We start from the raw sequence: 53629 nt of genomic DNA, 5'->3' as shown, positions 1-53629 counted from the left end.
GGGCCGGGAGCAGAAGGAGTCGCAAAGCGCTCCAGCATCCCGACCCGCCAACACCAAGTCTACGAATCCGTCGGCGGCTTGACATCCCTTAGGAACTCAGCACCACCGACAGCATCGGCACGAGGACCGCCCGCGACTCCCGCACGAAGGCTGGTGAACGAGCCAGGGACGAGCGGACCGCTGAGCAGCGGCGGGCCGACGTCGTGGCCGACGTGTTCGGCCACATGCTGCACAACGGCCTCGACTGGCTCGGCCGTCGCCTGCCCGACCGGCACCGCCGACGACCCCACATCGAAGTGCTGATTCCGATCACCACCCTCCTCGGGGTGGACGACGACCCCTGCGAGCTGAGCGGATACGGACCTGTTCCAGCGGAAATGGCACGCCGGATCGCGCGTGACGGCACCTGGCGACGACTCCTCACCGACCCGACCAACGGCACCGTCCTCGAAGCATCCACCCACCGCCACGACCCCGGCGCCGTAGTCAGCGAAACCCTGCTCGCACGCCACCCCGTCTGCGCCTGGCCCGGCTGCAACCGCACCTCACGCGAATGCGACCGCGACCACGCCACACCTTTCAGACAATCCGGCCGGACCAACCTCACCGGACTGGTGCCCTACTGCGAATACCACCACGTCATCAAGGACACCCCAGCCTGGGGCTGGAAGACCACCGCCCACCCCGACGGCTCCGTCACCCTCACCGCACCCACCGGCCACCGGTACACCACCGTCCCACCCGCCCGCGGCCCCATCACCCAACAGCCACCCCACCCACCAAGCGACCCACCACCTTTCTAGCAGCGGGCGCTGCTAGAAAGTCTGAACGCCGCCTCAGAGGTTGGGGCGGGCTGATCGCCCTGGCGTGCCCGCAGCACCCGAGGGGCCCAGCCGGGTGGTTACTGCCGTTGCTGGACGAGTCACCTTGCGAGGACCCGGGATCGCTAGGCAGGTTCGCCGCTCAGCCGTTCGATCGCATTGCGGAGCCGGCGGCGCCACCCCGCGCGGCCTGCTTCCTCGTCGGCGGCTGCGAGGCTGACCAGGTGCTGGGCCGTTTCAAAGCCCTCGGCGGTCTGCGGCTCTACCTCTGTCAGGGCGGCTTGCGGTTCGAGGACCTCGCGGCTGGTCCAGCCGAAGCCGTCCGGTACGAGCAGTTCGGGGACGAGCGTCTCGTGGCTGAGTGACGTCAGCTCGTTGTCACCGTTGCCGATGCTGAAGATCGTCGTACCGCGTCGTCGTACGTCGCTGATGCGTTCCAGCAACGTGTCGGCCGGTGTGTCCTCGGCGACGACCAGCAGCGACTCACCACGACCTGCGTCCTTGAGGCGGTCCAGGCCGATCGCCAGGTGCGGCGGCGCGCCCGGCGGGGGCGCCCAGCGGACCAGAGACGGCCGCAGGTCCTCGACGCCGGCCCGGTGCAGCTCGTCGTCCAGGTGCGCGGTCAGGTGCCAGGGCTCGTCGTCGACCGGTCCGAACAGCATCAGCCCGCTGCGTCTGGTGGTGAAGCGTCGCAGCGCATAGCCGAACTCGGTGGTCCGGCTACCCAGCTCGGTGCCGCTCAGCATCTCCCGAAGGAGTGAGGCCCTGGTGAGATCCACACCTCCAACCTGACACATCCACCGGTCCAGCGCGAGCGTCATACTCGGCGTACGACGACGTGAAAGGACGGCTCTCAGTGACGTCACCGGCCTACAGGGAGACCTACCCAGCCGTTCCCGAGAGCAGGGTGACGGAGTTGGAGGAGCGGCTGGGCGCCCGGCTTCCTGAGCCCTATCGCGCGTACCTCGCCGCCCAGGACGGCGGTGCGCTCGAGGGCTACAACAACCACGGTATCGAGATCATCCTCGGGCTCGGAGAAGTCCCCAGATGGTCGAGCCTGTGGTATCTCCTCGGGCAGGAGAGCGACGTGATTCCCGGCGGCTGGATCCCCGTGGGCACGGACGCCGGCGGTGGTCTTTTCCTGCTTGTCGTGACCGCCCAGGATCGAGGTTCCGTCTGGTACCAGAGCAGCGAACTGGAAGAGGACGACGACGGGGTCTCCCATCCCGTGGTGCGCGAGCGACTGGCGGACTCTTGGGATGAGTTTCTGGGGTCGATCGTGCCTCTCGAGGCCTAGAGGCGGTCGGCCTTCGACTGTAGGTAGTTGCGCTCCGGCATGCTCGTCGTACGGCGGGCCGCCAGGAGGTAGCTCTCCCGCGCTGCGGACGTGTCGCCGGACATCTCGAGTAGATGCGCGCGGACTGCCTCAAGCCGGTGGTTCATGCGGTCGTCGGACTCGAGCGGCTCGAGTACGGCGAGGCCCTCCTTCGGGCCGACCGCCATACCCACGGCCACGGCGTGGTTGAGCTTCACCATCGGGTTGTCGACCAGTTGCTCGAGTACGTCGTACAGGGCGACGATCTGCCGCCAGTCCGTGTCGTCAGCACGCTCCGCCGTGTCGTGGACCGCTGCGATCGCAGCCTGCACCTGGTACGGCCCCAGCTGTGTCCGCGACAGCGCATCGCTCACCATCGCCTCCCCCTCGACGATGGCGGCGCGGTTCCACTTCGAGCGGTCCTGCTCGGCCAGCGGGATCAGTGTGCCGTCTGCACCGGTCCGTGCGGCCCGCCGTGCGTCGGTCAGCAGCATCAGCGCGAGCAGCCCGGCCACCTCACCGTCGTCCGGCAGCAGCTTCCGCACGCCACGCACCAGCCGGATCGCCTCGGTCGTCAGCTCCGCACTGTGCAACGACGTACCGGACGACGCCGTGTAGCCCTCGTTGAAGATCAGGTAGAGCACATGCAGTACGGCGCCCATCCGCTCGTCCCGCTCCGCCTCCGGCGGCATCTCGAACGAACTGCCTGCCTGCTTGATGCTCCGCTTCGCCCGGCTGATCCGCTGCGCCATGGTTGCCTCCGGCACCAGGAACGCGGCCGCGATCTGCGCGGTCGTCAGACCACCGACCGCACGCAGCGTCAGTGCGATCTGGGACGCCGCCGACAACGCCGGATGGCAGCAAAGGAACAGCAACGTCAGCGTGTCGTCCCGACCGCCCGGGTCGTCGATCTCCGGGCCTGACGCAACGAACTCCTCCGGAGCGGCCAGCTGTGCCGCGTTCTCCTCACGCCGCCGCCTGGCCGACTCGCTGCGCAAGAGGTCGGTGAGCCGGCGCGAGCCGACCCGGATCAGCCAGCCACGCGGGTTGTCCGGTACACCCTCGGTCGGCCACTGCTGCGCTGCCGCGAGCAGAGCCTCCTGGACCGCTTCCTCGGCCAGGTCGAAGTGACCGTAGTGCCGGACCAGCGCACTGAGCACCTGCGGCGCCTGCTCCCGCAGCAACAGCTCGAAGCCCGTGCTGCGCCCAATGGTTCGCTCGCTACGCTCGCTCACATCTCCAACCCAGACATGTCCATGACCGGTCGCACCTCCACGGCGACGTACTCCGCGTCCGGCATCCGGGCCGCGTACCCGATCGCCTGGTCGATGGTGTCGCACTCCACCAGGTAGAACCCGGCCAGGTGCTCCTTCGCCTCGGCGTACGGCCCGTCCGTCGTGGTCGTGGTGTCGTCACGCACCTGCACGGTCCGTGTGGTGATGGGGTCGGCCAGACCGGCAGCACTCACCAGCAGGCCCTGCTCGGTCAGCTCCCGCGCCAGTTCCTCGTGCGCCGTGGTCAGGCCGTCGCGTTGCTCCGGAGACAGGCTCGCCCAGCTCTCGGCGTTGCTGTAGATCAGCAGCATGTACTTCACAGTCACCATCCTGTCCCGAGTGGAGGCCGCTGTGACCCCCAGTTAACAGGTACGTCGAAGCAGGTACGCCGGACTTCGACAGTTCCGGAATGTCGAAATGCACCCGGTCGGCGCCGACGTCTCCCCGAGTGACGCTCAGCCGGGGCGTCCCGCCGTACTGGAGATGACTGATGGTTTCGCATTCGAAGCGTTGGTTCGCGCTGGCGTTGCTCTGTCTGACCGGGTTCATGATCATCCTGGACGCGTCGATCGTGCTGGTCGCCGTGCCGTCGATCGAGCGTGATCTGACCTTCTCGACCGGTGGGGCGCAGTGGGTGCCCAGCGGGTACGGGCTGATGTTCGGCGGCCTCCTACTGCTCGGCGGCCGGATCTCCGATCTGCTGGGTCGCCGGCGCGTCTTCATCACCGGACTTCTGCTGTTCGCCGGGTCCTCCCTTGTCTGTGGGCTCGCGTGGAGTGGTGACGCTCTGGTCCTCGCACGCGGGCTGCAGGGCGCCGCAGCCGCAGTACTGGCTCCGAGCGCGTTGTCGATCGTCATGACCACCTTCCCGTCCGGTCCGGATCGCAACAAGGCACTGGGGATCTGGGGCGCGACCAGTGGGGTCGGCGGTACGGCGGGTTCGCTCGTCGGCGGACCTGTCACGGAAGGACTCGGCTGGCAGTGGATCTTCTTCATCAACGTGCCGGTGTGCGTGCTGGTCGTCGTACTGGCGCCCGTACTGCTGCTGGACAGCCGCGGACCGGGACGCCGCGGTTTCGACGTGGCTGGTGCCGCCAGCGTCACCGCCGCGCTGATGGTCCTCGTGTACGCCGTCATCGAGGCACCTGACTCGTCGGCGACGCGGACCGTGCTTCTGTTGCTCGCCTCCGCCGCCCTGTTCGCACTGTTCGTAGCAGTGGAGAAGCGGTCGGCTGCACCTCTCGTACCGCTCCGGATCTTCCATTCGCGCGCACTGGTCGGCGGCAACCTCATCACGATCAGCTGGGGCCTGGCGGCGTTCGGACTCAACTTCGTCTACACGCAGTACGCACAGCTCGCACTGGGTGTGTCAGCGATCCGCTACGGCTTCATGTCCGCAGTACTCGCAGCAGCCGCTGTCGTGGCGTCCATAGTCGGTCAGCACCTCGTCACTCGAGTCGGACCGCGTCGGGTCGCCCTGGTGTCGTTGCTGGTCGCAGGACTAGGTACGACGCTGATGACTCAGGTCACCGTGACCTCTGGGTACTTCGAGCTCGCCTTCTGGGGGCTGACGATCTTCGGTGCCGGTCTGGGCGCGGGTACGGTCGCCGGCTCGATCGCCTCGCTGAGCGACGTCGCGGGCGAGGACGCCGGGGTCGCGTCCGGTCTGCAGAACGCCAGCTTCCAGATCGGCGGTGCCGTCGGCGTCGCCGTGGTCTCCGCCGTCGCCACCGCCGGTACCTCGGGGGTCTCGCCGGCCGACCTCACCCACGGCTACCGGATCGCGTTCGCGACGGTGTGGATCTTCCTCGTGATCGGCGTCGTCGGCTGCCTCCTCGTCAAACGACCGTTGGAGGTTCGACCGACCGGAGCTGGGCACCGGACATCCGTGGCCGTCACCGTCAGGCGGCCCAGTTGAAGGAGGTTCCATGCTGGTCCTCGGACTGATTCTGCTGATCCTCGGGTTCGTGCTGAACATCTCGATCCTGTGGACCATCGGCATCGTGCTGCTCCTGGTCGGAGCGGTCCTGTGGCTTCTGGGAGCCACCGGCCGCGCGGTCGGCGGCCGAAGGCACTGGTACTGATCGACGCCAGCACAAGGACCCCGCGGATCCGTCCGCGGGGTTCTGTCGGCGCGGGTCGTTACCGTGTGCCCATGAAGTACGTCGTGATGATCTTTCGGAGCGTCGACCGGGTGTGGACCGCGGACGACGATGCGGCCCTGGACCGCTTGATGCGGCTCGAACAGGAGCTCGCCGAGTCCGGTGAACTGGTCAGCTCGGAGGGACTGCGACCGCCGGAGGACGGCCGGATCGTGCAGATCCGGGAAGGTCAGCAGGTCGTCACCGACGGTCCGTTCGGTGAGGCCAAGGAGCAACTGGCCGGGTTCTTCCTGGTCGACACGCCCGACGACCAACGCGCACAAGAGATCGCAGGCCGGGTCTCGGTCGCGGTCGCCGATCGGGTCGAGCTCCGCGGCACCCTGATCTCAGAGGGGATGCCAGACGAACTTCGGTGAGCGTTTCTGGGTGAAGGCCTCGATCCCTTCCGCGAGCTCACCCGAGGCGATCGTCTCGCGATACCGGCGTACGGCGGCCGCGTCCGCGTTCTCGCCCGCCAGCAGTGCGTTGACCGACTCCTTGGCCGAGCGGATCGTCAGCTGCGACCGCGACACCAGCGTGTCCGCGAACGCCTCGGCCGCCGCCATCGGGTCGTCCTCCACACGGTCGACCAGGCCCTTCAGCTCCGCGCGATCCGCGGTCAGCAGCTCACCGCTGAAGAGCAGGTACTTCGTGGTCGCGGGACCGACCAGGTCGAGCAGCACCTTGATCGCGGCGGGCGGGTAGACGACGCCGATCCGGGCCGGCGTGACGCCGAAGCTCGCGTCCCGCGCGGCGAATCGGAAGTCGCAGTTCACCGCGATCTCCAGGCCGCCGCCGATGCAGTGCCCACGGACCACCGCGATCGTCGGCTTCGGGAACTCCCGCAACGCCGCCTGGGCCTGCAGGTTGGACGCCCGCAGCTCGGCCATCGGATCGGCCGGGTCGGAGCCCGAGATCAACTCCCGGATGTCGGCGCCGGCGGAGAAGCTCGCGCCGTCGCCGGTCACCAGCAGGACCTTGACCTCGTCGTCGCTCGCCAGGTCGGCGAGCAGCCCGGGCAGGGCCGCCCACATCGCGCGGGTCAGCGCGTTCCGCTTCGCCGCGCGATCGATCACCAGCCGCGCGACCGCCCCGCCCTCGATCCGAAATCCCACGCGCGCAGTCAACCAGCAACCACCGCACGTCCGCCGCGCCCTGGATCACATCTTCTGGGCGCGACGGCGATCTGCCGACCAAGCGTTTGATCTCGGAACGATCACATCCGAATAGCGGGCGGATCACGACTGACGCCCGCCAGTGGATGTTCGTAATGCGTTAAGACTAGGGGCCGATTCGAACCGGCGCGGCGAAGTGTGCTTGACTCCTCCGGTCGATAACGTTTTGGTCTCGGCAGATTGGGTTCGACAAGTGGCTGCAGGACGGCATAGACAGGCGCGGCACCGGCAATCGCGCACCAAGATGATCCAGCCGGGTCTCGTGAAGGTAGCGATTCCGGGCGCGGCAGTGGCGATGGTTGCCACCGGTTCCGCCGCCGCACTTCCCAGCCAGCACGTTCAGCTCGACCCGTCGATCGCCAGCTCGTCCCTGCAGCTGTCGCGCGACTCCACGATCAGCCGGGACGCCCTGCGTCCGCCGATCAACCCCACGACGACACCGTCCGCGGCACCCAAGCCCAAGGCGAGCCCGACGGCCAAGCACCTCAAGAAGCAGGCGCCGATCCCGAAGCCCACGTCGGCGAAGACCCGTGCGGCGCAGGATCTGAAGGCGAACGCGACACCGCCGAAGATCACCGGCACGAAGTACACCACCACCGACGTGAACCTCTGGTCGCTGCCGCTGACCGGCCTGCTGCTGGACGTGCTGCCGAAGGGCACCAAGGTCTCGGTCTCCGGCAAGGTCGACGGCATCTGGGCCGAGGTCGTCAGCGACGGCAAGTCCCGCTGGGTGAAGGCGCAGTACCTGTCCGCCACGAAGCCGGTCGCCACGACCTCCGGAGCGATCTCGCAGGCAGCCTGCAAGTCCGGTTCGTCGGTCGAGGACGGCCTGACCCAGGACGCGATCCGCGTGCACCGGGCGGTCTGCGCGAAGTTCCCGGACATCTCGTCGTACGGCGGCCTGCGGGCGGGCGACTCCGGCTCGGAGCACTCCACCGGCCGCGCGCTCGACATCATGGTCAGCGGTTCCGAGGGCCAGGAGGTCGCGGACTGGCTGAAGGTCAACTACAAGAAGCTCGGTATCAGCGAGCTGATCTGGTCACAGCGCATCTGGACGGTCCAGCGCAGCAGCGAGGGCTGGCGCGCGATGGAGGACCGCGGCGGCGCGACCGCGAACCACTACGACCACGTGCACGTCAGCGTCTACGGAAACTCCGGCACGGTCTGAGGTCTTGGAGAGCGGCCCGGGGCGGGGACCCGGGCCGCTTTTCTATGGCCTGATGTTGGCGTTCAGGTGGAAGACGTTCGTCGGGTCGTAGGCCCGCTTCACCTCGCGCAGCCGCTGCAGCTCCGCGGCGCCGTACGCCGTCTCCGCCCGTCCGGGGTCACCGAGGAAGTTCACGAAGGTCCGCCCCGAGGTAGGTAGTGCGACCTCGCGGTCGATGATCAGTGAGTACGGCGCCTCGCGGTGGCCGATCGGGCCGGCGCCGGGACCCGGGTGAGCCATCGCGCCACCCCAGTGGCGGATCTCGACCGTCGCGTCCTCGAGTTCGGTGACGCCGTCGATCACCTCGTGGGTCAGCGTGTCCAGGAAGTCGAGATGGCGAGCGGGCGTGCCGCCCATCGCGGCGTCGGCGTACTCGATCGTCTGCAGCTCACCGGCGAGCCGCGGGCCGGCGACCTCGAACAGCGGCTTCAGCAGGTGTTCGGCCAGCTCCGCCGGGCCGGCGTACAGGACCTTGATCGCGACGGCGCGCTGCTCGGTGCGCGGGACGCGGGTCAGGACGACCGCGGTGCTGAGTTCGTTGGGGATCGTGGCGGTCCAGTCGCGGTACCGGCGGAGGATCGCGGCGGCGCGGTCGATGCCGTAGTACACGATGCCGGCGTGGACCTCGCGGACCGGGTACAGCCGGAACTCCAGCGAGGTGACGATGCCGAAGTTGCCGGTGCCGCCGCGGATCGCCCAGAACAGGTCGGGGTGCTGCTCGGCGCTCGCGGTGACGGCGCGGCCGTCGGCGGTGACGACCTCGGCGCGGATCACGCTGTCGGCCGCGAACCCGTACTTGCGGGCCAGCCACCCCACTCCGCCGCCGAGTGTGTACCCGGTGACGCCGACGTCGCGGTGCGACCCGGACAACGGCGCGAGCCCGAACTGCCGCGCGGCGTCCAGCACCGCACCCCAGCGGGCACCCGGCGCGACCTTGGCGATCCGGCGCTCCGGGTCGATCAGTACGCCGGTCATCTGGGTCGTCTTCACCAGGATCCCGCCGTCAGCAGGCACCCGGGTGCCGTGTCCCGTCGCCTGCACAGCGATCGGTACGCCGTACTCGCGAGCGGTCCGCACCGCGGCCTGGACGTCGGTCCGCCCGTACGCCTCGGCGACGACGAGGGGACGCGAGTCCACCGACGGGATCACGGAACGCCGCTGCTCGTCGTACTCCGGCTCTCCGGGCAGCCGGACGGCGCCGTTGAACCCCGCCCCGAGCAGTCCCGCCACGAGGTCACTGGCAACCGCTGCAATCGCCTGCGTAGACATCTGATCCCGCTCCTTCGCCGTATCCGCTTCCTGCTCATACGTCGAAGGAGATCGCCGGTACTCGACACGTCCGCCAAACTTTTCTCGATGACTCACACGGTCGACATCTCCGGACACACCCTGACCAAGCGCTACACGTCATGGGCGCGCGACGAGCCGTCCCGCGAATGGGCTGCCCTCACCCTCCTGTCCCGCACGGCGCCCGACCTGACCCCGATCCCTCTCACGTCCTCCACGGCCGACCCTCCGTGGATCACGATGACCCTCGTCCCCGGCCGCCCCCTCGAGGCTTCGCTCACCCAGACCACAGCTCTGGGCAACGCCCTCGAGACCCTCTGGTCAGTCCCCTTCGACGATCTCCAGCCAATCGATCTCACCGCCCTGGTCGACCGCACCCGAGTCGGTCTCACCACACTCGCCGACCGCGGCGACGTGATCGCCTTCGCCGCCCGCACCTGGCTCGACAACGAGCCCCTCGACCTGAACGTCGTACAAGACCCGGTTGTTGCGCACGGCGACCCCAACCTCGCCAACTACCTGTGGGACGGCATTCAGGTTCGCATCGTCGACTTCGAGGACGCCGGGTCGGGTGATCGCACGGTCGAGCTGGCGAACCTGGTCGAGCACCTGTCCTGGCGGCAGGCCGACCCGACCCCGTTGGTACGCCGGTTCTCCGTCGACCCCGAGCGCTTCCGGGCGGCGCGCTGCCTGTGGTCCGGGTTCTGGCTGACGCTGATCGGGCCTGGCGGGCCGAGCGCGCATCGCAATCCACCGGGGACCGCAGAAGCGCAGGCGCGGCGGGTGCTCAGGCTGGTAGCGGGATGACCTCGAGGCGGTCCAGGTCGGCGAGGATGTCGATCTCGGTGATCTTGCCGTCGGTCACGGTGATGGACATGACACCCATCAAGCGGTCGTTGACGACGGTGATCGCTCCGGGCAGCCCGTTGACCAGAGCCAGCTGGGTGTACGGCGCCATGCGGCTGAACAGCAGTGCCTGCTCGACAACGGCCCGCGCACCGCGAACCAGCTTCGACACAGCCGGTCCGGCGAACTCCGCGGTCGCCGTACCCGCGTCCGCGCGCAGCAGCACGTCCGGATCCAGCAGTGCCAGCAGCGCCTCGAAGTCGCCGCCTCGCGAGGCAGCCATGAACGCCTCGACGATGACCCGCTGCCTACTGACATCCCCGTCACTGGCCGGCGCGCCCTGGACCCGCCGCCGTGCCCGGCTCGCCAGCTGACGGGTCGCGGCCGGCGACTTGTCCACAATCGTGGCGATCTCGTCGAACCCGACCCCGAACATGTCGTGCAGCACGAACGCCAGCCGCTCGGCCGGCGACAGCGTTTCCAGTACGACGAGCAACGCCAGCCCGATCGCGTCCGCCTGGACTGCCTCGTCCTCCGGCCCTGGCGCACCAATGATCGGATCCGGCACGTACGTGTCGAGGGAGTCCTCCCGCCGCGACTTGCGGCTGCGCAGCATGTCCAGACACACCCGCGACACCACCGTGGTCAGCCAGCCCGCCAGATTGCCCACGTCACTCACGTCGGTACGGCTCAGCCGCAGCCAGGCCTCCTGTACGGCGTCCTCTGCCTCGGGCAGTGATCCGAGCATCCGGTACGCGACCGCACGCAGGTGCCCGCGGTTCTCCTCGAACCGCCGCGCCAGCTGCTCATGCTCGTCCACCGGTACCTCCTCAACGCCCTGACGGATCAGCCCACCATGATGTGACAAGCCAGCGGATCATAGGGGCATGACTGCCTTCGCGGACAACTTCGACGGGCCGGCCCTGGACCTGTCGGTCTGGTCGCCGTACTACCTACCTCAGTGGAGCTCCCGCGCAGCCTCCGCTGCGACGTACCACCTGGCCGACTCCTGCCTGACCCTGAGCATCCCTGTCGACCAGGGCCTCTGGTGTGCCGGAGATCACCAGCCGGACCTGCGGGTGTCTGGGATCCAGTCGGGCAACTACTCGGGTCCTGTCGGCAGCACGGTCGGCCAGCAGCCGTACCGCGACGGCCTGCTCGTCCAAGAGGAGCAGGAGCCGTTCTGGGGACTGACACCGGACAGTGGGTACGTCGAGCTCCGCGCCCGCGCCGACATCGCTCCAGGCTCCATGGTGTCGCTCTGGATGGTCGGGTTGGAGGACCAGCCCGACCGCTGCGGCGAGATCTGTGTCATGGAGGTGTTCGGCGACGCGCTGGCTCCAGGCTCCACTGCAGTCGGTATGGGGCTCAAGACCATCCGCGACCCCGCTGTACCGCAGGACTTCGAGGCGGTGCGGCTGCCGATCGACGTACGGGAGTTCCACACGTACGCGGTCGAGTGGTCCGCCGGTACGGCGACGTTCTCCGTCGACGGCGCCGCGATCCGGAGTTGCGCGGGCGCGCCGACGTACCCGCTGCAGCTGATGCTCGCGGTCTTCGACTTCCCGGAGCAGTCCGGCCGGTCCCACGTCCCGAGCTTCGTCGTCGACCACATCCGGGTGCGCTAAGGTCGGTGGCATGTTCCAGCGCGCGAGTATGTGGTGGGCCGTCGACCTGACGGCCTGAATCCGCGCGTACCCACCCGGCCGTCTCCTGCGAGGCGGCCGGTGTCATGTTCTCCTCGTGGGCGACCCAGCACCCTGAGGAATGCCGATGGCAACAACGCTCCGGACGTGGTCCGGTCTGATCTCCGCGCTTCTGGCCGGCTCCGACCTGTCGACGGCGGACACCGGCTGGGCGATGGACCAACTGGTGCTGGGCGAGGCGTCGCCGTCCCAGATCTCCGGGTTCCTGATCGCCCTGCGCGCGAAAGGCGAGACCGCCGACGAGCTCAACGGTCTGGCCGACGTACTGCGTTCGCACGCGACGCCGGTGCGGATCGGTGGACCGTTCGTGGACATCGTCGGGACAGGCGGCGACCGGACCGGCGCAGCGAACATCTCCACGATGGCAGCAGTGGTTGTCGCCGCTGCCGGTGTCACAGTGGTCAAGCACGGTGGACGCGCCGCGTCGTCATCAGCAGCCGGTTCTGGCGATCTGGTCGAGCACCTGGGCGTTCCACTCGACCTGACCGCTGCGGACGCCGCCCGGATCGCTGCGGACGTCGGACTGACCTACCTGTTCGCTCCACGCTTCAACCCGGCCTTACGGCAAGTTGCGGTGGTACGGCGTGAGCTGGCGGTCCCCACCGCGTTCAACGTGCTTGCACCGTTGCTGAACCCCGCTAACCCGCAGCACCAACTCGTTGGCGTAGCAAACCCACGCATGCTGCCCGTGCTTGCCGGCGCCCTGGCTCGGCGTGGCCGGTCCGCGCTGGTCGCCCGTGGCGACGACGGTCTCGACAAGCTCACCACTACTGGGTATTCGCGGCTCTGGGTGGTGCATGGCGGTTCTGCCTCGAAGGTGGTGTTCGACCCGCGCTCACTGGGCTTACGACCCTCGTCCCTGGCTGAGCTGCGTGGTGGGGATGCTGCATTCAACGGGCGGCTGTTGCGAGGACTGGTCGACGGAGAGCGCGGCCCGGTGCGGGACGTCGTACTGCTGAACGCTGCCGCCGCCCTCGCGACATTGTCACTGAAGGCCGGCTTGGACCAGCTGCCTGATTGCTTCGAGCGCTGTCAGCAGGCTGTGGACAGTGGCCGAGCAGCAGCTGTGCTGGACCGCTGGGTGAAGGCCTAGGCGAACCTCAGGATGGTGTCGGTCACCACCTGCGGTTCACGGAGACTCGGGAGGTGGTCAACGCCAGGCAGCCAGACGAACTCGCAGCCGGGGATACGCGCGGCAGTACCACCAGCCACGGCCGCGACGATCGCCCGATCCTTGTCCCCAACCATGACAACGGACGGCACCTCGATCTCATGCAGCCGGTCGTACACAGGAGGATCCGGTGTCAGGTAATCCACATCCCGGTTCGCTTCCAGTACGGCGTACTCCGCGTCCAGCTCGGGCTCCGCGGGCATCGGGAAGCCGGGGACGCCCGGACACAACAGCACCAGGCCGCGGACCCGGTCCGGATGGGCCAGCGTGAAGCTGAGCGCCGTACCGCCGCCCATCGAGCAGCCCACCAGCAGCACGTGCTCCAGGTTCAGCTGCTCCAGGACCGTTTCCAGGTCTTCGCTTAGCGAGAACTCTTGTGTCGGCCGCGGTGAACGTCCGTACCCGCGGACGTCGTACCGAAGGACCCGGTGCCCGTTGAGCCCGGGCATCACTAGGTCCCAGACGCGTGAGTCCCCGATGCCCGGATGCAGCAGCACGATCGGCACACCATCGCCGGCGAGATGCTCTGCCCAGACCGTGTCCTGTCCAACCGGGATCGTCAGCTCCATGTCTTCAGCATGCCCGTCCGCCCGTACCAATGCCCGCCCGCTCGCAGGTGCTTGACGAAGGCTCTTTGCAGAGTGGTGTCCTGCGGGACGTTGTTGAGGTCCTCGTCGGTCAGCTGATCCCCAGGTACCGGGAGATGCAGTCCCAGCCGCATCAGCTCACGGTCGCCCTCGGCGGGGTCCTCTGTTGGCAGCTGCGGGAGGATGTCGAAGCGGCTCTGGAAACGCATGATGTTCGAGTCCGGGCGCAGGTACTCAGCTAACTGCGGGTCCAGCAGCCAGGAGTGAGAGACAAGACCTGCGATCGGCTCCTCCGGGTACCAGCGCTTGAACGACTCAACTGCCGTAGCGACCGACTCCTCCGACTCCTGTGCGTCCAGCCGACCACTCGGTGGGATGTGGAGCGAGAGCACATAACCGGACACGCCGTCGCCCATGCCCAACTGGGTGCGAGTGAACGCGTGCCGGCCGATCTCGTAGTCGGTACCGCGGAAGCGCAGCGGCGGACTCCACAGTGGCATCAACCCGACACCTGCTTCGCCGAAGATGTGTCTGTGTGTCTGCATGACCCCACCGAGTGCCGCGACGGTTGCGACAGTCACCGCCTCCGGGACGCCCCGCTGCGCGTGCAACTCACGCACGCGTTGCAGGTTGGCCAGCAAGGCCCAAGCCGCCGCGAACAGCCCGACCGCCGACGCACCCTGCGGCACGGCCGGCCAGCCCCTGAAACCGGTGGGAGGCAGTGCCAGATCCAGGTCCCGCTCGACCTCGCCTGCCAGCGCTGACGTGATCGCCCACCATTCCGGGTCGCGGTCCGGGTCCGGACGCGCCGCCAGCATCGCGTCACGATCAGCTGGCTGCACACCGCAGTACGCCAGCAACTCGTCTGCGTCCTCGGGCAGCTGTAGGTCGGTAGTGCCCTCCAGGCCCTCGAACCGCGTCTGGTCCCGCTTGGTGAAGCCCACTCGTTCCGCCGCACTCAGAACGTCCACAACCAGTTCCTTCCGCCGCGCTCGGTCATTCCCCCGACCTCACCACGGGCCGCAGGTACCGCGCACGACTTTTGTGTCCGAGGTCACGGTTAGGCTCGCCGAGACATCTACCGAGGGAGTGGGAATGGCGAAGTTCGGGGAATCCGACGACTTGGTCGGGGCCGAGTTCGTAGCGGCGAATCTGCGCGGTGCCCGGTTCGTCGAATCGGATCTGCGGGGTGTGGTGATGCGCGGCGTCGACATCCAGGGCGCGGACATCGACGCGCCGTGGATCGTAGAGCCCGGCGGCAGCCTGACGGTGAACGGTGTCGAGATCGCGGGGTACGTCGACGACGAACTGAACCGCCGGTTCCCGGGACGGTCGGAGCGGCGGGCCAAGGATCCCGACGGTCTCCGCGCCGCCTGGGCCGCGGTGGAGCAGACCTGGGCCGCAGCACTCGAACGCGTCGCGAACATGCCCGCGGGCACGGCCGACGTCTCGGTCGGCGGCGAGTGGTCGTTCGCCCAGACACTGCGACACCTGGTCCACGCCATCGACCTGTGGCTCGGCCGCTCGGTCCTGGAGCGGGAAGACTTCCACCCACTCGGCCTGAGCTACGGCGTAGCGGGCTCGACCGAGCACCCGCCGTACGCCGAGGTTCTCGAAGCCCACGCCAGCCGCTTCGGCATGGTCCGCGACCTCCTCGCCACAGTGACCCCTGCCGAGCTGGAGACACCGCGCAAGAACCCGCACAGCTCCTCCCCCGAAACCACAGGCTCCTGCCTACGCGTAATCCTCGAAGAAGGCTGGGAACACTACCGCTTCGCCACCCGAGACCTCGACACCATCGAGCCCCACTGACTTCAGGAGGCCCGACCCAGGTGCAACAGCCTCCTGGGCCGCAGATGCCCAGTTGTGCGGGCGCAGTACGGGCAGTGGCGCGACAGCGGCGATTCCTACCTTGGCGGCTCCAAAGTCTCATCAGAGGAGCGTCTGTGACCCGGTCCGTACGAAGAGTGTTCGCGTCGATGTCGACTCGCGCGCGAGTAGCCGTGTCCGCGGCCTTGCTGCTCGCCGTGGTGCCCGTGACATTCACGGTGGGTTCCGCCGCGCCGGCCGAAGCACGTGAGCCGTCGCCACCCACGAACTGCAGCTCGGGCGTCAACCGCCGAGCCCAGGCGTGGGCGATGTGCAAGGGCGGGTACGGTACCTTCCGCGTCTGGGCCCGCTGCAACTGGAGCGCCTCGACGGTGTACGGCCCGTGGATGGCCCCGAGCACGGTCCGTAGCTCGAGCGTTTTCTGCGCGACCACCGGCAACCCCGCCGGCATCGTGATGGCCTACGGCATCCAGAAGCGCGACGGCTGACACCTCGGCACGCTCACGCTGCAGGTCAACGTCGAGTTGAGCGGAGGGTGTGGAGCGGAGGGTGTGGTGTTGTGGTTCAACACATCCCGGACGGGTGTCTCGCGACATACCGGACTGATGTCGCGGGAGATGCCGGACGGGGTGTTGGTGTTCGGGCATGTCGAAGGCCCGGTTGGTGATCACGGCTGTGGTGGTGGAGAAGCGTGCGGTGGCTGAGGTGGTCGCGCAGTACGGGGTGGCGCGGTCGTGGGTGTATGAGTTGCTGGCGCGGTGGCGGCCGAAGGGGAAGCGGCCTTCGAGCCGCGGTCGCGGCGTCCGAAGGCTTCACCGCGGGCCACGCCGGCCCAGACGGTGGAGCTGGTACTTCGGCTGCGCAAGCAGCTGACCGAACAGGGCCTGGACGCCGGCGCTGACACGATCGGCTGGCACCTTGAGCACCACCACCGGACGGTGTTGTCGCGAGCGACGATCCACCGGATCCTGACCCGCGCCGGCGCGGTCACACCGGCGCCGGGCAAGCGGCCCAGGTCGTCGTACCTGCGGTTCGCCGCCGACCAGCCCAACGAGTGCTGGCAGTCCGACTTCACCCACTACCAGCTGGACGTCGCCGGTCATGCAGCCGTTCGCGAGGTGGAGATCATCAGCTGGCTGGACGACCACTCCCGCTACGCCTTGCACGTGACCGCGCACCACCGGATCACCGGCCCGATCGTGACCACCAGCTTCCGCGACACCGTTGCCCGGTACGGGATCCCGGCCTCAACGCTGACCGACAACGGGATGGTCTACACCACCCGGCTGTCCGGCGGGAAGGGCGGCCGCAACGGCCTCGAGACCGAGCTGCGGAAGCTGAACATCGTCCAGAAGAACTCCCGCCCCAACCACCCCACCACCTGCGGAAAGATCGAACGGTTCCAGCAAACCCTGAAGAAATGGCTACGCGCCCAGCCCGTCCAGCCGGCCACCATCGCCGAGCTTCAAAGGCTGCTCGATGTATTCGTCGACGAATACAACCACCGTCGTCCGCACCGCTCACTCCCACACCGAGCAACCCCGGCCACCGCCTACACCGCCCGCCCCAAAGCCACCCCCAGCACCGACCGAACCGGCGAAGTCCACCACCGCGTCCGCACCGACCGCGTCGACCAAACCGGCGTCATCACCCTGCGAGTCAACGGCCGGCTCCACCACATCGGCATCGGCCGAACCCACGCCCGAACCCACGTCCTGATCCTCGCCCAGGACCTCCACATCCGCGTCATCGACGCCGCCACCGGCGAACTCCTGCGCGAACTCACCCTCGACCCCACCAAGGACTACCAACCCACCGGCCGACCACCCGGACCCATCCCCAAAAGAAACAGGTGAACCCACAACCCGTGGGTTCACCTGTCCGGGATGTCTCGAGACATCACAGAGCGGAGGGTGTGGGATTCGAACCCACGATGACGGTCACCCGCCATACCGGTTTTCAAGACCAGCGCACTCGGCCGCTATGCGAACCCTCCTGGCGGTTGCCGCCGCGGGTTGAGGATACCGGGTGGAAACGGAGTGCGGGGGTGGGGAGGGGCCGGTAGGGTCGCGCAGGGCTGGACAGTCGGCGTCCATCGCTTCGTCATGCCCTCAGGAGTCCCATGCGTTCCCTCGGTGCGTACGCGTTCCCGTCCGAGCTCGGACCTGATTTCCGCAAGATCTTTCCGGCCGCGATCATCTCCAACCTCGGCGACGGCGCCCTGATAGCCGCCGGCCCGTTGCTCGTCGCCTCCATCACCACGGAACCCGCGGCGGTCGGTGCCGCCGCCTTCGTGCAGCAGTTGCCGTGGCTGCTCTTCGCTCTGTTCAGTGGCGTCCTCGTCGACCGGCTCGACCGCCGGTTGATGATCGTTGCCGCAGACACCTTTCGCGCGATCGTCCTGGCCGCGCTCGGTCTCGCCGTACTGCTCGGCACCGCGCCGCTCTGGGCGGTCTACCTCGCGCTGTTCCTCCTCGGTACGGCGGAAACGCTGGCAGATAATGCATCCGGCGCGCTGCTGGTGAGCGCCGTACCGAAGGACCACCTCGGCAAGGCCAACGCTCGGCTGTTCGCCAGCGGAACCGTGCTTCAGCAGCTCGGCGGGCCTCCACTGGGCGCTCTGTTGTTCGCTGCGGGCGCCGGCATTCCACTGGTCTTCAACGCCATCACCTTCGCCGCAGCAGCGACCCTGATCGCCCGCGTCGCCGTACGGCCGCCGCTGCCCGACCACACCACCCGTGCGGCCGTACTGCACGAGGTACGCGAGGGAGTCCGCTGGCTCTGGCACCACTCCGGCGTACGGACGCTCGCTCTGTCGATCCTGGTCATGAACATCACCTTCTGCGCGGCCTTCGCCACCTGGGTGCTGTTCGCGCGCGAGCAGTTGGGGCTGAGTGAGACGCAGTTCGGTCTACTCGTGTCGGTCGGTGCCGTGGGCGGTGTGCTCGGAATGCCGACGTACCACTTCCTCGAGCCGCGGGTAGGGCCCGTGACCCTCCTCCGCGTCGGACTGGTCATCGAGACGACGGTCCACCTCATACTGGCGGTCACCAGGAGCCCGTGGGTCGCCGGCGCGACCATGGCGGTGTTCGGCGTTCACGCGGTGGTGTGGGGCATCGTCTCGACTACAGCGCGTCAGCTGGCCACACCGGACGCTCTGATGGGCAGGGTGAACAGCGTGTACCTGCTGGCCTCAGTAGGTGGCGCCGCGATCGGCTCCGCGCTTGGCGGCGTACTGGCGCAGCAGTACGGTCTGGCTGCACCGTTCGCGATCGCCTTCGTAGCGATGGTGGTGATGACTGCGGTCGCCTGGCGCCCGCTGCGGAACGTGTCGGTACGTCGAGTGCGCGCAACTGACTGAAATCGGTTGGAGTCGGCTGGCGAGCGCTTGCTACGGTTCGCCAGCCGCCGAAAAGACCCGATGGGAGCGCTCCGCCATGCCCGCAGCCGCGTCACTCGGCCTCCCGAACGTCCGCGGCCGGGTCCCACTGCTGGCCGGTCTCGCGATCGACTCGTTCGGTGGCGGCTGCGCCGGACCGCTGCTGTTGCTGTTCTTCAACAAGGTCGCCGGCATCCCGCTGGGGACCGCCGGCGTGATGCTGACCGTCGCGACGCTGTTCTCCATCGCGGCGCCCGCCGCGGTGGGTCTGGTGATCGACCGCGTCGGTCCGCGGAACCTGGTCGTGGCTGCGCAGTTCGCTCAGGGTCTGGCGTTCACGGGCTTCTTCTTCGGGCGGTCGATGTGGCTGCTGTTTCTGTGTGCACTGGTCATGACAACCGGCCAGCGGGTGTTCTGGTCGGCGATCTTCAGCCTCCTCGCGGACGTCGCCGACGAGGGCGAGCGGGACAAGTGGTTCGGCCTGGGTGGGATGATGCAGGCTGGCGGCCTCGCTCTAGGCGCATTGGTGGCCGGCTGGCTGCTGGCGATCGGCGGGGACGCACCGTTCCTGTTCGCGATGGCTCTCAACGCGGTGACGTTCTACGTCGCCGGGCTGCTGCTCATGCGGCTACACCCGTCGCACCACGAGCGGACCAACCAGGACAGCGGCCCGGCGCCCTTGCTGCGCAAGGACAAGACGTTCCTGGCCTTGATCGGCGCCAACACCTTGCTGGCACTCTGCACGATGATGCTCGGCGTCGGCGTACCGGTGTACGTCACTGAAGCGCTGACAGTGCCCAAGTGGTTGGTCGGCGTACTGATCGCGGCGACGGCCGTCGTGCTGGCGACCGGTCAGACGCTTGTCGTACGGCACACCGAGCAGCGGCGGCGTACGAACGTCATGGTGGTCGCTGGAATCACGTACGCCGTGTGGGCGCTGCTGATGGCGCTACAGGTGCATATCGCGGCTGGGTGGGTCGTGCCGGTGCTGGTGCTAGCCACGGCGTGCTACGCGTTTGCCGACGTACTGCACGCGGCGACGAACAATGCCCTCTCGGCAGAGATTTCACCCGCGGTCGGGCGGGGGAAGTACCTGTCGTACTGGCAGTACTCGTTCACCTTCTCGAGCGTGCTGGCGCCGGCGTTCTTCGCGCAGCTGTTCGAGGTGCAGCACGAGCTGCCGTGGGTGGCGCTCGCGGCGCTCGCGCTGGTGGCGAGTCTGACGATCTACATCCTCGCCCGGGTCGCTCCGCGGCTCAGCTCCGAGCGAATCTGAGCAGGCGGTTCCTGACCCGTCAGGATGCGTTGCATCTGATCGAACATCTGTTCTAATGTTGGCTCAGTTCGCGGTTCTCCACCGGGATTGTCCGACGGACCGAGCCTGCCACCTCCGACGTGGACGGCCCGGAGGACACCGCCGCCCGGGTTGTGAGGACCCGGGCTGTGGAGAGTCCGCACTACTAGCCATCTTGGTACAAGCTGGAGCGAGGTGATCACGCGACGAGAGGACAGCAGATGTTGCTGGAACACCGCGGCCGTCGACCGGTCGTGCCCGAATCCGCGTATGTCGCTCCATCAGCCGTACTCTGCGGCGCCGTCGTCCTCGGCGAAGGCAGCAGGGTCCTGCACGGTGCGGTGCTGACAGCGGAGAACGGCGAGATCCGGCTCGGTGAGAACAGTGTGGTGATGGAGAACGCCCTGGTGCGCGGCCGGGCCGATCATCCCGCGCTCATCGGCGACGCGGTCCTGGTAGGTCCCCATGCACATGTCAACGGCGCCACGGTCGAGGACGAAGTCTTCATCGCCACGGGCGCCGCGTTGTTCCCAGGTTCTGTCGCCGGCGCAGGCGCGGAGCTCCGGATCAACAGCGTGCTGCACGTGAACTCGCGGCTGGAAGCAGGCACGGTCCTCCCGATCGGATGGATCGGCGTCGGCGACCCGGCACAGCTCTTCTCCCCCGACCGGCACGAGGAGCTGTGGCAGATCCAGCGCGACCTGGACTTCCCGGGCACGGTGTACGGCGTCCCTCGCGATACGCCGATGCGCGACATCATGGCGCGCCAGTCAGCGTTCTACGGCGAGCACGCTGCGGACCGCCCGGCAGACCCGACCTGTCAGGTGAAGGTCAGGCGGTAGTCGGCCGGGGTCAGGCTGGGGTCAGGTTGTGGAGTTCGAAGCGGCGGATCTGGGCGGGGGAGGAACCCGCGCAGGTCAGGCGGGCATCGACGGTGTCGAGGTGGGCCGAGACTTCGACGGCGATCAAGCCGTTGGTGGATGCGAGGAGGATTCGCCAGCGGTGCTCGGCGAGGACTGCAACGGTGTGCGGGAGGAGGTTGTCGACCGCGGGTGAGTGACCGGCGGCGCGGGCGAAGTGCTGGGCGGCTTGGACGGGCGGGATGAACGCACCCGATCCACGGAGGAGATCGGGTACGACGGCGCGCTCGTCGTACTGCTTGGCGAGTTCGGCGGCGCGGGCCGGTGCGACCTGCCCGTAGAACAGGCTGTGCGGCAGGACGACGACGTTCGCGGCGAAGCGGTCGCCGCCGATGTGGCTGCATTCCCAGGTGCGTTCTGGGTAGGCGGCGGTCAGGGTGGCCGCGACCGGGCGTCCGCGGACGGCGCAGCATGCGTCGTGTCGTCCGTGGGTGCACACGAGGTAGATGGGCGCGGTGCTCACCTGTCCTGTGTCCTTGCCGGCGAGGACCTCGAGCAGGTGTTCGTCCGTCGGCAGGTCGCCCCAGCGAACCAGTTCGTGCCCGGGGCGGCAGTCCACCAGTCCCCACCGCCGGGGACCAGTCCGATCGACGCGACCGAACCGGCGGATCAGCACCGGCCGAATCCCCAACTCTCGACATCTCCGCGCAACCACATCACCCAGTCCAAGATCAGATGAGCTGCGCTGGAGGGCGGTTAGGGCTTGGCGGGGCCAGGGGGTGTGGGATTCGATGAGGAGCCAGCGTTCGGCGGGTGGGGCGGTTGCGGTCAGGGAGTCGTGACGGAGGTCGGCTTGTGCTGCGCAGCCGGTCTCCGGGCGGTATCTGACGTCACCGAGGTCCACGCCACCTCACGATACGGTTGCCGACTTCAACCACCGATGGTCACTGGGCGGTGGCGACTACGACTGCCTCGGTGAGGAGGCGGCGGACGAGGACGAGTTGGTCGGCGTCGTCGAGGCCGGGGAGGTTTCCTACCTTGCAGTCGGCGCCCGAGACGAGTTCTGTGACGGCCGCGGTCGTGGCGGGCGGGAAGGTGATCGTTCGGTCGGGGAGTTGGAGGACGAGCGGGTCGCCGGGGACAAGGCGGCAGCGGAGACCTGCGCGGAGGCGGACCGTCGTACCGACGGCCAGCGAGGTGATGGACGCGGCGTGCGCCAGCGGTGGGAGCGGAGCTGGGCGGTTGCTGGACCAGGTACGGCGACGGAGACGGTCGGCCAGTGCGCCCGGGGTCGCCGTACGGAGCTCGTGCGTGAAGAGTTCGACCACTTGCGGCATGATCTGGGCTAGTTGCTCTGGGTCGCCAGGGTCGAAGCCGAGAGGCAGAGCGGTCCGCAGAGACGCTTGGTCCGCAGCCAGTGCGGCCAGCTCCTGGACGAGCAGGTAGCGCGTCAGGGTGTGGAGTCCGACGGTCAGGTGTGCGCTCACGCCACCCAGTGCCTTGGCCGAGTGCAGGAAGCCGCGGGGCACGTACAGCGCATCACCGGGCCGTAGTACCTCGTCGATCACCGGTGCCTGGTCGCGTGCCGCTTCTCCAACGGCCCGCGCGTGGTCGGTCCACGGCTGGTTGCGGAGCGGGTCGAGATGGACCGGCTCGTGCACGGTCCAGTGCTTCTCGCCGGCTACCTGCAGTACGAACACGTCGTGTACGTCGTAGTGCGCGGAGAACCCCTGCGACTCGGCCGGGGTGATGTAGGCGTTGATCTGCACCGGGTGACCCGCGTCCGCGGACAGCTGGGTGGAGAAGTCGACCAAGGCCGGCCAGGTCCGGTGCAGGGCCTGCAGTACTACGGTGTGCCCGCTGGCGAACAGCGCGGCGACCTTGTCGTCGCGGACCTGGTCCGCGATCTCGGCGCCGGCACCGGCCGGCCCGGTGAACTGGCTGTCTCCGACCACCGACCCGTTCTTCGCGATCCGGAGGAACGGTGTCCGTAGGCCGCGGCGGGACAGTAGTTCGTCGACGGCGTCGAGGCTGAACAGGTCGTCGTACGGAGCGGGGAGGTCGGGGCCGTGGGACAGGAGTGCTCGCGAACCCCAGTAGGTGTTCGCGAACTCGTCCAGATCTCCCGCCACACAGCGCCGGAGTGCCGGGCGGTCGTCTCGCAACTGCTCAACGCCATCGGCCGACGACTGCTCGGCCCCATGGTTGTTTAGCGGGAACGGCCCGGCCTCCGGCACGGTGGTCACCAGCTTCCGGAGTTCCCGCCGGCGCCACCGTCCGCACCGCCATCTGCCCCACCATCAGAGCCACCCTCGGACCCACCCGAACCCGAGCCTTCACCACCGGCGCCGCCGTCAGCGCCACCGTCGGTCCCGCCGGCGTTCGCGCCGCCGTCCGCAGGGCCTTCGCCGTAGTTTCCGGCGCCACCGTCAGCTCCGCCGTCGGTTCCGCTGGGGTTCGCGCCGCCGTCCGCGGTTCCTTCGCCGGCCCCGCCGTCAGCGCCACCGTCCTGCGTGCCCGGGGAGGCGCCACCATCGGCCGGTCCTTCGCCGCCGCCCGCACCGCCATCGGCTCCACCGTCAGCGCCGCCGTCCGACGACTCCCCGCCGTACCCGGAACCCCCGCCGCCGGGAGCAGCGGTCGAACCGCCGGCCGTGGTGTCGTTGCCTTCGCCCGAGCCTCCGTACTCGCCGGCGCCACCTTCGGACGAGGTGTTCATGTCGTCATCGTTGAGACCCATTGTGCTGCTCCCTTCGCGAACGGCCAGAAGTTGCCCGGGGCATACCACCGGGGGCACTGGCCATCCTGTGCGCAAAGTGGACCTCAGCTAAACCCCTCGCGCGTTACAGCGCCAACTCGATTGCGCGGCAGCAGATCCGCCAGCACCTTCACGAACCCGTCGGTCACGTCCTCGGGCCGTACGGCGATCCGCAACCAGTCCGGCCCGAGACCCGGGAACGTATCCCCGCGCCGGACCGCAAACCCCTGTGTACGCAGGGATTCCCGCACCTCCGCCGCCCCCGGCACGTGCACGAGGACGAACGGCGCACGCGCCACGCCGTACGTCGAAAGTCCGTTCACTGTTCCGAGACTGTCAAGCAGATGGACACGGTGGCGTTCGATGTCGAGGGCAGCCTGGGCCGCTTCCGCGACGGCACGCTCGTTGCTGCAGGCAATTGCTGCCGCGAGTGCAGGAGTGGACACCGGCCAGTGCGGCTGGACCGCGGCCAGTTGCTCGATCAGCCCCGCGCCGGCAATGACGTACCCGACCCGCAGACCCGCGAGTCCCCACGTCTTCGTCAGGCTCCGCACCACCACGAGCCCGGGGATGGACGCGCCGGCGAGCGACTCGGGCTCACCGGGTACGGCGTCCATGAACGCCTCGTCGACGACCAGGATCCGATCGGGTCGCGCCAGCTCGCGCAGGTCGTCGGCGCGATGCAGTACCGACGTCGGGTTGGTGGGGTTACCGATGACAACGAGATCAGCGTCGGCCGGTACGGCGGACGGGTCCAGCGTGAACCCGTTCTCGGGCCGCAGGATCACCCGGTCGACCAGGTGCCCGGCCGAACGCAGCGCGGCCTCGGGCTCGGTGAACTGTGGATGCACCACGACCGGGTGGCGCGGCCGGAACGCCCGTGCGATCAGGACGAACGCCTCCGCCGCCCCCGCGGTCAACAGCACCCGGTCCGGCGCGACACCGTGCCGGTGCGCGACCGCCGCAAGGGCCGCGTCCTGCCGTGGGTACCCCGCCAGCTCGGTCAGGCTCGCCGTGATCGCGTCGAGCAACCAGGGCGGGGGTGTGCCCGCGCGGACGTTGACGGCGAGGTCGACCAGCCCCTCACCGACCTCGAGATCGCCGTGATGCTCCAGATCAAACCCATCCGCCACGCCCAGGAGGCTAACGGGTCAGCGACTCTTACGGACCGCCCGGTCCGCGCACTGGTCAGCTGGGCGTGACTGAGTACCGCCGGTTCTGCAGGGAGGGGTTGCGCTTGCGTACGTCGGCCAGCCGCTCCGCAGAGATCTCAGCGAACGCATGTCCGTCTACCTCACCTACGGACGCCAGCGCGATGCCCTGCGGGTCGATGACCTGGCTGAGACCGCAGTACTTCTTGCCGTTCTGTGCAGCCGCTGCGACGTAGCAGGTGTTCTCCACAGCTCGGGCGGTGAGCAGAGTGGTCCAGTGGTGCTCCTTGAGCGGTCCGCGGACCCAGGCGGCCGGGACGACCAGCACCTCGGCTCCGGCGTCAATGAGCGCGCGGGAGAGTTCTGGAAAGCGCAGGTCGTAGCAGGTCATCAGACCGACCGAGTGGCCGCCGACCTGGACTACGACTGGGGCTACGTCACCAGGTGTCAGCTGGTCGGACTCCTTGTACCCGAAAGCGTCGTACAGATGGATCTTGCGGTAGGCGCCGAGCAGTACGCCGTCAGCGCCGACAGCCAGGAGGGTGTTGTAGGGACGGCGCTCGTCACAGCTGCGTTCGAACATCCCGGCCACGATCGCCACCCTGTGCTCGACCGCAGCCTTCCGGAGGGTCGTCACGAACTCGCCGTCCAGCGCCTCGGCGGCCTCCGCCACCGACTCCCCCTCGACCGCGAAGTCGGACATCATCGCTTCCGGCAGCACCACCAGGTCAGGCCCGCCCTGCGCGGCCTCCGCGACCAGACGGCTGACCGCGTCCCGGTTGGCAGCCTTGTCATAGCTACTGGCGGCCTGCACCACGGCAATCCTCATCTCCCCATGGTGCCGCAGAACCCAACAGCTTGAACCTCACACGACGCGACGAGTGCGAGACTGCTGAGGTGGAGTTTGACGTGGTCGTGCTGGCGGGGGGCGGGTCTACTCGGTTCGGTGGGGTGGACAAGGCGATGCTCGTGCTGGACGGGATGTCGTTGCTGGATCGGGTGTTGACGGCGACGGCGGGAGCCGCCTCGACCGTGGTGGTGGGGCCGGTGCGTACGACGTACCGGGAGGTGGAGTGGACGGTGGAGGACCCGCCGTCGGGTGGGCCGGTGGCGGGGTTGGCGGCTGGGCTGACGTTTGGGACGGCGCCCGTGGTCGTGGTGGTGAGCTGTGACCTGCCGTGGATCACCGAGGAGGACGTGACGGCCCTTGTCGCGGGGCTTGGGGAACGCGACGGGTTTGGGCTGCGTGACACGGACGGGCAGGAGCAGCAGCTCGCGGCCGCGTACCGGCGTACTGCGTTGGCTCAGGCGATCCGGGACGTCGGCGATCCGAGGGACAAGTCGGTACGCCGGACGCTCGCCGGCCTCGACCTCGCGTGGACCGACCCGACCCACTCAGGCAACGACGTCGACACCTGGTCGGACTTGGACGACTGAAAGACGACTGAAAATCGCTGGACGTGGTTCGTAGGTTCGACGCATGGATGTCGCGCAACTGGTGAGGGATGTCGTCGGGCTCGACGTCAGTGAGGTCGTGGAGCGCACCGGCGGGCAGTTGAGCACCGTGTACGAGGTGCGCACGTCCGCCGACCCGGTGATCGTGAAGGTCTACGCGCCGGAGTGGCTCTGGAAGCAGGCCAAGGAAGTCCACGTCTACGGGATGCTGGAGCAAGAGCTCGCCGGCTCGATCCCACGGGTGATGCATGTCGGCGACGGCGTCACGATGCTGTCGAAGATCGACGGCGTTCCGCTGTCCGAGGCCGAGCCGCCGGACTGGCGGGCGATGTACGCGCAGCTCGGCGACCTGTTGCAGCGCGTTCACCGCATCCCGCAACCGGAGTACGGCTATCTGACCGATCAGATCCTCGACCCGTTGCCGGACAACGACCAGTACATGCGACGGCAGTTCGCGAAGAAGCTGCAAGAGTTCGAGCAGCTGGGCGGAGACCTCGAGCTGCACGCGAAGATCGCCGCGCACGTCGAGCAAAAGAAGCACCTGTTCGCGGACAACACAGCAGCTGTCCTGTGTCACAACGACTTCCACGAGGGCAACATCGTCGTGGACCCGGCGACCTGGCGCGTGAACGGGTTCATCGACGTGGAGAACGCGATCGCCGCCGATCCGCTCATCGACCTGGCGAAGACGATCCAGTACTCCGCCCACGACAACCCCGAGAAGCTCGCCGGCCTCACCGACGGGTACGGCGCCGTACCCGCGGACCGGATCGACCTCTACCGGCTCTATCACTCGCTCGAACTATGGGACTGGTTCCAGTCGATAGGCGAGACCACTTACCTCGACTCGATCGCGCAGGACCTGGCAAAACTGGTCGAGCGCTGAGTCGAGCGCTGAGGGTAGGTTGGGCAGCATGCGAGCTGTCGTGGTGGATGGTGCCGGCGGAATCGACGTTCTCGGGATCGGCGAGATCCCGGCCCCGGAACCGGCCGTCGACGAGGTCGTCATCGACGTCGTCGCCGCCGGAGTGAACCGCGCCGACCTGCTCCAGCGCCAGGGCTTCTATCCGCCTCCGCCGGGCGCTCCCGGCACGATCGGCCTCGAGGTGTCCGGCCGGATCGCCGCGGTCGGCGCCGAGGTCGAGGGATGGGCCGTCGGTGACGAGTGCTGCGCGCTGCTCGCCGGCGGCGGGTACGCCGAGAAGGTCGTCGTACCCGCTCCGCAGGTGATGTCCGTACCGGACGGTCTCGACCTGGTCAGTGCGGCCGCGCTGCCCGAGGTGGTCGCGACCGTCTGGTCGAACATCTTCATGACCGCGCATCTCAAGGCGGGCGAGACGCTGCTCGTGCACGGCGGCTCGTCCGGGATCGGCTCGATGGCGATCCAGCTCGGCGTGGCGCACGGCGCGCGGGTGCTGACCACGGTCGGCACCAAGGAGAAGATGGAGTTCTGCACCCGGCTCGGCGCGGACGTCGCGATCAACTACAAGGACGCCGAGTGGGCGTCCGTGGTGAGCGAGGCGACGAAGGGCGCGGGCGCCGACGTGATCCTCGACATCATGGGCGCGAAGTACCTGACCGACAACGTGAAGTCGCTCGCGTACGACGGGCGGCTGGTGGTGATCGGGATGCAGGGCGGCGCCAAGGGCGAACTGGACCTCGGGCGGCTGCTCAGCCGGCGCGGCTCGGTGATCGCCACCGGTCTGCGGTTCCGTTCGGTGGCGGACAAGGGCCGCATCATCGCCGAGGTCGTCGGCCACGTCTGGCCGCTGATCGCGGAGCGCAAGGTCTTCCCCGTCGTGCACTCCACGTTCCCGCTCGCCGAGGTCGCGAAGGCGCACGAGACGCTGGAGCAGTCCACCCAACTCGGCAAAGTTCTCCTTACGCTGTAGGCAGGTTGGCCGCAGCCCATTCCGGGTCGGGTTCGACGAGCTGGATCACGTCGATCCAGGTGCCGGCCGGGTCGCGCACGAAGAAGTGCCGCTGCCCGAAGACCTCCGTCTTCGGGTCGCCCTCCAGCTGTACGCCGCCCTCGCGCAACGCGGCGGCGATCTTGTCGGCGTCGTCGACGACGAAGCCGAAGACGTTGCTGCTCTCGGTCTGTGCCGACACCGCTGCCGGAATCGTCGGGTGGCCGCGCTCCATGATCGCGAGCTCCCAGTCCGCCGAGCCGCGGCGGACCGTGATGAACCAGCCGAGATCGATCCCGACCTGCAGGTCGAGGTACTGCGTGTAGAAGGCGGCGACGTCCGAGGGACGGTCGGTGACCACGGTCGCGCCGAATGCTGCGGGTTGCATACGCTCTCCTGACTACTACAGATGTTGTTGTTGTGTACGACAGTTGTAGTGGAACTCTGCTAGCCTTGTCAACATGCCCCGGAATCCGGAACGCCGTACCCAACTGGCCGACGCGGGCCTCGCCGTGCTCGCGGAGGCCGGCGCCCGCGGCCTGACCCACCGAGCCGTCGACGCCGCCGCCGGACTCCCGGCCGGTACGGCGTCCAACTACTTCAAGACCCGCGACGCGCTGCTCGGCGCGCTCGGCGAGCGGATCTTCGAGCGCCTCGCCCCGGACGAGGCCGTCCTCGCGCCGCTCGCCAACCGCGAGCCGGGCCTCGAACTCATGACGGATTACGTCCACTACATCGTCGAGCGCCTACTCGGCCGCCCGGAGCTCACACTCGCCCTCCTCGAGCTCCGCCTCGAAGCAGCTCGGCGCCCGGGCCTGCACGAGATCCTGTCGCGCACGCTCCGCCAGGGCTTCGACGCCGACGTCGCCTTCAATGCGAACGCCGGCCTGCCGGGCAGCGCCGAGGAGATCCGCCTGCTGCACTTCGCCATCGACGGCCTGGTCCTCGACCAGCTCACTCCGGGCACCGGACGCCCGTACGACGTGGAGGCGATCACCGCCCGTCTGGTACGCCGCCTGACCCGAGAGGATTGACGGTCGCATACTCGGTATGCATACTCAGTATCCATGTCGATCAAGCATGGATTGCTGGCGCTGCTCCAGGACGAGCCGAAGTACGGCTACCAGCTGCGCGGTGAGTTCGAGGCCGCCACCGGGGCGACCTGGCCGCTGAACATCGGGCAGGTCTACACCACCCTCACCCGCCTCGAGCGGGACGGATTCGTGCTGGCGGGCGCGACGGACGAGGGCGGCCGGTCGCGCTACGAGATCACCGACGCCGGGCGAGCCGAACTAGCGAACTGGTTCCAGACCCCGGTCACCCGGGAGTCGCGTCCGCGGGACGAGCTCGCGATCAAGCTCGCCCTGGCGCTCGCGGTGCCGGGCGTGGACGTCAGCGCCGTCGTCCAGCGGCAGCGGATGTCGACCATGCAGTCGCTGCAGGAACTCACCCGGCAGAAGCGCAACAGCGCGGAGGGGGAGATCTCCTGGCAGCTGGTCATCGAGTCGATGATCTTCGGCGCCGAGGCGGAGATCCGCTGGCTCGATCACTGCGAGGCGATGCTGTTACGCCACCGCGGCAAACCACGGCCCGCTCCCCAGACGTACGACGTACCGGCTGAGCAGGAGGCGCGCTCATGATTCTCGACATCTGTGGGCTGACGCGGACGCACGGTACAGGCGAGCAGGCCGTGCATGCGCTGAGGGGCGTGGATCTGGCCGTCGCGCCGGGCGAACTCGTCGCCGTGATGGGCCCGTCCGGGTCCGGCAAGTCGACGTTGCTCACCTGCGCCGGCGGTCTCGACCAGCCGACCGCGGGCGAGGTGCTTGTCGACGGCAGCGATCTCACCACGCTCAGCCGGAACGCCGTGGCGGCACTGCGTCGTCGCCGGATCGGGTACGTCTTCCAGGACTTCAACCTGATCCCCGCGCTGACCGCGGCCGAGAACGTCGCGCTCCCGCTGGAACTGGACGGCACCCGCAGCCGGTCGGCCTACAAGTACGCCGTCACCGCCCTGCAGGAGGTGGGGATCGAGGAGCTCGCCGACCGCTTCCCCGACGACATGTCCGGTGGCCAAAGGCAACGAGTGGCGATCGCCCGCGCGATCGTCGGCGAGCGCCGCCTGCTGCTCGCGGACGAACCGACCGGCGCACTCGACTCCGACACCGGCGAGGCCGTACTGCGGTTGCTCCGGGACCGCTGTGATCAGCACGGCATCGGCGGGGTCCTCGTCACCCACGACGCTCGCCACGCCGCCTGGGCCGATCGCGTGGTCTACCTGCGCGACGGCGTACTGGTGGGTCAGGCGGGGCCGCTGCCGGATGCGGATGCGTTGCTGCAGGAGAGCCGCTGATGGGCAAGTGGGTCGCGCCGCTGCGGATCGCGCGGCGTACGGCGCGAAGATCGCTCGGCCGCACGTTGCTGGTCGCCGCCTTGATCGGCCTGCCGGTCCTGGCCGCGACGTGGCTGGGCATCGTGCTGAAGTCCGCGAGTCCGAGCGGCGAAACGCTGGCCGCCAACACGATCGGCCGCGCGGACGGCCGCCTCGATGTCACGCAGTACGGCAAGCTGCAGGTGCCGCCGGGCCAGGAGATGCTGTACGGCGAACCGCCGCCGGCCGAGGGTCACGACAAGGCGGTCCGGACACCGTCGACGTTCGACCCGAGCCCACTGCTCCCGGCGGGGACGAAGCTGGCCCGCCTGTTCGTCGACTCCGGCATGGTCGAGGTCCGGATCCCGGACTCGAAGACCACGGTCACGCTGCTCACGGGTGACGGCTCGAACCCGTTGACGACCGGGACCGTCAAGCTCGACAAGGGCCGGCTGCCGGCGAAGGCCGACGAGGTCGCGATCTCACCGTCGCTCGCGGAGAAGCTCGGCCAGACCACCACGGTCGAGAGCACGAGCGGCAAGCGGTACGCCGTCGTCGGCATCGCCCGGATGCTCACCACGCAGAGCACGCCGGCGATCTTCGCCACCCCGGACTCCGCGCTGAACGACGTCGATCCGACGCGCACGGTCCAGTACCTCGTCGACCTGCCCGACGCGGCCGACGCCGGTCAACTCAGCACGGATCTGGTCAATCAAGGCCTGTTTCTCTTGCCGCGAGCAACCATCGTCGATCCGCCACCGGACCCGTACGGCACGAGCGCCGACGACATCGGTCCGTACGCCGCGATGGCGCTGGTGATCGGCTTCGGCATCCTCGAGATCGTCCTGCTCGCCGGTACGGCGTTCGCGGTCGGCGCGCGCCGCCAGACCCGGGAACTCGGTCTGGTGATGGCGGCCGGGGGTACGCCGGGTGACGTCCGGCGGATCGTCGCGATGCAGGGCCTGTTCGCCGGGCTGGTCGGCGTGGCCGGCGGACTGGTGATCGCCGGGATCGCGGTGTTCAGCGCGAAACCGCTCTGGGAACGGATGACGGACACGATCTTCACGGCGTGGCAGATCCCGTGGGCCACGATCGTGGCGATCGCGATCCTCGGTCTCGGCGCCGGGCTCGCCGCTGCCGTCGTACCGGCGATCAGTGCCGGTCGGCAGGCACCGATGGCCGCGCTGGCGGGCCGGTTCACCGTGACCGCGAAGGCGGCCCGGATCCGGATCGCCGCGGTTGTCCTGCTCGTGGGCGGGGTTGTGTGCGTCTTGGCCGGCAGCGGGATGATCGCCGCGGCGTTGCGGTCGGCGCGGCACACGCAGCTGGGTCAGCAGGCGACGGCCACGCCGAGCGGCCCGATCGCGCTGGTGCTGCTCGGGATCACCGCGTCGATCATCGCGCTGGTCTGGATGTTGCCGAGTCTGGTCGTGAAGGTCGCCGGCCTGGCGCGGTCGCTGCCGTTGAGTGGCCGGATCGCGATGCGGGACGCCGCGCGGCACCGGCATCGCACCGGTCCGGCGACCGCGGCGATCATGATGGCCGTCGCGGGCACCGCAGCGGTCGCGTTCGCGGCCTCGAACTCGATAGCGGCCGATGCCGCGGCGTACACCGCGGCGGCCCGTGAAGGCGATGCCGTCGTCCGCTTCACCGGTGACGAGACCGGTGGGATCACGTACACGCCGCAGCTCGCCTCGCAGGTGGCCGGCCTGTTGCCGGTCCGAAAACAGTACGAGCTCGGATACGTCCAGCTGGCGAACGCGAAGCCCAATCAGTACGGCTATACGCCGGTCCTGGCAGTCGCCACGCCCGAGACCGGAACGGGCATGACCGGGATGCCTCTGCAGGCGGCCGATCCGGCCTTCGTCGAACGCTTCGGTGAGTACGGCGCGAAAGTGGCGGCGGCGATGCGGGACGGCAAGGTGGTGGTTCCGGACGTCAAGCTGGCACCCGGGCAGAAGGTTGCCATGCACAACGATGACGCGGACAAGTACCTGAAGAACCTGGACGCGGTGTCGTTCGGTCCGCCGCCCAAGGTCCAGTTCTTCCGCGACACCGCGCTGATCAGCCCGCAGGCGGCCCGCGCGCTCGGCACGATCCAGGTCAGCGAGGTGCATTTCGAACTGACCAGGGAGCCGTCCAAGGACGAGCTCGCCGCGGTCTCCCGGACGCTCGGGACGGACGAGGGAATTCAGGTCGAGAAGGGGTACCAGAGTCCGGCACGGCTCTTCCTGATCGGGATCCTGCTCGCGGCGACAGTGGTCACGCTGCTCGGCGTCGCGATCTCGGTGTCGTTGTCAGCCGCCGAGGGACGGGCCGATCTGGCCACACTGGCGGCGATCGGCGCACCTCCGCGGCGACGGCGGTCGCTCGCGGCGGCGCAGGCGTGGGTGCTCGGACAGTTGGGCTGCGTGCTGGGCGTGGGGGTCGGCGCGCTGTACGGCTACACCGCGCACGCCGCCTTCGGGTCACCGCACTTCGTGGTCCCGTGGGCGGAGATCGGCGGCATCGTGGTCGTCGTACCACTTTTCGCCGGTCTCCTCGCCTGGCTGCTGACCCGCTCCCGGCTACCGATGGTCAGCCGCATCGATTAGGGCGATTTCGGGGTGGGCGACGGCGTACGGCGGTGTGCTTGTGATGCGCCATTGGCCGCAGGCACACCGCTGGTACACGACGAGGCCTTCGCTGACGTGGTGGCTGGAGATCGGGGACCAGCGGTGGCGATGGAGGTCGGTCATGGATCCATCGTGATGTAATGGCATTATGCATCTCAACCCTTACGGCGCGGACGCGGTTCTGCTCGCGGTGAATCTGGTGACCCGACCGGCGACCACGCCGGACGAGCTGGCCGAGCGGTGCGAGGAGAGCGGCGTCGAGAGCCGCCTGGTCCGTGAGCGAAACGTCACCGCCGCGGACCTGGCCGCCGTACGCACCGCGCTCGACGAGTGGCTGCTGGTGGTGGACGCACCGGACGAACAGTCGCGGGTCGACCTGGTGAACGCGATGCTCGCGAAGTACACCGAGCATCCGCGGCTCACCAACCACGCCGGCGACGGCTGGCACATGCACTACCGGCCGGACAACGTTCCGGTCGGGCGACTGGTCGCGACACTGATCAGCACCGGTACGGCGTTGCACCTGGCCGGCCGTGGCATCACGCGGCTCGGCCGGTGCGCCACCGAAGGCTGCGGCAACGTGTACGCCGACCTCTCCCGCACCGGACGCCAGCGCTATTGCAGCCCCGCCTGCGCCAACCGGGACGCCGTACGCCGCCACCGCGCCCGCGCTCTGTGACCCCGGCCTAGGATGGGGAGATGAGCGAGAGCAGCAGCGAGGGCCAGGAAGTTCCGATGGCCGGTGCGCGCACCGAAGACGGCAAGGTGCTGATCGTCGGGCCGGACGGCATGGCCGTCGAGGGACCGCCGCGCTCCGACGACGAACAGGACGACGAACCGCGCTCGGTGACCGAACTGGTCGAGCAGCCGGCGAAGGTGATGCGGGTCGCGAACATGATCCGGCAACTGCTGGAAGAGGTGAAGTCGGCGCCGCTCGACGAAGCCTCCCGGGCGCGGCTGCGGGCGATCCACGAGGCCTCGATCAAGGAACTCGAGAGCGGCCTCGCACCGGAACTGGTCGAGGAGCTGGAGCGTCTCAGCCTCGACTTCACCGACGACAGCACACCGACCGACGCCGAGCTGCGGATCGCGCAGGCGCAGCTGGTGGGCTGGCTGGAAGGCTTGTTCCACGGCATTCAGACGGCACTGTTCGCGCAGCAGATGGCCGCGCGTCAGCAGCTCGAGCAGATGCGTCGCGCGCTGCCGGGCGGCCAGCAGCTGCCCGGCGAAGAGCACCCGGGCTTCCCAGGCGCACCGCAGGCCGGCAACACCGACGGCCCGGGCAGCGGCGGGATGTACTTGTAACGCCTTATTTCAAAGGCTGGAAGAACCCCTCGAGGACGGCGGCGACGCCGTCCTCGTCGTTTGTGGGGGCGATTTCGTCCACCACCGCGAGGACTTCGGGGTGCGCGTTCGCGACGCCGTACGACGTTCCGGCCCAGGCGAGCATCGGCAGATCGTTGACCGAGTCACCGAACGCGATCGTCTCAGCAGCCGAGATCCCTTGTGTGGCGGCGAAATCGGCCAGCATCGTGGCCTTCGAGACCCCGCTCGCCGAAATCTCCACCAAACCGTGACCTCCACTGTGACTGGCCGTCACTCGTTGGCCCACCAACGGATTCACCAGCCCGAGCAGCTCGTCGGAGTGCAGGCTCGGATGCCGGACGAGCAGCTTTGCGGCCGGCTCCGCAAGGAGTTCCTCGATCGCGGCGATCAACGTGTCGTCCGGTTTCGGCCAGCGATTCAGGTAGACCGGTTCCTGTCCGTAGCGGTCCGGTCGCTCGATGGCGAACTGTACGTCGGGGATCGCCGCGCGGATCGCCTGCGCCACCTCGAGGGCGATCGTGGGCTCGATCAACCGGGCCCGAATCGCCTTACGGCGCAGGACGTCGTACAAAATGGAGCCGTTGGCAACAATCGCGACACCGTGGTCGCCGACCAGGTGCGACAGGTCGTGCAGCCAGCGAGGTGGCCGGGCAGTGACCATCACGAAAACACTTCCGGCCGTCTGAGCCGCGAGCACCGCGGCGCGGGTCCGGTCGGACACGGTGCCGTCACTGCGGACGAGCGTCCCGTCGAGATCGGTTGCTATCAGGCGGGGGTTTCGCGGAACCGTCACCGGGTAACGATATCGCCACAGCGCCGTGGCCTGAGCTGGTCGCGCACTACCCTTCCAAGGGCCCCGGGCGCAAGCGGTCGGACGTCGGTTTCAAGTCTTTTTGACTTATCTGATTGAGCTTTTGACAACGTCATCAGACCGTTACGGCAGGATGCTGCAAAGGCAGCAAGTTCCCCTGCGCCACCCGGCGGGCCCGTGATTTAGTGCGGTGGTCTGGTGGGGAACCGGGGGCTGTTCGTTCGCGTCGTAGGCGTGTTCTGGATCAGCGCGACTGATTCCGCCCCACCTCCAGAAGCACACAGAAACGCCGAACAACTGTTGTGGAATTGGCTGCAACCAAAACCGCGGCGGTGGCGTCAACAGTTATGGATCGGTGCGTCCCGCGCCCGGGACGACACGGTGGGCCGGCACGTTGCGCAGGTCCATCAGCTAGCGGATCCGTGCGGACGAACGTCGTTCACCGTTCGTTCATTCGGGTCTTGATACTTGGGGAGCCTTGATGATCGTCAACAGCGCCAATCTAGCGGGGCCGGGGGGCAGTAGCTCCCGAGCGGCTGTCGACACATGTTCCAGCAGGGAAGGGGCCATGACCGGCTGCATCGCTCGTTCCGACATCTTTCAGCACCGCCTGATGGAGGAGCCGCCGCCGGCATCCGCGACCCGTCGTACCAGGGAGCGGTACGAGCAGCTCGTCCGCGAGGCCAAGACGCTGTGCGCGTCGTGCCCGCTCTTCACGGACTGCCTGTACAGCGCCGTCGCCGAGCACGACGTGAGCGGCTTCGTCGCCGGAACCACTGCTGTACAACGGCGTTCGATCCGCAACCTGCTCGACGTCGAGGTGCAGGCGGACGACTTCGACCAGCTCGCCGGTGCTCGCGGCACCCGCCGCCCGGTGAGCCACGAAGAGGTCCTGCGACTGCGCACGCAGTACCCGAACGACAGCCTGGAGTCCCTGGCCATGCGGCTGGGCTGCTCGCTGTCGACGGTCAAGCGGCACCTGCGGCGGGCCCGTCGCGGTCAGAGCCCGGCAGCCAAGACGCCGCGGCCGCGCCCAGAGGTCGGCGCCGTGCTGGACGCGTTCGACACCGTCGTCGACCAGCAGCACCAGCCACGCCGTACCGGCAGCAGCCGAGTCGCCTGACCCGATACTCGGCCCGCCAGCGGACTATCGGAGTCTGAAAAGGCCCGGACACCCTGTAAACACAGGGAGTCCGGGCCTTTCGCTTGCCTCGGGCAAGCCAGTTTGTCAACCCTTTCGGTTCTGACCGAAAGGACTCGCGTCAGAACCAGCGATTGAGTACGGCGGCCACGCCGTCGTCCTGTACGGACTTGGTGACCTCGTCCGCGGCGACCTTCACCTCGTCCGGGGCGGAGTCCATCGCGATCCCGAGACCCGCGTAGGTGAGCATCTCGATATCGTTGCGTCCGTCACCGATCGCCAGCAGACCCGCCGGATCCAGGTCGTACTGAGCCAGCGCAACCTTCAGGCCGGTCGACTTGTCCACACCCTCAGGGGCGATGTCCAGCCACGCGGTCCAGCCCACGAAGTAACTGACCCCGTGCAGGCCGAGGCGTTCCGCCAGGTGGACGAAATCACTTTCGGACTGGTCCGGGTCCCGGATGATCAGCCGGGTCACAGGTTGCGGCGCGAGCTCGTCGTCACCGACCACCCGGATCCGCGCGTTCGCGCCGAGGTCGCCGTCCGGGAACGGCGCCGTGACCAGGTAGCTGCCGTCCTGGTCCTCGACCGCCATCCGGGCGTTCGGCGCGTACCGGCGTACCGACGTGATCACGGTCGACGGGTCGAAGGTCCGCTCGTCGACGACCTCGCCGTCCGGGTAGCGCAGCGTGCGCGCACCGTTGCTGCAGACAACGAATCCGCCGGACCGCAGGCCGAGCCGTTCGGCCACCGGCCTGGTGGTGGACCAGGCCCGGCCGGTGGCCAGGATCACCGGTACCTGCTCGGCCGCACGACGAACCGCGTCGACGACCGCGGGCGACATCCCCTCGTCGTGGTCGATCAGCGTTCCGTCGATGTCCAGGGCAACGGCCGTCGGCCGCAGTACTTCCGTCATTTGGCGACCGGTTCGAGGACCTCGCGGCCGCCGACGTACGGCTGCAGCGCGGTCGGCACCCGGACCGAGCCGTCGGCGAGCTGGTGGGTCTCGAGGATCGCGACGATCCAGCGGGTGGTCGCCAGCGTCCCGTTCAGCGTCGCGACCGGCTGCGTCTTGCCGTCGGCGTCGCGATGCCGGATGTTCAGGCGGCGGGCCTGGAAGTCCGTGCAGTTCGACGTCGAGGTCAGCTCGCGGTACCGGCCCTGCGTCGGCACCCACGCCTCGCAGTCGAACTTCCGGTACGCCGAGACGCCCAGGTCACCGGTCGCGGTGTCGATCACCCGGTAGCTCAGCTCCATCTTGTCGAGCATCTCCTTCTCCCAGGCCAGCAGCCGCAGGTGCTCCGCGGCCGCATCCTCCAGGCTGCAGTAGGAGAACATCTCGACCTTGTCGAACTGGTGGACGCGGATGATCCCGCGGGTGTCCTTCCCGTGCGACCCGGCTTCCTTGCGGTAGCAGGACGACCAGCCCGCGTACCGGATCGGGCCGTTCGACAGATCGAGGATCTCGTCCATGTGGTATCCGGCCAGCGCGACCTCCGACGTACCGGTCAGGTACAGCTCGGGGTCCTCGAGCCGGTACACGTCGTCGTGCGCCGACAGGTAGCCGGTGCCGCCCATCACCTCGGGCTTGACCAGCGTCGGCGTGATCATCGGGGTGAAGCCGTTCTCCACCGCCTGCTGGACGGCCAGCTGCAGCATGCCGAGCTGCAGCAGCATCCCGGCGCCCTTGAGGAAGTAGAACCGCGATCCGCTGATCTTCGCGCCGCGCTCCATGTCGATGGCGCCGAGCAGCTCACCCAGCGCCAGGTGGTCGCGGGGCTCGAAGCCCTCGGCGGCGAAGTCGCGCGGCTTGCCGACCTCCTCCACCACCACGTAGTCGTCCTCGCCGCCGACCGGGGCCTCGTCGGACACCAGGTTCGGCAGGGCGGCCGCGAGCTCGTCGAAGCGGCGGTCGGCGTCGTTCGCGGCGGCCTCGTTGGCCTTCACCTCGGTGGCCAGCGTCTTGGTCCGCTCCAGCAGCGCGGTGCGCTCGTCGCCCTTGGCCTGGGCGACCTGCTTGCCGAGCGACTTCTGCTCGGCCCGGAGCGCCTCGAAGGCGGAGATGGACGATCGACGCTCCCCGTCGGCGACCAGGATCTGGTCGACCAGGTCGGTACTCTCGCCACGCTTGGTCAGGGCGGCGCGCACGACATCAGGGGTCTCACGGAGCAGTTTCGCGTCAATCACACCCTGAGGGTATCGGGGCGTGTCAGAACCGGCGAAGTCTATTCGGGATGATGGTCTAGGGACACGTGACCATTGAGGGGGATCTGAGCGGGCAATGAACCACCACCCACCCAGTCCGGTCGGCCGTGTGCTCACGGTCGTGCTGGGTGCGCTGCCGTTCACGGTGATCACGGTGCTCGTGTTCGGTGAGTGGCCGCCGCTGGCCCGCTGGGACCAGTCGGTCGCCGCGCGCGCCGCGTCGTACGGCGCTGCGCACGAGAGCGTCGTGGACTTCTGGCAGGTGGTCGGGGCCGTCGTACTGCCCTGGACGTCACGGGCGGTGATCCTGGTCGTCGCGGCGTACCTGTGGCATCGCCGGGCCCGGTTGCTGACCGTGTGGCTGATCACGTCCGCCGGTCTCGAGCTGGGCCTGGTGCAGGCGGTCAAGGCGATCTTCGAGCGGGAGCGGCCGGCGTTGATGTTGGTCGAGAACGGCGGCTTCTCGTACGTGTCCGGTCACGCGACGGCCGCGTTCGTGATGGCCGGTGCGCTCGGCGTCGTGCTGCCGTCGGTGCGGGGCTGGCGGCGGCGGTTCCGGCTGCTGGTGCTGCTGCCGGTGATCGCGGTGGTGTGGATCGCGTCGGCCGACCGGATCGCGCTGAACGTCCACTACGTGTCCGACGTGCTCGGCGGGTGGGCGCTCGGGCTGGCGATCCTGACCGCCACCTCGATCGGGTTCGGCCTACGGCCCGGTCTGCGGCGACGCCGCCGGCGTACCCCGTCGGACGGCGACGGTACGACGGCTCCGCCCCGGGCCGCGGTGATCGTGAACCCGATCAAGGTCGGCGACGGCGTGGCGTTCCGGCGGAAGGTGACGCGGGCGCTCGCGGTCCGCGGGTACGACGATCCGCTCTGGCTGGAGACCCGGGTCGACGACGCCGGGAACGCGATGGCGAAGCTGGCGATCGAGAACGAGTCCGACCTGGTCCTGGTCGCGGGCGGCGACGGTACCGTCCGGGTGGTGTGCTCGGCGCTCGCGCACACCGGCATCCCGGTCGGCGTGATCCCGGCCGGTACCGGGAACCTGCTGGCGCGCAACCTGCACATCCCGCTCGACCTGGACGACGCCCTGGAGCGGATCCTCGAGGGTCGCGACCGGCGGATCGACCTGGTCCGAGTGCACGGCGACGAGCTCGACACCGACCGGTTCGCGGTGATGGCCGGGCTCGGGCTGGACGCCGCGATCATGTCCGACGCCCCGCCGCACCTGAAGAAGCAGATCGGCTGGACCGCGTACCTGGTGTCGGCGGCGAAGAACATCAACCACCCGTCGGTCCGCGTCCAGATCACCATCGACGACGCCGAGACGATCGAACGCCGCGTCCGGACGGTCGTGATCGGCAACGTCGGCATGCTGCAGGCCAACATCCCGCTGCTCCCCGACGCCCGCCCCGACGACGGGCTCCTGGACGTCGTGGTGATCGCCCCGCGGCGCGTGACCCAGTGGCCGATCGTCGTCTGGCGACTCCTGACCCGCACCAACCGCACCGACATGTACCTGGAACGCTTCACCGGCCGCAAGGTCGAACTGGTCGCCGCCGTGGACGTGCAACGCCAGCTGGACGGCGACCCCATCGGCCCCGGCCGCTCCCTCACCACCGAAATAGAACCCGGAGCCCTCACCGCCCGCGTCCCGAAGCGCCGCTAGGGCTGCTCGGACTCTTTGCGGAGGGTTTCCAGGGCCTCTTCCTCTTCTGGGGAGAGTTTGGATTCGCTGGTGAAGGACTTGATTTCTTTGGCGTAGGTGCGGGCGTCGGCGCGGCTGTTGATCGAGGTGAGGATGACGCCGTCACCGTGGTCGTCGAGGATCGCCATCGACCAGGAGAGCTTGCCGCCGGTCTCGCCGAAGGCGTCGTACCGGACGACGGCCAGGTGCTGCAGGGTCTCCTTGAGCTCGCCGCGGGTCACTTCGAGGTCCTTGCCCAGTCTGCGCAGCTCCGACTTCACGGTGCCGGGTTTGGCTTCCGGCTGGGCCGGCTGGGGTTCCGGCTCCGGGAGTACGGCGGGTGACACCTGGTCCGACGAGACCGTCCGGGCCCGGAGGGCCTGGATCGCGAACACCAGGGCAAGCACCGCCACGAAGAGGGCGGCGACCCCGAAGGCACCGGCTAACGTCGAAGACACAGCACGAGAGCCTAAGGCATCGAGTGTTATGCCTGAGTGTTCAGGTGATCGCACAGCGTGTGCGACCGGGGACGGATGCGGTACGCCGGGCCGCGGCAACGTAGATTCGCGGCGTGACACATTTGCCTGATCAGGGCCCACAGCCCGGCGTTCACGACCTCGGGTATGCACGGCTCGACACCGACCGGCTCGAGCGCACCGGGGACGCCGAAGTCGTCTACGGAGCGGGCAAGACGCCGTCTCAGGTCGTGGAACTGCTGCGGACCTTGCACGCCACCCATCCCGGTCACCCCGTACTAGCGACCCGGTTGACGGAGGAGGCGCAGGCAGCGGTGACCGCGGCCCTGCCGGATGCGGTGGTGGACCCCGTCGGTCGTACGGCGGTGCTCGGCGAGCCGCCGACGCAGCGCGGGACGGTTGCCGTCGTGGCTGCTGGTACGTCGGACGCGCCGGTGGCTGCCGAGGCGGCGACGACGGCCCGCGTGTTCGGGGCCGGCGTGGAGGTCATCACGGACGTGGGTGTCGCCGGGCTGCACCGGATCCTCGGGGTACGGGAGCGGCTCGACGCGGCGGACTGCCTGATCGTGGTGGCGGGGATGGAGGGCGCGCTGCCGAGTGTTGTCGGCGGGCTGGTCGGGGTGCCGCTGGTGGCGGTGCCGACGTCGGTCGGGTACGGCGCCTCGTTCGGCGGGCTGGCCGCGCTGCTCGGGATGCTGAACTCGTGTGCGCCTGGGGTGACGGTCGTGAACATCGACAACGGGTTCGGGGCCGGGGTGTTCGCTGCACGGGTGGCGCGCCAGGCGGCTCCGCGTGAGACGAAGGACGCGTGATGAGGGTCGCTTGGATCGACTGTTCGGCCGGCGCCTCGGGGGACATGCTCCTGGGGGCGTTCATCTCGGCGGGTGCTGACCTGAACGCGGTGAATGCGGCGGTTGCTGCCGTGGACCCGTCGTTGTCCGTCACGGTCACGCAGACCGCCCGTCACCAGATCGCCGCCACCAAAGCCACCGTCGAGGTCAACGGCGAACCCCACCCGGAGAACATCCCAGATGCCGGCCACGGTCACGGGCACGGGCATGGACATGGGCACGACGACGCCGGGCACGGGCATGGGCATGGTGGGGGGCATGGGCCTACTCGGGCGTGGGCTGAGGTTCGGCGGTTGCTGGAGGAGGCTCGGCTCGACGACGCGGTGCGGGCCCGGGCGCTGGAGACGTTCGGGCGCCTTGCCCGGGCGGAGGCCGCGGCTCACGGCGTGGAGCCGGACACTGTGCACTTCCACGAGGTCGGCGCGCTCGACGCGATCGCGGACATCGTGGGAGTAGCCGCCGCGTCGGTCTCACTCGACCTCGATCGCATCGTCGTCTCGACCATCGTTCTCGGCAGCGGAACTCAGGTACGCGGTCAGCACGGCGGCATCCCGATCCCGGGTCCCGCGGTACTGCACCTGGTGTCCGAGGCCGAAGCACCGGTCACCGGCGGCCCAGCGCCGTACGAAATGACGACGCCGACCGGCGCAGCGCTGCTGGCGACCCTGGCAGACGACTTCGGCCCCCTCCCGCCGATGCGGATCGAGCAGACCGGTGTCGGTGCGGGCGGCCGCGACCCGGTCGAGGTGCCGAACATCCTGCGCGTCGTGATCGGCGCGTCAGCCGACGAGTTGGCCACTGAACTCGTGTACGAGACCAACGTCGACGACCTCGATCCGCGGATCTGGCCGCAGGTCCTGGCCCGGCTGATGGAGGCCGGCGCGGCCGACGCGTGGCTGACCCCGATCCTGATGAAGAAGGGCCGTCCGGCGCACACGCTGTCGGTCCTGGTCGGCGGCGCGAACGCCGAGACGGTCCGGGCGGTGATCCTGGCCGAGACCTCCGCGATCGGACTGCGGGAGTTCGGGATCCGCAAGCACGCCGCGGACCGCGAGTTCGCCACCGTCGACGTCGAGGGTCAGTCGATCCACGTGAAGATCGCACGGTACGGCGGTCAGGTGATCAACGTACAGCCGGAGTACGACGACGTGGCCGCGGCCGCGAACGCCCTGAAGAAGCCGGTGAAAACGATCCTCGCCAAGGCAGTCGCAGCGGGCCACGACCTCTGGAGCTAGTGCGCTTCGGAATTTCGCGCGATAAGTCCGCGGTCGAGCCGTCGAGCCGTCGAGCCGTCGAGCCGTCCGCCCCGCTGGCCGGAGCCTGACTCTGGCCGGCGGGGCACCCTTGGGCACCTCGGTCGCCTTGGGCACCGGTCAACCGTGTTCCGCGGCACATTCTGGTTGACCCGTGCTCAAAGTGATCACCAGCACCAAGGTGGCCCGCAATCCACGTGTCCAGACTTGTCGCGCGATCGCAGACGCACCACTAGCGTCCCGAGTCGGACGTTCGCGACACAGCTCCAGAGCAGCCTCACCGCGCCGGCCAAAGTGCAACAGGGCGGGGCGTGTGGGGAGTTCTACCCTCCCGATCCGGGCAGTAGCACTCCCCAGACCTGGTGGAAAGTCGCCCCAAACCGGTTTGGGGAGGAGCGGGCTCAAGGAGGACTGGTGCGGGGAAGCCGGGTTCCAGCCGGTGTCAACGCGGGTCAACGCGAGGCCGGACTTATGCCGCGAACTTCCGACTCAGGACACTAGTGCGCTTCAGCGTTCTCCGCGACGGACTTCTGTTTGCGGCGGGGCCAGTCGTACGGCCACCACTGGGCGCCGTTGCGGCGGGCCCAGACGATCAGGCCGATCAGGACGGCCAGCTCGATCGCGGGGCAGAGGGTGTCGCGGAGGCGCGCGCTGAAGAACTCCAGGGAGTCCGACAGGCTCGCGGCGACTTGGCGCGCGTTCGGATCTCGCCCGGGGACGTACGCGATCGCGAGCATCGTCGTCCGGACGACCATCAGCCCGTCGACCTTGGACGCGGCGACCGCGGCGAGGGCGACCCAGGCGATCACGTCGTACCAGGGCAGCGAGTACATCGCGGTCAGCACCCACGCGATCGCGTAGATCGCGGTGTAGCGAATCGCGGCCGGTGTCGGGTCGTCCGGATGCGTTTGCGGCACCAACGACTTCGGGAACACCTGCGTCAGCAGGATCGCGACCACGATCAGGCCGACCCAGGCGAGGATCGCGAGGACGGTCCGCACCAGACCGTTCGGCAGGAACAGGGTGAAGAAGCTCAGCAGCACCTTGTGCGGCGTACCGGTGGAGATGAACGACGTCTGCGACCGCGCCTGCTGGAACGCCTGCAGCCCGACGATCGCGTACAGCCCGCCCATCGCGAGCGCGCCGCCACCGCAGAAGTAGAGGCACTTACGCCGGTCGGCGCGGAGCGCCCACAGCATCGCCACGCCGACCAAGCCGATCGACAGCTTGGTGCAGCCCGCGACGCCGATCAGGATCCCGGCCAGGAACACGTGCCGCCGGAACAGCACCAGCGCGATCACCGCGAACATCACCGCGATCGCGTCGTTGTGCGCACCGGCCAGCACCGACCACAGCAGCAACGGGTTCGCGAGGCTGAGCATGATCACGCGCCGCTTGGCGGGCAGGTCCTTACCGACCAGCTTGACCAGCAGCAGCCCCGTGACGACCAGGCTGATCGCGACCGACAGCTGCAACATCCACACGGTGAGCTGTGCGGAGTCGCCGCCGATCACCGAGGACAGCCACTGGATCCACGTCGCGATCGGCCCGTACACGCTGCGCGCCCCCTGCCACGGGCGCTCGGTCGCGGTGATCACCGGGTCGTACCCGAGCCGGATGGTGTCGGCCGGCGAGGCCGTGTACGGGTCGCCGCCGAGCGCCATGATGCGTCCGTACGCCGCGTAGATCAGCACATCGCCCGATGCCATGGGTGGCACCAACGTGATCGCCGCCGTCGTACCGATGCCCAGGGCAATCAACCGGTCGATACGCGGCGCCCAGCCGTGCTTCAACGCCTTGGTGGCAAGGAAAACGCCGTACCCGCCGAGGGCGATCGCGACGTAGATCATCACCGACACCAGCCAGTCGTTCGGCGTGGTGTCGAACCAGTACGACGGGAGCCAGGCGTGCCGGTTCGTCAGCGTCAGCACGACCACGGACGGACCGAGCAGGCCGACTGCGACGATCAGCGCCGTACAGGCCAGGTAGAGAGCGACAGCCCGGCGACCGTACTTGAGGCCCAGCTCAGTGCTCATTGCGCAGTCTCCGCGGGAACAGACTGCGCAGCGACGGCCCACCACCGTCCGCGGGCAGCGCACTGCGAGCGGCGAGCGCACGCCGGACGTGCAGGTACTGCTTCGCGCGGTGCAGCTGACCGCGCAGGTCGGTCCCGGTCGCGCGGTGCCGGACCTCGATCGGCACCTCCACGATCCGGAAACCCTTTCGGCCCAGGTCGATCGTCAGCGCGGTCTCGACACCGAACCCGGCGGCCAGCGGTACGGCGGAATCGAACGCGGCCCGGGTGATGCAGCGCTGCCCGGACAACGGCTGCTCGGGCGCCCAGCCGGTCGCCTCCTGGATCCCGGCCCGCGCCAGCCGGACCACGAACCCGTGACCGCCGGCCTTCGACCCGTCGGCCCGGACCTGTGCCGGCAGCGTCCCGATGGTCATGTCCGCGCGGCCGGTCTGCACCGGCTCGAGCAGCGGGCCCGCTCCGGCCGCGGTGTCGGTCAGGTCGGCGTCGAGGAACAGCAGGTGCCGCGGCCGGGCGCCGTCGCGCTCCGCGACAGCGGCCGCGCCGGTCTCCATCGCGGCGGCCTTCCCGCGGTTGCGCTCATGCCGTACGACGACCGCACCGGCCCGCTCGGCCGCTTCCTTCGTACCGTCCGTGGAGCCGTCGTCGACGACCACGACCAGGTCGACACCGACGAGCTTGTGCACCGCGTCGACGGTCGCCGCGATCCGGTCGGCCTCGTCCTTCGCCGGGATCACGCAGGCGACGGCACGCTCGAACGGTTCGGGGGACAGGTCTTCATCGGGCACAGCACCGCAGCCTAGTTGCTCTCCAGCCGATCCACCGCGTCAGTATCCGCTGCCTGTGGATTTCTCGTTCTTTCGAACGAGCCTGTGGAAAACCGCCGGAAGGGGTCCGGATCGCGGCATCTTCTCTGTCGACAGGTTGCGGCATCGGCCAGGGCCCGCCGATATCGGCCAGGTGGCAGATGTTCCGGGATGGCCGCGGCGGCAGGATTTCAGGTGTCAGGCAGGACCGATCAGAAAGAGGTAGGAAGATGACCCGCACAGTGACCGCCAACATCTCGCTCTCGCTCGACGGCCGGGTGAACGGCGCCGGTGGCGACTACGACATGAGCTGGATCGTTCCGCACGCGATCACCGAGGGCGCCCGCGATCACATGATCCGGGTGACCGGGCCGGCCACCACGGCACTGCTCGGCCGGAAGAACTACGAGGGCTTCGGCGGCTTCTGGCCGGCGGTGGCCGACGACGAGAACGCGTCGCCGCAGGATCGCGCGTTCTCCCGCTGGCTGAACGAGACCGAGAAGGTGGTCTTCTCGACGACGTTGACCGAGGCGCCGTGGCAGAACTCCCGGATCGCCGACGGCGAGCCTGCGGACGTCGTCCAGCAGCTACGTGACCAGGACGGTGGCGACATCATCGTGCTGGCCAGCTCGAGCGTGATCCGCGCCCTGCTGGCGGCCGACGAGATCGACCGGCTCAGCATCACCCTCGACCCGGAGCTGGTCGGCGGCGGGGACCGGCTGTTCGAGGACGGCCTGCCGGCCACGTCGTGGAGGCTGACCGACTCGACCCCGACCGAGTCCGGCGCGCTCTGCCTGCTCTACGACCGGATCCGCTCCTGAGCTGCGATTGGCGATCTCGCGCATATTGTCGGACAATCAGACAGATTGATCTGGTTGTCGTAGCGTGGTGGGCACGGCTGAGCGAAGGGCGGACGGATGACCGAGACGCGACAGGGCAGTGCGGCGTACGGCGTCGACAGTGAGGTCGGTCCGCTGCGGACGGTGATGCTGCACCGGCCGGGCAACGAGCTCCGGCGGCTCACCCCGCGCAACAACGACAAGCTGCTGTTCGACGGCATCCCCTGGGTCGGCCGCGCGCAGGACGAGCACGACGCGTTCGCGCAGGCGCTCCGTGACCGCGATGTCGAGGTGCTGTACCTCGGCGAGCTGCTGACCGAGTCGCTCGCCAACCCCGAGGCCCGCACCCAGGCCGTCGCCGGCGCGACCGAGGACCTGCGCCTGGGTGACACCCTGCGCGACTACCTGCGGGCCTCGCTCGGCGACCTGGACGGGGCCGGGCTGGCGGAGGCGCTGATGGCCGGCGTCCGCAACGACGAGGTGAACGCAGGCGGGTTGGTCACGTCGCTGCTGGCGCACGAGGACTTCCTGATCGACCCCCTACCGAACCTGCTGTTCACCCGGGACTCGAGCGTCTGGATCCGGGACTCGGTCGCGGTCACCTCGCTGGCGATGCCGGCCCGGGCGCGCGAGACGCAGCTGACCGAGCTGATCTACACGTTCCACCCGCGGTTCGCCGGCGCCGACAAGGTGTACGACCACCAGCTCGAGCATGTCGAAGGCGGGGACGTGCTCGCGCTCGGTCCGGGCGTACTCGCGGTCGGGGTCGGGGAGCGGACCACACCGGCCGGTGTGGAGCGGCTGGCGCGACGGGTCTTCACGAAGGGCCTCGCGCACACCGTTCTCGCCGTACCGATCGCGCAGCAGCGGGCGACGATGCACCTCGACACCGTCTGCACGATGGTCGACACCGACGCCGTGCTGATGTACCCGAACATGGCCGAGGAGATGCGGGCGCTCGCGGTCACCACCGACGGCGACCGGCTGCACGTCGCGGAACCCGAGCCGTTCCTGGTCGCGGCGGCCAAGGCGCTCGGCATCGACACGCTGCGGCGGATCGACACCGGCCTGGACCCGGTGACGGCCGAGCGGGAGCAGTGGGACGACGGGAACAACACCCTGGCCCTCGCCCCGCGGGTCTGCATCGCGTACGAGCGGACCGTCGAGACCAATGCGCGCCTCGAGGAGTCCGGGATCGAGGTCATCCGGATCTCCGGCTCGGAGCTCGGCTCCGGACGGGGCGGACCCCGGTGTATGTCGTGCCCGGTCCTGCGAGCGCCCGCAGCCCCGTAAGCCCAACGACACGCGGAGTGAAATCGGGGCTTGTGCCGAGGCCCCGGCCTGAGTACTCTTCATGCCTAGGCCCAGGCCCTGTTGCTCCCCCGTCAGCAGGACTTGGGCCGTCCACGTTCTCGGCCGATTTTAACGATCATGGCCTAGACCACTCTGAGTGAACAGAAACGCCCGGCTGATGATTCAGCCGGGCGTTCTGCTTGTTCAGCGGATGGTGAGCTGGCGGCTCGCGAGGCCGGCGCGGGCCGCGCGCTCCTCGGTGCTCAGCGGCGCGTCGGTCGCGAGAGCCTTCTCCAGCGCGGTGGCGAAGTCGGCGGCCGGCTTCTCGACATCGGCGGCCTCCGTACCGGCTGGGAGCTCCCAGACCGGCGCGAGGACGCCGAGGGCGCGGAACGAGCCGATCAGGCGGCTGCCGTCGATGAGCGCCGATCCACCGGCGGCGTGCAGCCGGGCGAGCGCGTCGAGCAGCGTGTCCTCGGTGTGCGGCAGCACCCAGCGCAGGTAGATGCGGTCGCCGATCTTCGTCCAGTACGCCGCCTCGACCGACTCCAGCCGGACCGTCGGCGCCGCCGCGGCGTTCGCGCGCTCCAGACCGGCCGCGACCTCACCGGTCGGGTCCTCGACGTTCTCGCCGACCCAGTACTCGAAACCTTCGTGGACCTTGATCTCGAGCGGCTTGCTGGTGTCGATCAGGTCCTGCAGCCGCGGGCCGTCCTTCATCAGGTCGCCGACCTGCACCGGGTGCCCGGGGTCGGTCCGCAGCGCGGTCGTGATCGCGTGGCCGAGGTCGCGGCTCGGGTCGCCGGACGAGGCGTGCGTCTGCATGCCGATCCAGATCGTCTCGTCGTCGCGCACCACGCCCGGCATCGCCATCGGCAGCAGGGTGACGAGGTTGAGTACCTTGCGCGCGTGCTCTGCCCCGACTTCCTGGCCGGTCAGCTCGACCTGGACGGTCCCGGACGGCACGATCTCGCGGAACGCGATCAGGTCGCACTCCGACGGCAGTCCCTCGAACGGCCGCACCACGAAGGTGTCGGCGGCCTGCGCCCGCTCCTTGCCGTGGCACTGCTTGAACCGCTTGCCCGAACCGCACGGGCAGGGTTCCCGCGGCCCGACGTCCACCAGATCGGCCGGGTCGAGCGTGACGGTCGTCGTGTTCTTCGCGCGCTGCCGCGACTTCTTTCCCATAACCCCGCAGTCTTACAGCCCGAGGTACCGGAGTGCGAACTAGCTCGGCACGATCGCGTGCACGGTGCGGTGCCGGGCGGCCGTGCGGACGTCCCAGCTGGAGGTGAGGACGTCGACGATGGCCAGGCCGCGGCCGCCGATCGATTCCGGGTGCGGTTCGCTGATCCGGTGCGGCTCGGTGTCGCCGCGCCCGTCGGTGACCTCGACATGAATCCCGGCCCGGTCGATCCACCACGCGGCCCGTACCTCACCGGCCGGCAGCGGGGGCGCGTACCGGATGGCGTTGGACAGCAGCTCCGAGAGCACCAACTGCGCGTCGTCACAGGCGGCGGCAGTGACCCGGTGACGCTTCAGGTAGCCGGCCAGACGGCGGCGGGCATCCGCTACCGCGGACACTTCGTGCGGCAGTACGACGTCCACAACACTCACGTCGGCGGGCAGGGTCGCAGAGGACAAGCAGGGTCTCCTCGATGATCGGTTCAGCCACCAGGACTTCTCCCCACGATCCCGGCCCGGAAAACACCAGTGGATATTCCGTTACATAGCCGAGCGAAGATCACGCCTAAACACTGGGAAACCGTGACGAAATCGACGGAATTGAACGTTGCAATAACCGCCCGCATTCGTCTCGCTACGTATCCAGACCGGCGTGACACAAACCACACCAACTGGTCCCGGTGTGTCACAAACCCGCAGGTCAGGTACGACGTCCTACCCCTTCAGGGCCTTCGGAGAGGACGCGTAACGCGACATCGGGGCGGTCACTGATCACCGCGTCGACACCGATCTCCCGGCAGTGCCGGATGTCGTTCTCGGCGTTCACGGTCCAAACGTGGACCTGATGTCCGTGCTTGTGCGCGCGATCGACGTACTCCGGGTGCGCGGTGACGATCTCCAGGCTCGGTCCGGCGGACGAGACGCCGGTCGGTAACGAGCCGTCGCGGAAGCGCAGCGGGACGCGGTCCATCAGCAGGACGGTGCGCAGGCCGGGCGCCAACGTACGCATCCGGCGCAGCGAGAGCCAGGAGAAGCTCATCACCCGGGCCGGCGACTCCGTTCCGATCTTCGGGTGCGCCCAGCCGAAGCGGTCCAAGGCCTCGATCAGGCGCCGCTCGACCAGCCCGGCGTACCGGGTCGGGTGCTTGGTCTCGATCGCCAGCTCGACCGGGCGGCCCGCGTCGCGCACGGTCGCGAGCAGCGTGTCGAGCGTGAGCACCTTCCGGACGTCGAGACCGGGCAGTTCAGCCTCGTCGTCGAGCTCGGCCCACGGGCGCTTCCACGAGCCCCAGTCGTACTTCTCGAGCTCTTCGAGGCTCATCGTGGACAGCACGCCGCGGCCGTTCGAGGTGCGCTCGATGCGGCGGTCGTGGACGCAGACCAGATGGCCGTCGGCGGTCAGCCGGACATCACACTCGAGCCCGTCCGCGCCGACATCGATCGCTCGCTGGTACGCCGCCAGTGTGTGCTCGGGATTCACGTCGCTGGCACCGCGGTGCGCGACCACCCGTGGGAGCTTCCCCATGAAAGAAACTCTTTCACAGGGTGGGTGATGATTGGCGACATGGACATGCGGGCGATCGTGCTGGACGGGCCGGTGGAGCCGGAGGAACTTCGGGTACGACGGGTTGCGGTGCCCGAGCCCGCGCCGGGGTGGGTGCGGATCAAGGTGGAGGCGTTCGGCCTGAACCGGTCGGAGTACCACCTCCGCGCGGGCCTCGCGACGAACGCGCGGTTCCCGGTGATCCCCGGGATCGAGGCGGCCGGGACGGTCGACCTGGCGCCGGGCGGCGAGTTCACGCCGGGGCAGCAGGTGGTCGCGATGATGGGCGGGATGGGCCGCGAGTACGACGGCGGGTACGCCGAGTACACCGTCGTACCGGCGGCGTCGGTGATCCCGGTGACGACGGACCTCGACTGGGCGACCCTCGGCGCACTGCCGGAGATGCTGCAGACCGCGCACGGCTCGCTCCACACCGGTCTGGGAATCGAACCGGGACAGGCGCTGCTGGTCCGCGGCGGTACGTCGTCCGTCGGCGTGGCGGCCGCCGTACTGGCGAAGGAGCACGGGCTGACCGTGTTCGCGACGACACGCAATCCGCAACGCACACAGGTTTTACGCGATCTCGGCGTCGACCATCCGATCGTTGACGACGGCAATGTTGCCGAGAAGGTCCGGGAGATTCTTCCGGACGGCGTGCAAGCGGCGCTGGAACTGGTCGGCACGAATGTCCTGCCGGACACGCTGAAAGCGACCGCGGTGCACGGCACCGTGTGTTTCGCAGGAATGCTCAGCGACAGCTGGACGATCCCGGATTTCTACCCGATCGGCTATCTCCCGAACGGTGTCCGGCTGACGGCGTACGGCGGCGAGAGCTCGGACCTGCCCGCGGAGGCGTTCCAGCGGTACGTCGACCTGGTCGCGGCCGGCAAGCTCCCGATCCGGATCGACCGCGTCTTCACGATGGACGAGATCGGCGAGGCGCACCGGATCATGCAGGACGGCCAGGCGGTCGGAAAGCTCGTCGTACGAGTGAGTTGAGGGGTCGGGCCAGGCCGTAGTGCTCGCGCAGTGTCGTGCCGGTGTAGTCGGTGCGGAACAGGCCGCGGGCCTGCAGGATCGGGATCACCTCGTCCACGAACGTCGTGAGACCGGACGGGAGCACCGGCGGCATCACGTTGAAGCCGTCGGCCGCACCGGCCTCGAACCAGTGCTGGATCGCGTCCGCGACCTGCTCCGGCGTCCCCGTGAACGTGCGGTGCCCGCGCCCGCCGCCGAGCCGGCCGATCAGCTCACGGACCGTCAGGTTCTCCCGCCGGGCGAGCGTCACGATCAGCGTGTACCGGCTCTTCGCGCCTTCGATCTCGTCCTCGTCCGGCAGATCCGCCGGGAGCTGCTGATCGAACGGCAGGTCCTCCGGCGACACCCGCAGCGTCTTCGCGAGCTGCAGCCGCGCGTACTCCGGCCGGATCAGCTCGTCCAGCTGCCGCTCCAGGCCCTGCGCCTCCTCGACCGTGGACCCGATCACCGGCACGATCCCGGGCAGGATCTTGATCGTCTCCGGGTCCCGCCCGACCGCCGCCGTACGCGCCTTCAGATCACGGTAGAAGTCCTGCGCGTCCTCCAGCGTCTGCTGCGCGGTGAAGACCGCCTCGGCGTACCGCGCCGCCAGCCCCTTGCCGTCCTCGGACGACCCAGCCTGGACGATCAGCGGGTGCCCTTGCGGCGACCGCGGCAGGTTCAGCGGCCCACGGACCTGGAAATGCCGCCCGACGTGATCGATCGGTACGACGCGCTCGTCCACGGCCCAGATGCCTGAGGTCTTGTCCGCGATCGCGGCGTCGTCCTGCCACGAGTCCCAGAGCTTGTACGCGACCTCGAGGAATTCCGCCGCGCGGTCGTACCGCTCCGCATGGGCCGGCTGGTCGGCGAGGTTGAAGTTGCGCGCCGCCTCCGGGCCCGCGGTGGTCACCACGTTCCAGCCCGCACGCCCACCGCTCACGTGATCCACGCTGGCGAACCGCCGGGCGAGGTTGAACGGATCGTTGTACGTCGTCGACGCGGTGGCGATCAACCCGATCCGCGAGGTGACGGCCGCGATCGCGGTGAGCAGCACTGTCGGCTCCAGGGACCCGGCCGGGCGCCGCCCGACGTTGCCGAACAGCACGGGAGAGTCCGCGAAGAAGATCGAGTCGAACTTGCCGCGCTCGGCCAGCTGCGCCAGGGCCTGGTAGTGCGCCACCGAGGTGTTCGCGAACGGATCGCTCTCCGGCAGCCGCCAGGACGCCTCGTGGTGCCCGGTGCTCATCAGGAACGCGTTCAAGTGCAACTGCCTACTCATACCGAAACTCCCAATGCGTCGAGAAGCCGCGAGCGGACCGCGGCGAATCCTGGATCGGCCGCACTCCGCGGCGCGGGCAAGGTGATGGTCTCCGCGGCGACGATCCGGCCGGCGTCGAGCACGATCACCCGGTCGGCCAGCACGATCGCCTCGTCGACGTCGTGCGTCACCAGCAGTACGGCGGGTTGGTGCGCCGCGCACAACTTGCGCAGCAACGCGTGCATCTTCAACCGGGTCAGTGCGTCCAGCGCACCGAACGGCTCGTCGGCAAGCAGCAGCTCCGGCTCCCGCACCAGCGACCGCGCCAACGCGACCCGCTGCTGCTCGCCACCGGACAACTCGTTCGGCCAGGCCTGCTCCCGGCCGGCCAGCCCGACCTCTTCGAGGCTCTGCCGCCCGCGCTCCACCGCTTCCGGGATTCCGAGTACGACGTTGTCCAGCACTCTTGCCCACGGCAACAACCGCGAGTCCTGGAAGACGACGGAGACCTGCGAGGGTACGGCGAGCTCACCGGATCCGTCGACGTCGTGATCCAGACCGGCCAGGGCCCGCAGCAACGTGCTCTTCCCGGATCCGCTCTTGCCCAGCAGGGCGACGAACTCACCCGGCGCGATGTCCAGGTCCACTCCGTCCAGGACGGCGCGATCGTCGTACCGGCGGACCAGGTCGCGGACCTGCACGGTTACGAGGCCAACGTTCGTCGCCATGACAAGGCCCTCCTCTGGA

At 68.8% G+C, this 53629-nt stretch carries 57 protein-coding genes and 1 tRNA gene (1 of these 58 only partly in view); 31 read left to right on the top strand and 27 right to left on the bottom strand.

Annotated elements, in window-relative coordinates; genetic code table 11:
- Nucleotides 1–203 precede the first annotated feature (203 nt).
- The gene (locus E0H50_RS44165) at nucleotides 204–803 is read left to right on the top strand and encodes an HNH endonuclease signature motif containing protein (protein ID WP_337590362.1); all 600 of its coding nucleotides are present in this window, start codon (nucleotides 204–206) and stop codon (nucleotides 801–803) included.
- A 143-nt stretch (nucleotides 804–946) separates the two neighbouring features.
- Here E0H50_RS44165 and E0H50_RS04490 read toward each other — a convergent pair whose 3' ends face one another.
- Nucleotides 947–1600, bottom strand: a complete 654-nt coding sequence (locus tag E0H50_RS04490; RefSeq protein WP_131284923.1) for a hypothetical protein — start codon at nucleotides 1598–1600, stop codon at nucleotides 947–949.
- 77 nt (nucleotides 1601–1677) lie between these two features.
- Between E0H50_RS04490 and E0H50_RS04485 the strand changes: the two genes are divergently transcribed.
- Nucleotides 1678–2118 (top strand): SMI1/KNR4 family protein, encoded by a 441-nt coding sequence (locus E0H50_RS04485; RefSeq protein ID WP_165546990.1) that lies wholly within the window; start codon nucleotides 1678–1680, stop codon nucleotides 2116–2118.
- Here the strand turns inward: E0H50_RS04485 and E0H50_RS04480 are convergent.
- Nucleotides 2115–3371 carry an RNA polymerase sigma factor gene (locus E0H50_RS04480; RefSeq protein WP_238150768.1) on the bottom strand — a complete coding sequence of 419 codons (1257 nt, stop codon included), beginning with the start codon at nucleotides 3369–3371 and terminating at the stop codon, nucleotides 2115–2117. The two genes, E0H50_RS04485 and E0H50_RS04480, sit on opposite strands and share 4 nt — an antisense overlap.
- Nucleotides 3368–3721 carry a YciI family protein gene (locus E0H50_RS04475; protein WP_238150777.1) on the bottom strand — a complete coding sequence of 118 codons (354 nt, stop codon included), beginning with the start codon at nucleotides 3719–3721 and terminating at the stop codon, nucleotides 3368–3370. Before E0H50_RS04475 ends, E0H50_RS04480 begins: the two co-directional genes overlap by 4 nt.
- A gap of 179 nt (nucleotides 3722–3900) precedes the next feature.
- Here E0H50_RS04475 and E0H50_RS04470 point away from each other — a divergent pair, with 179 nt between their 5' ends.
- The 3 genes from E0H50_RS04470 to E0H50_RS04465 all read left to right on the top strand — a co-directional run bounded on the left by E0H50_RS04470 (nucleotide 3901) and on the right by E0H50_RS04465 (nucleotide 5928).
- Complete coding sequence (locus E0H50_RS04470; protein ID WP_131284919.1) at nucleotides 3901–5328, top strand: MFS transporter; 1428 nt, start codon at nucleotides 3901–3903, stop codon at nucleotides 5326–5328.
- Between the two features lie 10 nt (nucleotides 5329–5338).
- The gene (locus E0H50_RS42755) at nucleotides 5339–5494 is read left to right on the top strand and encodes a DUF6131 family protein (protein ID WP_165546417.1); all 156 of its coding nucleotides are present in this window, start codon (nucleotides 5339–5341) and stop codon (nucleotides 5492–5494) included.
- A gap of 71 nt (nucleotides 5495–5565) precedes the next feature.
- A complete protein-coding gene (locus tag E0H50_RS04465; RefSeq protein WP_131284917.1) occupies nucleotides 5566–5928 on the top strand; it encodes a YciI family protein in 363 nt (120 codons plus the stop codon).
- Here the strand turns inward: E0H50_RS04465 and E0H50_RS04460 are convergent.
- Nucleotides 5899–6666: an enoyl-CoA hydratase/isomerase family protein gene (locus E0H50_RS04460; RefSeq protein ID WP_202868001.1), complete on the bottom strand. Its 768-nt coding sequence runs from the start codon at nucleotides 6664–6666 to the stop codon at nucleotides 5899–5901. The two genes, E0H50_RS04465 and E0H50_RS04460, sit on opposite strands and share 30 nt — an antisense overlap.
- Nucleotides 6667–6988: 322 nt before the next feature.
- Here E0H50_RS04460 and E0H50_RS04455 point away from each other — a divergent pair, with 322 nt between their 5' ends.
- Nucleotides 6989–7894, top strand: a complete 906-nt coding sequence (locus tag E0H50_RS04455; protein ID WP_238150767.1) for a VldE C-terminal domain-containing protein — start codon at nucleotides 6989–6991, stop codon at nucleotides 7892–7894.
- 42 nt (nucleotides 7895–7936) lie between these two features.
- Here E0H50_RS04455 and E0H50_RS04450 read toward each other — a convergent pair whose 3' ends face one another.
- Nucleotides 7937–9202, bottom strand: a complete 1266-nt coding sequence (locus E0H50_RS04450) for an FAD-binding oxidoreductase (RefSeq protein WP_131284911.1) — start codon at nucleotides 9200–9202, stop codon at nucleotides 7937–7939.
- An 87-nt stretch (nucleotides 9203–9289) separates the two neighbouring features.
- On the opposite strand from E0H50_RS04450, the gene E0H50_RS04445 reads away from it, so the two are divergent.
- Nucleotides 9290–10027, top strand: coding sequence for a phosphotransferase family protein (locus E0H50_RS04445; RefSeq protein WP_131284909.1), 738 nt, complete (start codon nucleotides 9290–9292; stop codon nucleotides 10025–10027).
- Here E0H50_RS04445 and sigJ read toward each other — a convergent pair.
- Complete coding sequence (gene sigJ, locus E0H50_RS04440; protein WP_131284907.1) at nucleotides 10008–10886, bottom strand: RNA polymerase sigma factor SigJ; 879 nt, start codon at nucleotides 10884–10886, stop codon at nucleotides 10008–10010. The two genes, E0H50_RS04445 and sigJ, sit on opposite strands and share 20 nt — an antisense overlap.
- A 67-nt stretch (nucleotides 10887–10953) precedes the next feature.
- On the opposite strand from sigJ, the gene E0H50_RS04435 reads away from it, so the two are divergent.
- Entirely contained in the window at nucleotides 10954–11694 is a 741-nt protein-coding gene (locus E0H50_RS04435; RefSeq protein WP_131284905.1) for a glycoside hydrolase family 16 protein, read from the top strand.
- Between the two features lie 145 nt (nucleotides 11695–11839).
- Nucleotides 11840–12865, top strand: coding sequence for an anthranilate phosphoribosyltransferase (gene trpD, locus E0H50_RS04430; protein ID WP_202868000.1), 1026 nt, complete (start codon nucleotides 11840–11842; stop codon nucleotides 12863–12865).
- Here the strand turns inward: trpD and E0H50_RS04425 are convergent.
- Nucleotides 12862–13512: an alpha/beta fold hydrolase gene (locus E0H50_RS04425; protein ID WP_131284901.1), complete on the bottom strand. Its 651-nt coding sequence runs from the start codon at nucleotides 13510–13512 to the stop codon at nucleotides 12862–12864. The genes trpD and E0H50_RS04425 overlap by 4 nt on opposite strands.
- Entirely contained in the window at nucleotides 13503–14501 is a 999-nt protein-coding gene (locus tag E0H50_RS04420; RefSeq protein WP_131284899.1) for an acyltransferase domain-containing protein, read from the bottom strand. Before E0H50_RS04420 ends, E0H50_RS04425 begins: the two co-directional genes overlap by 10 nt.
- Nucleotides 14502–14625: 124 nt before the next feature.
- Between E0H50_RS04420 and E0H50_RS04415 the strand changes: the two genes are divergently transcribed.
- From E0H50_RS04415 to E0H50_RS04405, 3 genes are all read left to right on the top strand, one after another.
- On the top strand, nucleotides 14626–15342 hold the full coding sequence (locus E0H50_RS04415; RefSeq protein ID WP_131284897.1) for a DinB family protein: 717 nt from the start codon (nucleotides 14626–14628) through the stop codon (nucleotides 15340–15342).
- 167 nt (nucleotides 15343–15509) lie between these two features.
- Nucleotides 15510–15848 carry a hypothetical protein gene (locus E0H50_RS04410; RefSeq protein ID WP_131284895.1) on the top strand — a complete coding sequence of 113 codons (339 nt, stop codon included), beginning with the start codon at nucleotides 15510–15512 and terminating at the stop codon, nucleotides 15846–15848.
- 270 nt (nucleotides 15849–16118) lie between these two features.
- Entirely contained in the window at nucleotides 16119–17216 is a 1098-nt protein-coding gene (locus tag E0H50_RS04405; protein WP_420323228.1) for an integrase core domain-containing protein, read from the top strand.
- Between the two features lie 51 nt (nucleotides 17217–17267).
- Here the strand turns inward: E0H50_RS04405 and E0H50_RS04400 are convergent.
- Nucleotides 17268–17356: transfer RNA gene (locus E0H50_RS04400), tRNA-Ser, on the bottom strand.
- A gap of 126 nt (nucleotides 17357–17482) precedes the next feature.
- Here E0H50_RS04400 and E0H50_RS04395 point away from each other — a divergent pair.
- From E0H50_RS04395 to E0H50_RS04385, 3 genes are all read left to right on the top strand, one after another.
- A complete protein-coding gene (locus tag E0H50_RS04395) occupies nucleotides 17483–18721 on the top strand; it encodes an MFS transporter (protein ID WP_131284893.1) in 1239 nt (412 codons plus the stop codon).
- A 76-nt stretch (nucleotides 18722–18797) separates the two neighbouring features.
- Nucleotides 18798–20015: an MFS transporter gene (locus tag E0H50_RS04390; protein ID WP_131284891.1), complete on the top strand. Its 1218-nt coding sequence runs from the start codon at nucleotides 18798–18800 to the stop codon at nucleotides 20013–20015.
- 239 nt (nucleotides 20016–20254) lie between these two features.
- A complete protein-coding gene (locus E0H50_RS04385) occupies nucleotides 20255–20875 on the top strand; it encodes a gamma carbonic anhydrase family protein (RefSeq protein WP_131284889.1) in 621 nt (206 codons plus the stop codon).
- 10 nt (nucleotides 20876–20885) lie between these two features.
- On the opposite strand, the gene E0H50_RS04380 is transcribed toward E0H50_RS04385, so the two are convergent.
- From E0H50_RS04380 to E0H50_RS04360, 5 genes are all read right to left on the bottom strand, one after another.
- Nucleotides 20886–21797 carry a sucrase ferredoxin gene (locus tag E0H50_RS04380; protein ID WP_131284887.1) on the bottom strand — a complete coding sequence of 304 codons (912 nt, stop codon included), beginning with the start codon at nucleotides 21795–21797 and terminating at the stop codon, nucleotides 20886–20888.
- Nucleotides 21798–21837: 40 nt separating this feature from the next.
- On the bottom strand, nucleotides 21838–23025 hold the full coding sequence (locus E0H50_RS04375) for a cupin domain-containing protein (RefSeq protein ID WP_238150766.1): 1188 nt from the start codon (nucleotides 23023–23025) through the stop codon (nucleotides 21838–21840).
- A 110-nt stretch (nucleotides 23026–23135) separates the two neighbouring features.
- Nucleotides 23136–23633, bottom strand: coding sequence for a BatC protein (locus E0H50_RS04370; protein ID WP_131284885.1), 498 nt, complete (start codon nucleotides 23631–23633; stop codon nucleotides 23136–23138).
- Nucleotides 23634–23716: 83 nt separating this feature from the next.
- Nucleotides 23717–24784 (bottom strand): Rv2231c family histidinol phosphate aminotransferase CobC, encoded by a 1068-nt coding sequence (gene cobC, locus E0H50_RS04365; RefSeq protein WP_238150765.1) that lies wholly within the window; start codon nucleotides 24782–24784, stop codon nucleotides 23717–23719.
- 55 nt (nucleotides 24785–24839) lie between these two features.
- The gene (locus tag E0H50_RS04360) at nucleotides 24840–25631 is read right to left on the bottom strand and encodes a carbon-nitrogen hydrolase family protein (RefSeq protein ID WP_131284881.1); all 792 of its coding nucleotides are present in this window, start codon (nucleotides 25629–25631) and stop codon (nucleotides 24840–24842) included.
- Nucleotides 25632–25699: 68 nt separating this feature from the next.
- On the opposite strand from E0H50_RS04360, the gene mobA reads away from it, so the two are divergent.
- The 3 genes from mobA to E0H50_RS04345 are packed head-to-tail and all read left to right on the top strand — an operon-like array spanning nucleotide 25700 to nucleotide 28149.
- Nucleotides 25700–26239, top strand: coding sequence for a molybdenum cofactor guanylyltransferase (gene mobA / locus E0H50_RS04355; protein ID WP_131284879.1), 540 nt, complete (start codon nucleotides 25700–25702; stop codon nucleotides 26237–26239).
- Nucleotides 26240–26282: 43 nt separating this feature from the next.
- Nucleotides 26283–27143, top strand: coding sequence for a phosphotransferase family protein (locus E0H50_RS04350; RefSeq protein WP_131284877.1), 861 nt, complete (start codon nucleotides 26283–26285; stop codon nucleotides 27141–27143).
- Between the two features lie 28 nt (nucleotides 27144–27171).
- Nucleotides 27172–28149: an NAD(P)H-quinone oxidoreductase gene (locus tag E0H50_RS04345; protein ID WP_131284875.1), complete on the top strand. Its 978-nt coding sequence runs from the start codon at nucleotides 27172–27174 to the stop codon at nucleotides 28147–28149.
- On the opposite strand, the gene E0H50_RS04340 is transcribed toward E0H50_RS04345, so the two are convergent.
- Nucleotides 28139–28555, bottom strand: coding sequence for a VOC family protein (locus tag E0H50_RS04340; RefSeq protein WP_131284873.1), 417 nt, complete (start codon nucleotides 28553–28555; stop codon nucleotides 28139–28141). The genes E0H50_RS04345 and E0H50_RS04340 overlap by 11 nt on opposite strands.
- Nucleotides 28556–28628: 73 nt before the next feature.
- Between E0H50_RS04340 and E0H50_RS04335 the strand changes: the two genes are divergently transcribed.
- From E0H50_RS04335 to E0H50_RS04310, 6 genes are all read left to right on the top strand, one after another.
- A complete protein-coding gene (locus E0H50_RS04335; RefSeq protein ID WP_131284871.1) occupies nucleotides 28629–29201 on the top strand; it encodes a TetR/AcrR family transcriptional regulator in 573 nt (190 codons plus the stop codon).
- A 33-nt stretch (nucleotides 29202–29234) separates the two neighbouring features.
- Nucleotides 29235–29807 (top strand): PadR family transcriptional regulator, encoded by a 573-nt coding sequence (locus E0H50_RS04330; protein WP_131284869.1) that lies wholly within the window; start codon nucleotides 29235–29237, stop codon nucleotides 29805–29807.
- Nucleotides 29804–30520 carry an ABC transporter ATP-binding protein gene (locus tag E0H50_RS04325; RefSeq protein ID WP_131284868.1) on the top strand — a complete coding sequence of 239 codons (717 nt, stop codon included), beginning with the start codon at nucleotides 29804–29806 and terminating at the stop codon, nucleotides 30518–30520. The genes E0H50_RS04330 and E0H50_RS04325 overlap by 4 nt, the downstream gene beginning before the upstream one ends.
- Nucleotides 30520–33132 (top strand): FtsX-like permease family protein, encoded by a 2613-nt coding sequence (locus tag E0H50_RS04320; protein ID WP_131284866.1) that lies wholly within the window; start codon nucleotides 30520–30522, stop codon nucleotides 33130–33132. Before E0H50_RS04325 ends, E0H50_RS04320 begins: the two co-directional genes overlap by 1 nt.
- Nucleotides 33133–33301: 169 nt before the next feature.
- The gene (locus E0H50_RS04315; RefSeq protein WP_131284864.1) at nucleotides 33302–33832 is read left to right on the top strand and encodes a CGNR zinc finger domain-containing protein; all 531 of its coding nucleotides are present in this window, start codon (nucleotides 33302–33304) and stop codon (nucleotides 33830–33832) included.
- Between the two features lie 20 nt (nucleotides 33833–33852).
- The gene (locus E0H50_RS04310) at nucleotides 33853–34458 is read left to right on the top strand and encodes a bacterial proteasome activator family protein (protein ID WP_131284862.1); all 606 of its coding nucleotides are present in this window, start codon (nucleotides 33853–33855) and stop codon (nucleotides 34456–34458) included.
- A 4-nt stretch (nucleotides 34459–34462) separates the two neighbouring features.
- Here the strand turns inward: E0H50_RS04310 and E0H50_RS04305 are convergent, their stop codons facing one another.
- Nucleotides 34463–35272, bottom strand: a complete 810-nt coding sequence (locus E0H50_RS04305) for an HAD family hydrolase (RefSeq protein WP_131284860.1) — start codon at nucleotides 35270–35272, stop codon at nucleotides 34463–34465.
- 586 nt (nucleotides 35273–35858) lie between these two features.
- Here E0H50_RS04305 and E0H50_RS04300 point away from each other — a divergent pair.
- Nucleotides 35859–36413, top strand: coding sequence for a WhiB family transcriptional regulator (locus tag E0H50_RS04300; RefSeq protein WP_238150764.1), 555 nt, complete (start codon nucleotides 35859–35861; stop codon nucleotides 36411–36413).
- Nucleotides 36414–36552: 139 nt separating this feature from the next.
- Here E0H50_RS04300 and E0H50_RS04295 read toward each other — a convergent pair whose 3' ends face one another.
- Entirely contained in the window at nucleotides 36553–37347 is a 795-nt protein-coding gene (locus E0H50_RS04295; protein WP_131284856.1) for an HAD family hydrolase, read from the bottom strand.
- Nucleotides 37344–38618, bottom strand: a complete 1275-nt coding sequence (gene serS / locus E0H50_RS04290) for a serine--tRNA ligase (RefSeq protein WP_131284854.1) — start codon at nucleotides 38616–38618, stop codon at nucleotides 37344–37346. Before serS ends, E0H50_RS04295 begins: the two co-directional genes overlap by 4 nt.
- 127 nt (nucleotides 38619–38745) lie before the next feature.
- Between serS and E0H50_RS04285 the strand changes: the two genes are divergently transcribed.
- Nucleotides 38746–40305 carry a bifunctional phosphatase PAP2/diacylglycerol kinase family protein gene (locus tag E0H50_RS04285; protein WP_238150763.1) on the top strand — a complete coding sequence of 520 codons (1560 nt, stop codon included), beginning with the start codon at nucleotides 38746–38748 and terminating at the stop codon, nucleotides 40303–40305.
- Here the strand turns inward: E0H50_RS04285 and E0H50_RS04280 are convergent.
- Nucleotides 40302–40781: a DUF4446 family protein gene (locus tag E0H50_RS04280; protein ID WP_238150762.1), complete on the bottom strand. Its 480-nt coding sequence runs from the start codon at nucleotides 40779–40781 to the stop codon at nucleotides 40302–40304. The genes E0H50_RS04285 and E0H50_RS04280 overlap by 4 nt on opposite strands.
- A 113-nt stretch (nucleotides 40782–40894) precedes the next feature.
- Between E0H50_RS04280 and larB the strand changes: the two genes are divergently transcribed.
- Both larB and larC read left to right on the top strand, forming a co-directional pair.
- On the top strand, nucleotides 40895–41611 hold the full coding sequence (gene larB, locus E0H50_RS04275; RefSeq protein ID WP_131284850.1) for a nickel pincer cofactor biosynthesis protein LarB: 717 nt from the start codon (nucleotides 40895–40897) through the stop codon (nucleotides 41609–41611).
- Nucleotides 41611–42885 carry a nickel pincer cofactor biosynthesis protein LarC gene (gene larC, locus E0H50_RS04270; RefSeq protein ID WP_131284848.1) on the top strand — a complete coding sequence of 425 codons (1275 nt, stop codon included), beginning with the start codon at nucleotides 41611–41613 and terminating at the stop codon, nucleotides 42883–42885. Before larB ends, larC begins: the two co-directional genes overlap by 1 nt.
- Nucleotides 42886–43400: 515 nt before the next feature.
- Here larC and mptB read toward each other — a convergent pair.
- Both mptB and E0H50_RS04260 read right to left on the bottom strand, forming a co-directional pair.
- Nucleotides 43401–44939, bottom strand: coding sequence for a polyprenol phosphomannose-dependent alpha 1,6 mannosyltransferase MptB (gene mptB, locus E0H50_RS04265; RefSeq protein ID WP_131284846.1), 1539 nt, complete (start codon nucleotides 44937–44939; stop codon nucleotides 43401–43403).
- Entirely contained in the window at nucleotides 44929–45726 is a 798-nt protein-coding gene (locus E0H50_RS04260; protein WP_131284844.1) for a glycosyltransferase family 2 protein, read from the bottom strand. Before E0H50_RS04260 ends, mptB begins: the two co-directional genes overlap by 11 nt.
- 248 nt (nucleotides 45727–45974) lie before the next feature.
- Here E0H50_RS04260 and E0H50_RS04255 point away from each other — a divergent pair, with 248 nt between their 5' ends.
- Nucleotides 45975–46565 (top strand): dihydrofolate reductase family protein, encoded by a 591-nt coding sequence (locus tag E0H50_RS04255; RefSeq protein ID WP_131284842.1) that lies wholly within the window; start codon nucleotides 45975–45977, stop codon nucleotides 46563–46565.
- Nucleotides 46566–46661: 96 nt separating this feature from the next.
- Entirely contained in the window at nucleotides 46662–47876 is a 1215-nt protein-coding gene (locus E0H50_RS04250) for an arginine deiminase (RefSeq protein ID WP_131284840.1), read from the top strand.
- A gap of 204 nt (nucleotides 47877–48080) precedes the next feature.
- Here E0H50_RS04250 and E0H50_RS04245 read toward each other — a convergent pair whose 3' ends face one another.
- From E0H50_RS04245 to E0H50_RS04235, 3 genes are all read right to left on the bottom strand, one after another.
- Nucleotides 48081–49064, bottom strand: a complete 984-nt coding sequence (locus tag E0H50_RS04245; RefSeq protein WP_131284838.1) for a DUF5926 family protein — start codon at nucleotides 49062–49064, stop codon at nucleotides 48081–48083.
- 39 nt (nucleotides 49065–49103) lie between these two features.
- On the bottom strand, nucleotides 49104–49520 hold the full coding sequence (locus E0H50_RS04240) for an ATP-binding protein (protein WP_131284836.1): 417 nt from the start codon (nucleotides 49518–49520) through the stop codon (nucleotides 49104–49106).
- Nucleotides 49521–49761: 241 nt separating this feature from the next.
- On the bottom strand, nucleotides 49762–50586 hold the full coding sequence (locus tag E0H50_RS04235) for a glycerophosphodiester phosphodiesterase (RefSeq protein ID WP_131284834.1): 825 nt from the start codon (nucleotides 50584–50586) through the stop codon (nucleotides 49762–49764).
- Nucleotides 50587–50613: 27 nt separating this feature from the next.
- On the opposite strand from E0H50_RS04235, the gene E0H50_RS04230 reads away from it, so the two are divergent.
- A complete protein-coding gene (locus E0H50_RS04230; RefSeq protein ID WP_202867999.1) occupies nucleotides 50614–51603 on the top strand; it encodes a zinc-binding alcohol dehydrogenase family protein in 990 nt (329 codons plus the stop codon).
- On the opposite strand, the gene E0H50_RS04225 is transcribed toward E0H50_RS04230, so the two are convergent.
- The 3 genes in view from E0H50_RS04225 to E0H50_RS04215 are tightly spaced (each overlapping or abutting the next) and all read right to left on the bottom strand, a layout consistent with a single transcriptional unit that may run on beyond the window.
- A complete protein-coding gene (locus E0H50_RS04225; RefSeq protein ID WP_131284832.1) occupies nucleotides 51554–52903 on the bottom strand; it encodes an LLM class flavin-dependent oxidoreductase in 1350 nt (449 codons plus the stop codon). The two genes, E0H50_RS04230 and E0H50_RS04225, sit on opposite strands and share 50 nt — an antisense overlap.
- On the bottom strand, nucleotides 52900–53610 hold the full coding sequence (locus E0H50_RS04220) for an ABC transporter ATP-binding protein (RefSeq protein ID WP_131284830.1): 711 nt from the start codon (nucleotides 53608–53610) through the stop codon (nucleotides 52900–52902). The genes E0H50_RS04225 and E0H50_RS04220 overlap by 4 nt, the downstream gene beginning before the upstream one ends.
- Nucleotides 53586–53629, bottom strand: partial view of an ABC transporter permease gene (locus E0H50_RS04215; protein WP_131284828.1) — the end only. 793 nt of this gene lie beyond the right edge of the window; 44 of the gene's 837 nt are visible here — the last part of the coding sequence; its start codon lies beyond the right edge, outside the window; it ends in the stop codon at nucleotides 53586–53588. Before E0H50_RS04215 ends, E0H50_RS04220 begins: the two co-directional genes overlap by 25 nt.

The sequence above is a fragment of the Kribbella sindirgiensis genome (genome assembly GCF_004331435.1).
Lineage (GTDB): Bacteria > Actinomycetota > Actinomycetes > Propionibacteriales > Kribbellaceae > Kribbella > Kribbella sindirgiensis.
The sequence above is the reverse complement of the archived record's forward strand: the minus strand, read 5'-3'. Positions and strand labels throughout refer to the sequence as shown.

What these genes read in the sequence shown, in the direction of transcription:
- E0H50_RS04395 (WP_131284893.1), top strand. Translation starts at nt 17,483, where the DNA reads ATGCGTTCCCTCGGTGCGTACGCGTTCCCGTCCGAGCTCGGACCTGAT.
- E0H50_RS04475 (WP_238150777.1), bottom strand. Translation starts at nt 3,721, where the DNA reads ATGCTGCTGATCTACAGCAACGCCGAGAGCTGGGCGAGCCTGTCTCCG.
- E0H50_RS04320 (WP_131284866.1), top strand. Translation starts at nt 30,520, where the DNA reads ATGGGCAAGTGGGTCGCGCCGCTGCGGATCGCGCGGCGTACGGCGCGA.
- E0H50_RS04220 (WP_131284830.1), bottom strand. Translation starts at nt 53,610, where the DNA reads ATGGCGACGAACGTTGGCCTCGTAACCGTGCAGGTCCGCGACCTGGTC.
- trpD (WP_202868000.1), top strand. Translation starts at nt 11,840, where the DNA reads ATGGCAACAACGCTCCGGACGTGGTCCGGTCTGATCTCCGCGCTTCTG.
- E0H50_RS04310 (WP_131284862.1), top strand. Translation starts at nt 33,853, where the DNA reads ATGAGCGAGAGCAGCAGCGAGGGCCAGGAAGTTCCGATGGCCGGTGCG.
- E0H50_RS04325 (WP_131284868.1), top strand. Translation starts at nt 29,804, where the DNA reads ATGATTCTCGACATCTGTGGGCTGACGCGGACGCACGGTACAGGCGAG.
- E0H50_RS04385 (WP_131284889.1), top strand. Translation starts at nt 20,255, where the DNA reads ATGTTGCTGGAACACCGCGGCCGTCGACCGGTCGTGCCCGAATCCGCG.
- E0H50_RS04335 (WP_131284871.1), top strand. Translation starts at nt 28,629, where the DNA reads ATGCCCCGGAATCCGGAACGCCGTACCCAACTGGCCGACGCGGGCCTC.
- E0H50_RS04235 (WP_131284834.1), bottom strand. Translation starts at nt 50,586, where the DNA reads ATGGGGAAGCTCCCACGGGTGGTCGCGCACCGCGGTGCCAGCGACGTG.
- E0H50_RS04450 (WP_131284911.1), bottom strand. Translation starts at nt 9,202, where the DNA reads ATGTCTACGCAGGCGATTGCAGCGGTTGCCAGTGACCTCGTGGCGGGA.
- E0H50_RS04445 (WP_131284909.1), top strand. Translation starts at nt 9,290, where the DNA reads ATGACTCACACGGTCGACATCTCCGGACACACCCTGACCAAGCGCTAC.
- E0H50_RS04245 (WP_131284838.1), bottom strand. Translation starts at nt 49,064, where the DNA reads ATGGGAAAGAAGTCGCGGCAGCGCGCGAAGAACACGACGACCGTCACG.
- E0H50_RS04340 (WP_131284873.1), bottom strand. Translation starts at nt 28,555, where the DNA reads ATGCAACCCGCAGCATTCGGCGCGACCGTGGTCACCGACCGTCCCTCG.
- E0H50_RS04300 (WP_238150764.1), top strand. Translation starts at nt 35,859, where the DNA reads ATGACCGGCTGCATCGCTCGTTCCGACATCTTTCAGCACCGCCTGATG.
- E0H50_RS04225 (WP_131284832.1), bottom strand. Translation starts at nt 52,903, where the DNA reads ATGAGTAGGCAGTTGCACTTGAACGCGTTCCTGATGAGCACCGGGCAC.
- E0H50_RS04315 (WP_131284864.1), top strand. Translation starts at nt 33,302, where the DNA reads ATGCATCTCAACCCTTACGGCGCGGACGCGGTTCTGCTCGCGGTGAAT.
- E0H50_RS42755 (WP_165546417.1), top strand. Translation starts at nt 5,339, where the DNA reads ATGCTGGTCCTCGGACTGATTCTGCTGATCCTCGGGTTCGTGCTGAAC.
- E0H50_RS04295 (WP_131284856.1), bottom strand. Translation starts at nt 37,347, where the DNA reads ATGACGGAAGTACTGCGGCCGACGGCCGTTGCCCTGGACATCGACGGA.
- E0H50_RS04360 (WP_131284881.1), bottom strand. Translation starts at nt 25,631, where the DNA reads ATGAGGATTGCCGTGGTGCAGGCCGCCAGTAGCTATGACAAGGCTGCC.
- E0H50_RS04410 (WP_131284895.1), top strand. Translation starts at nt 15,510, where the DNA reads ATGTCGACTCGCGCGCGAGTAGCCGTGTCCGCGGCCTTGCTGCTCGCC.
- larC (WP_131284848.1), top strand. Translation starts at nt 41,611, where the DNA reads ATGAGGGTCGCTTGGATCGACTGTTCGGCCGGCGCCTCGGGGGACATG.
- E0H50_RS04350 (WP_131284877.1), top strand. Translation starts at nt 26,283, where the DNA reads ATGGATGTCGCGCAACTGGTGAGGGATGTCGTCGGGCTCGACGTCAGT.
- E0H50_RS04330 (WP_131284869.1), top strand. Translation starts at nt 29,235, where the DNA reads ATGTCGATCAAGCATGGATTGCTGGCGCTGCTCCAGGACGAGCCGAAG.
- E0H50_RS04465 (WP_131284917.1), top strand. Translation starts at nt 5,566, where the DNA reads ATGAAGTACGTCGTGATGATCTTTCGGAGCGTCGACCGGGTGTGGACC.
- E0H50_RS04370 (WP_131284885.1), bottom strand. Translation starts at nt 23,633, where the DNA reads ATGGGTCTCAACGATGACGACATGAACACCTCGTCCGAAGGTGGCGCC.
- E0H50_RS04230 (WP_202867999.1), top strand. Translation starts at nt 50,614, where the DNA reads ATGATTGGCGACATGGACATGCGGGCGATCGTGCTGGACGGGCCGGTG.
- E0H50_RS04435 (WP_131284905.1), top strand. Translation starts at nt 10,954, where the DNA reads ATGACTGCCTTCGCGGACAACTTCGACGGGCCGGCCCTGGACCTGTCG.
- E0H50_RS04470 (WP_131284919.1), top strand. Translation starts at nt 3,901, where the DNA reads ATGGTTTCGCATTCGAAGCGTTGGTTCGCGCTGGCGTTGCTCTGTCTG.
- mptB (WP_131284846.1), bottom strand. Translation starts at nt 44,939, where the DNA reads ATGAGCACTGAGCTGGGCCTCAAGTACGGTCGCCGGGCTGTCGCTCTC.
- E0H50_RS04250 (WP_131284840.1), top strand. Translation starts at nt 46,662, where the DNA reads ATGACCGAGACGCGACAGGGCAGTGCGGCGTACGGCGTCGACAGTGAG.
- E0H50_RS04390 (WP_131284891.1), top strand. Translation starts at nt 18,798, where the DNA reads ATGCCCGCAGCCGCGTCACTCGGCCTCCCGAACGTCCGCGGCCGGGTC.
- E0H50_RS04415 (WP_131284897.1), top strand. Translation starts at nt 14,626, where the DNA reads ATGGCGAAGTTCGGGGAATCCGACGACTTGGTCGGGGCCGAGTTCGTA.
- E0H50_RS04425 (WP_131284901.1), bottom strand. Translation starts at nt 13,512, where the DNA reads ATGGAGCTGACGATCCCGGTTGGACAGGACACGGTCTGGGCAGAGCAT.
- E0H50_RS04345 (WP_131284875.1), top strand. Translation starts at nt 27,172, where the DNA reads ATGCGAGCTGTCGTGGTGGATGGTGCCGGCGGAATCGACGTTCTCGGG.
- E0H50_RS04255 (WP_131284842.1), top strand. Translation starts at nt 45,975, where the DNA reads ATGACCCGCACAGTGACCGCCAACATCTCGCTCTCGCTCGACGGCCGG.